At 71.6% G+C, this 54,993-nt stretch carries 58 protein-coding genes and 4 tRNA genes (1 of these 62 only partly in view); 38 read left to right on the forward strand and 24 right to left on the reverse strand.

What is annotated here, in order from left to right; translation table 11 throughout:
- Positions 1-606: 606 nt before the first annotated feature.
- From CLV43_RS21770 to CLV43_RS21785, 4 genes are all read right to left on the reverse strand, one after another.
- Positions 607-678: transfer RNA gene (locus CLV43_RS21770), tRNA-Val, on the reverse strand.
- A gap of 1 nt (position 679) precedes the next feature.
- Positions 680-751 (reverse strand) — tRNA-Cys (locus tag CLV43_RS21775).
- A gap of 56 nt (positions 752-807) precedes the next feature.
- Positions 808-880 (reverse strand) — tRNA-Gly (locus tag CLV43_RS21780).
- 145 nt (positions 881-1,025) lie between these two features.
- Positions 1,026-1,451, reverse strand: a complete 426-nt coding sequence (locus CLV43_RS21785) for an SsgA family sporulation/cell division regulator (RefSeq protein ID WP_106189084.1) — start codon at positions 1,449-1,451, stop codon at positions 1,026-1,028.
- A gap of 242 nt (positions 1,452-1,693) precedes the next feature.
- On the opposite strand from CLV43_RS21785, the gene CLV43_RS21790 reads away from it, so the two are divergent.
- The 4 genes from CLV43_RS21790 (at position 1,694) to CLV43_RS21805 (ending at position 3,794) form a co-directional block, all read left to right on the forward strand.
- The gene (locus tag CLV43_RS21790; RefSeq protein ID WP_245886788.1) at positions 1,694-2,389 is read left to right on the forward strand and encodes an RNA polymerase sigma factor; all 696 of its coding nucleotides are present in this window, start codon (positions 1,694-1,696) and stop codon (positions 2,387-2,389) included.
- The gene (locus tag CLV43_RS21795; RefSeq protein WP_106189086.1) at positions 2,386-3,204 is read left to right on the forward strand and encodes an anti-sigma factor; all 819 of its coding nucleotides are present in this window, start codon (positions 2,386-2,388) and stop codon (positions 3,202-3,204) included. The genes CLV43_RS21790 and CLV43_RS21795 overlap by 4 nt, the downstream gene beginning before the upstream one ends.
- 22 nt (positions 3,205-3,226) lie before the next feature.
- The gene (locus CLV43_RS21800; protein ID WP_106189087.1) at positions 3,227-3,670 is read left to right on the forward strand and encodes a TIGR02611 family protein; all 444 of its coding nucleotides are present in this window, start codon (positions 3,227-3,229) and stop codon (positions 3,668-3,670) included.
- A 52-nt stretch (positions 3,671-3,722) separates the two neighbouring features.
- Positions 3,723-3,794 (forward strand) — tRNA-Val (locus tag CLV43_RS21805).
- Positions 3,795-3,998: 204 nt separating this feature from the next.
- Here the strand turns inward: CLV43_RS21805 and CLV43_RS21810 are convergent.
- Positions 3,999-4,283: a sigma factor gene (locus CLV43_RS21810; protein WP_170155957.1), complete on the reverse strand. Its 285-nt coding sequence runs from the start codon at positions 4,281-4,283 to the stop codon at positions 3,999-4,001.
- A 148-nt stretch (positions 4,284-4,431) separates the two neighbouring features.
- Between CLV43_RS21810 and CLV43_RS21815 the strand changes: the two genes are divergently transcribed.
- Together CLV43_RS21815 and CLV43_RS21820 are read left to right on the forward strand one after the other, a co-directional pair.
- Complete coding sequence (locus CLV43_RS21815; protein WP_106189089.1) at positions 4,432-5,577, forward strand: sensor histidine kinase; 1,146 nt, start codon at positions 4,432-4,434, stop codon at positions 5,575-5,577.
- Positions 5,574-6,218, forward strand: a complete 645-nt coding sequence (locus tag CLV43_RS21820) for a response regulator (protein ID WP_106189090.1) — start codon at positions 5,574-5,576, stop codon at positions 6,216-6,218. The genes CLV43_RS21815 and CLV43_RS21820 overlap by 4 nt, the downstream gene beginning before the upstream one ends.
- Here the strand turns inward: CLV43_RS21820 and CLV43_RS21825 are convergent, their stop codons facing one another.
- Positions 6,219-6,464 (reverse strand): PLD nuclease N-terminal domain-containing protein, encoded by a 246-nt coding sequence (locus CLV43_RS21825; protein WP_245886789.1) that lies wholly within the window; start codon positions 6,462-6,464, stop codon positions 6,219-6,221.
- A 152-nt stretch (positions 6,465-6,616) separates the two neighbouring features.
- Positions 6,617-8,089: an FAD-dependent oxidoreductase gene (locus tag CLV43_RS21830; RefSeq protein WP_106189091.1), complete on the reverse strand. Its 1,473-nt coding sequence runs from the start codon at positions 8,087-8,089 to the stop codon at positions 6,617-6,619.
- Between the two features lie 109 nt (positions 8,090-8,198).
- Between CLV43_RS21830 and CLV43_RS21835 the strand changes: the two genes are divergently transcribed.
- Complete coding sequence (locus CLV43_RS21835; protein WP_106189092.1) at positions 8,199-8,771, forward strand: TetR/AcrR family transcriptional regulator; 573 nt, start codon at positions 8,199-8,201, stop codon at positions 8,769-8,771.
- A 27-nt stretch (positions 8,772-8,798) separates the two neighbouring features.
- On the opposite strand, the gene CLV43_RS21840 is transcribed toward CLV43_RS21835, so the two are convergent.
- Positions 8,799-9,209: a winged helix-turn-helix transcriptional regulator gene (locus tag CLV43_RS21840; protein ID WP_106189093.1), complete on the reverse strand. Its 411-nt coding sequence runs from the start codon at positions 9,207-9,209 to the stop codon at positions 8,799-8,801.
- A 75-nt stretch (positions 9,210-9,284) separates the two neighbouring features.
- Here CLV43_RS21840 and CLV43_RS21845 point away from each other — a divergent pair, with 75 nt between their 5' ends.
- The 3 genes from CLV43_RS21845 to CLV43_RS21855 all read left to right on the forward strand — a co-directional run bounded on the left by CLV43_RS21845 (position 9,285) and on the right by CLV43_RS21855 (position 13,437).
- The gene (locus CLV43_RS21845) at positions 9,285-10,166 is read left to right on the forward strand and encodes an SDR family NAD(P)-dependent oxidoreductase (RefSeq protein WP_106189094.1); all 882 of its coding nucleotides are present in this window, start codon (positions 9,285-9,287) and stop codon (positions 10,164-10,166) included.
- Between the two features lie 170 nt (positions 10,167-10,336).
- Positions 10,337-11,983, forward strand: coding sequence for a thiamine pyrophosphate-binding protein (locus CLV43_RS21850; protein WP_106189095.1), 1,647 nt, complete (start codon positions 10,337-10,339; stop codon positions 11,981-11,983).
- Complete coding sequence (locus tag CLV43_RS21855) at positions 11,980-13,437, forward strand: aldehyde dehydrogenase family protein (protein WP_106189096.1); 1,458 nt, start codon at positions 11,980-11,982, stop codon at positions 13,435-13,437. Before CLV43_RS21850 ends, CLV43_RS21855 begins: the two co-directional genes overlap by 4 nt.
- Before the next feature lie 54 nt (positions 13,438-13,491).
- On the opposite strand, the gene CLV43_RS21860 is transcribed toward CLV43_RS21855, so the two are convergent.
- The 3 genes from CLV43_RS21860 to CLV43_RS21870 all read right to left on the reverse strand — a co-directional run bounded on the left by CLV43_RS21860 (position 13,492) and on the right by CLV43_RS21870 (position 15,985).
- A complete protein-coding gene (locus CLV43_RS21860; RefSeq protein WP_106189342.1) occupies positions 13,492-14,079 on the reverse strand; it encodes an RlpA-like double-psi beta-barrel domain-containing protein in 588 nt (195 codons plus the stop codon).
- Positions 14,080-14,470: 391 nt separating this feature from the next.
- The gene (locus CLV43_RS21865) at positions 14,471-15,625 is read right to left on the reverse strand and encodes an AI-2E family transporter (protein ID WP_245886849.1); all 1,155 of its coding nucleotides are present in this window, start codon (positions 15,623-15,625) and stop codon (positions 14,471-14,473) included.
- Between the two features lie 93 nt (positions 15,626-15,718).
- Positions 15,719-15,985: a GlsB/YeaQ/YmgE family stress response membrane protein gene (locus CLV43_RS21870; RefSeq protein ID WP_106189097.1), complete on the reverse strand. Its 267-nt coding sequence runs from the start codon at positions 15,983-15,985 to the stop codon at positions 15,719-15,721.
- Positions 15,986-16,158: 173 nt separating this feature from the next.
- Between CLV43_RS21870 and CLV43_RS21875 the strand changes: the two genes are divergently transcribed.
- A complete protein-coding gene (locus CLV43_RS21875) occupies positions 16,159-16,551 on the forward strand; it encodes a GNAT family N-acetyltransferase (RefSeq protein ID WP_106189098.1) in 393 nt (130 codons plus the stop codon).
- A gap of 1 nt (position 16,552) precedes the next feature.
- Here the strand turns inward: CLV43_RS21875 and CLV43_RS21880 are convergent, their stop codons facing one another.
- Positions 16,553-16,942, reverse strand: a complete 390-nt coding sequence (locus CLV43_RS21880) for an STAS domain-containing protein (RefSeq protein ID WP_170155959.1) — start codon at positions 16,940-16,942, stop codon at positions 16,553-16,555.
- A gap of 210 nt (positions 16,943-17,152) precedes the next feature.
- Between CLV43_RS21880 and CLV43_RS21885 the strand changes: the two genes are divergently transcribed.
- The gene (locus tag CLV43_RS21885; protein ID WP_245886791.1) at positions 17,153-18,595 is read left to right on the forward strand and encodes an alpha/beta hydrolase; all 1,443 of its coding nucleotides are present in this window, start codon (positions 17,153-17,155) and stop codon (positions 18,593-18,595) included.
- 432 nt (positions 18,596-19,027) lie between these two features.
- Here the strand turns inward: CLV43_RS21885 and CLV43_RS21890 are convergent, their stop codons facing one another.
- A complete protein-coding gene (locus CLV43_RS21890; RefSeq protein ID WP_106189100.1) occupies positions 19,028-19,435 on the reverse strand; it encodes an ATP-binding protein in 408 nt (135 codons plus the stop codon).
- A 90-nt stretch (positions 19,436-19,525) separates the two neighbouring features.
- On the reverse strand, positions 19,526-20,794 hold the full coding sequence (locus tag CLV43_RS21895) for a hemolysin family protein (RefSeq protein ID WP_106189101.1): 1,269 nt from the start codon (positions 20,792-20,794) through the stop codon (positions 19,526-19,528).
- Positions 20,795-21,054: 260 nt separating this feature from the next.
- On the opposite strand from CLV43_RS21895, the gene CLV43_RS21900 reads away from it, so the two are divergent.
- Both CLV43_RS21900 and CLV43_RS21905 read left to right on the forward strand, forming a co-directional pair.
- Positions 21,055-21,429: a hypothetical protein gene (locus CLV43_RS21900; RefSeq protein ID WP_106189102.1), complete on the forward strand. Its 375-nt coding sequence runs from the start codon at positions 21,055-21,057 to the stop codon at positions 21,427-21,429.
- Between the two features lie 157 nt (positions 21,430-21,586).
- Positions 21,587-22,426: a lysozyme gene (locus CLV43_RS21905; protein ID WP_170155960.1), complete on the forward strand. Its 840-nt coding sequence runs from the start codon at positions 21,587-21,589 to the stop codon at positions 22,424-22,426.
- 6 nt (positions 22,427-22,432) lie between these two features.
- Here the strand turns inward: CLV43_RS21905 and CLV43_RS21910 are convergent, their stop codons facing one another.
- Positions 22,433-22,837 carry an ATP-binding protein gene (locus CLV43_RS21910; RefSeq protein WP_106189103.1) on the reverse strand — a complete coding sequence of 135 codons (405 nt, stop codon included), beginning with the start codon at positions 22,835-22,837 and terminating at the stop codon, positions 22,433-22,435.
- Between the two features lie 297 nt (positions 22,838-23,134).
- Here CLV43_RS21910 and CLV43_RS21915 point away from each other — a divergent pair, with 297 nt between their 5' ends.
- The 3 genes from CLV43_RS21915 (at position 23,135) to CLV43_RS21925 (ending at position 24,479) form a co-directional block, all read left to right on the forward strand.
- Positions 23,135-23,479 (forward strand): STAS domain-containing protein, encoded by a 345-nt coding sequence (locus CLV43_RS21915; protein ID WP_170155961.1) that lies wholly within the window; start codon positions 23,135-23,137, stop codon positions 23,477-23,479.
- A gap of 103 nt (positions 23,480-23,582) precedes the next feature.
- On the forward strand, positions 23,583-23,933 hold the full coding sequence (locus tag CLV43_RS21920; protein ID WP_106189105.1) for an STAS domain-containing protein: 351 nt from the start codon (positions 23,583-23,585) through the stop codon (positions 23,931-23,933).
- A 111-nt stretch (positions 23,934-24,044) separates the two neighbouring features.
- Complete coding sequence (locus tag CLV43_RS21925) at positions 24,045-24,479, forward strand: response regulator (RefSeq protein ID WP_245886793.1); 435 nt, start codon at positions 24,045-24,047, stop codon at positions 24,477-24,479.
- 9 nt (positions 24,480-24,488) lie between these two features.
- Here CLV43_RS21925 and CLV43_RS21930 read toward each other — a convergent pair whose 3' ends face one another.
- A complete protein-coding gene (locus CLV43_RS21930) occupies positions 24,489-25,046 on the reverse strand; it encodes a TetR/AcrR family transcriptional regulator (RefSeq protein ID WP_106189107.1) in 558 nt (185 codons plus the stop codon).
- Positions 25,047-25,132: 86 nt separating this feature from the next.
- Between CLV43_RS21930 and CLV43_RS21935 the strand changes: the two genes are divergently transcribed.
- A complete protein-coding gene (locus CLV43_RS21935; protein ID WP_106189108.1) occupies positions 25,133-25,588 on the forward strand; it encodes a nuclear transport factor 2 family protein in 456 nt (151 codons plus the stop codon).
- A 3-nt stretch (positions 25,589-25,591) separates the two neighbouring features.
- On the opposite strand, the gene CLV43_RS21940 is transcribed toward CLV43_RS21935, so the two are convergent.
- Both CLV43_RS21940 and CLV43_RS21945 read right to left on the reverse strand, forming a co-directional pair.
- Positions 25,592-28,129, reverse strand: coding sequence for an ABC transporter substrate-binding protein (locus CLV43_RS21940; protein ID WP_106189109.1), 2,538 nt, complete (start codon positions 28,127-28,129; stop codon positions 25,592-25,594).
- 180 nt (positions 28,130-28,309) lie between these two features.
- The gene (locus tag CLV43_RS21945) at positions 28,310-29,305 is read right to left on the reverse strand and encodes a LacI family DNA-binding transcriptional regulator (protein ID WP_342749802.1); all 996 of its coding nucleotides are present in this window, start codon (positions 29,303-29,305) and stop codon (positions 28,310-28,312) included.
- 376 nt (positions 29,306-29,681) lie between these two features.
- Here CLV43_RS21945 and CLV43_RS48535 point away from each other — a divergent pair, with 376 nt between their 5' ends.
- From CLV43_RS48535 to CLV43_RS21975, 6 genes are all read left to right on the forward strand, one after another.
- Positions 29,682-31,913: a pectinesterase family protein gene (locus tag CLV43_RS48535; protein ID WP_211304469.1), complete on the forward strand. Its 2,232-nt coding sequence runs from the start codon at positions 29,682-29,684 to the stop codon at positions 31,911-31,913.
- Positions 31,910-32,827 (forward strand): carbohydrate ABC transporter permease, encoded by a 918-nt coding sequence (locus CLV43_RS21955; RefSeq protein ID WP_106189111.1) that lies wholly within the window; start codon positions 31,910-31,912, stop codon positions 32,825-32,827. The genes CLV43_RS48535 and CLV43_RS21955 overlap by 4 nt, the downstream gene beginning before the upstream one ends.
- Positions 32,824-33,708 (forward strand): carbohydrate ABC transporter permease, encoded by an 885-nt coding sequence (locus CLV43_RS21960; RefSeq protein ID WP_106189112.1) that lies wholly within the window; start codon positions 32,824-32,826, stop codon positions 33,706-33,708. Before CLV43_RS21955 ends, CLV43_RS21960 begins: the two co-directional genes overlap by 4 nt.
- 17 nt (positions 33,709-33,725) lie before the next feature.
- The gene (locus CLV43_RS21965) at positions 33,726-35,015 is read left to right on the forward strand and encodes an ABC transporter substrate-binding protein (protein ID WP_245886795.1); all 1,290 of its coding nucleotides are present in this window, start codon (positions 33,726-33,728) and stop codon (positions 35,013-35,015) included.
- Positions 35,012-36,163: an enolase C-terminal domain-like protein gene (locus CLV43_RS21970; RefSeq protein ID WP_106189114.1), complete on the forward strand. Its 1,152-nt coding sequence runs from the start codon at positions 35,012-35,014 to the stop codon at positions 36,161-36,163. Before CLV43_RS21965 ends, CLV43_RS21970 begins: the two co-directional genes overlap by 4 nt.
- Positions 36,164-36,485: 322 nt before the next feature.
- On the forward strand, positions 36,486-37,451 hold the full coding sequence (locus CLV43_RS21975; RefSeq protein ID WP_106189115.1) for a pectate lyase family protein: 966 nt from the start codon (positions 36,486-36,488) through the stop codon (positions 37,449-37,451).
- Here the strand turns inward: CLV43_RS21975 and CLV43_RS21980 are convergent.
- On the reverse strand, positions 37,448-38,692 hold the full coding sequence (locus CLV43_RS21980; protein ID WP_106189116.1) for a globin domain-containing protein: 1,245 nt from the start codon (positions 38,690-38,692) through the stop codon (positions 37,448-37,450). The two genes, CLV43_RS21975 and CLV43_RS21980, sit on opposite strands and share 4 nt — an antisense overlap.
- A gap of 142 nt (positions 38,693-38,834) precedes the next feature.
- Between CLV43_RS21980 and CLV43_RS21985 the strand changes: the two genes are divergently transcribed.
- A complete protein-coding gene (locus CLV43_RS21985; RefSeq protein WP_106189117.1) occupies positions 38,835-39,266 on the forward strand; it encodes an RrF2 family transcriptional regulator in 432 nt (143 codons plus the stop codon).
- Here CLV43_RS21985 and CLV43_RS21990 read toward each other — a convergent pair.
- Positions 39,263-40,582 (reverse strand): MFS transporter, encoded by a 1,320-nt coding sequence (locus CLV43_RS21990; RefSeq protein WP_106189346.1) that lies wholly within the window; start codon positions 40,580-40,582, stop codon positions 39,263-39,265. The genes CLV43_RS21985 and CLV43_RS21990 overlap by 4 nt on opposite strands.
- 41 nt (positions 40,583-40,623) lie before the next feature.
- Here CLV43_RS21990 and CLV43_RS21995 point away from each other — a divergent pair, with 41 nt between their 5' ends.
- The 3 genes from CLV43_RS21995 (at position 40,624) to CLV43_RS22005 (ending at position 42,554) form a co-directional block, all read left to right on the forward strand.
- Complete coding sequence (locus CLV43_RS21995; RefSeq protein WP_106189118.1) at positions 40,624-40,980, forward strand: ArsR/SmtB family transcription factor; 357 nt, start codon at positions 40,624-40,626, stop codon at positions 40,978-40,980.
- Between the two features lie 46 nt (positions 40,981-41,026).
- Positions 41,027-42,205 (forward strand): PucR family transcriptional regulator, encoded by a 1,179-nt coding sequence (locus CLV43_RS22000; RefSeq protein WP_211304470.1) that lies wholly within the window; start codon positions 41,027-41,029, stop codon positions 42,203-42,205.
- A 112-nt stretch (positions 42,206-42,317) separates the two neighbouring features.
- Complete coding sequence (locus tag CLV43_RS22005) at positions 42,318-42,554, forward strand: hypothetical protein (protein WP_146174864.1); 237 nt, start codon at positions 42,318-42,320, stop codon at positions 42,552-42,554.
- On the opposite strand, the gene CLV43_RS22010 is transcribed toward CLV43_RS22005, so the two are convergent.
- From CLV43_RS22010 to CLV43_RS22020, 3 genes are read right to left on the reverse strand one after another with little or no spacing between them, the layout of a single operon-like run.
- Positions 42,485-43,924, reverse strand: a complete 1,440-nt coding sequence (locus tag CLV43_RS22010; RefSeq protein WP_146174865.1) for a nitrilase-related carbon-nitrogen hydrolase — start codon at positions 43,922-43,924, stop codon at positions 42,485-42,487. The genes CLV43_RS22005 and CLV43_RS22010 overlap by 70 nt on opposite strands.
- A complete protein-coding gene (locus CLV43_RS22015) occupies positions 43,908-44,480 on the reverse strand; it encodes a TetR/AcrR family transcriptional regulator (RefSeq protein ID WP_106189122.1) in 573 nt (190 codons plus the stop codon). Before CLV43_RS22015 ends, CLV43_RS22010 begins: the two co-directional genes overlap by 17 nt.
- 42 nt (positions 44,481-44,522) lie before the next feature.
- Positions 44,523-45,599, reverse strand: coding sequence for a transcriptional regulator (locus CLV43_RS22020; RefSeq protein WP_106189123.1), 1,077 nt, complete (start codon positions 45,597-45,599; stop codon positions 44,523-44,525).
- 117 nt (positions 45,600-45,716) lie between these two features.
- On the opposite strand from CLV43_RS22020, the gene CLV43_RS22025 reads away from it, so the two are divergent.
- A complete protein-coding gene (locus CLV43_RS22025) occupies positions 45,717-46,097 on the forward strand; it encodes an anti-sigma factor antagonist (protein ID WP_106189124.1) in 381 nt (126 codons plus the stop codon).
- A gap of 15 nt (positions 46,098-46,112) precedes the next feature.
- On the opposite strand, the gene CLV43_RS22030 is transcribed toward CLV43_RS22025, so the two are convergent.
- Entirely contained in the window at positions 46,113-47,282 is a 1,170-nt protein-coding gene (locus tag CLV43_RS22030) for a trans-sulfuration enzyme family protein (protein WP_106189125.1), read from the reverse strand.
- Positions 47,283-47,343: 61 nt separating this feature from the next.
- On the opposite strand from CLV43_RS22030, the gene CLV43_RS22035 reads away from it, so the two are divergent.
- The 9 genes from CLV43_RS22035 to CLV43_RS22075 form a co-directional block, all read left to right on the forward strand.
- On the forward strand, positions 47,344-48,795 hold the full coding sequence (locus tag CLV43_RS22035; protein WP_106189126.1) for an aminotransferase-like domain-containing protein: 1,452 nt from the start codon (positions 47,344-47,346) through the stop codon (positions 48,793-48,795).
- A gap of 176 nt (positions 48,796-48,971) precedes the next feature.
- Positions 48,972-49,742: a putative protein N(5)-glutamine methyltransferase gene (locus CLV43_RS22040; protein WP_106189127.1), complete on the forward strand. Its 771-nt coding sequence runs from the start codon at positions 48,972-48,974 to the stop codon at positions 49,740-49,742.
- 334 nt (positions 49,743-50,076) lie between these two features.
- On the forward strand, positions 50,077-50,373 hold the full coding sequence (locus CLV43_RS22045; RefSeq protein ID WP_106189128.1) for a hypothetical protein: 297 nt from the start codon (positions 50,077-50,079) through the stop codon (positions 50,371-50,373).
- 25 nt (positions 50,374-50,398) lie between these two features.
- Positions 50,399-51,340, forward strand: coding sequence for a sigma-70 family RNA polymerase sigma factor (locus tag CLV43_RS22050; protein WP_106189129.1), 942 nt, complete (start codon positions 50,399-50,401; stop codon positions 51,338-51,340).
- Between the two features lie 49 nt (positions 51,341-51,389).
- The gene (locus tag CLV43_RS22055) at positions 51,390-52,133 is read left to right on the forward strand and encodes an SDR family NAD(P)-dependent oxidoreductase (RefSeq protein ID WP_106189130.1); all 744 of its coding nucleotides are present in this window, start codon (positions 51,390-51,392) and stop codon (positions 52,131-52,133) included.
- 71 nt (positions 52,134-52,204) lie between these two features.
- Positions 52,205-52,480, forward strand: a complete 276-nt coding sequence (locus CLV43_RS22060; protein WP_146174866.1) for a hypothetical protein — start codon at positions 52,205-52,207, stop codon at positions 52,478-52,480.
- The gene (locus CLV43_RS22065; protein ID WP_245886797.1) at positions 52,477-53,388 is read left to right on the forward strand and encodes an FAD:protein FMN transferase; all 912 of its coding nucleotides are present in this window, start codon (positions 52,477-52,479) and stop codon (positions 53,386-53,388) included. Before CLV43_RS22060 ends, CLV43_RS22065 begins: the two co-directional genes overlap by 4 nt.
- Positions 53,388-53,936, forward strand: coding sequence for a ferric reductase-like transmembrane domain-containing protein (locus CLV43_RS22070; RefSeq protein WP_106189132.1), 549 nt, complete (start codon positions 53,388-53,390; stop codon positions 53,934-53,936). Before CLV43_RS22065 ends, CLV43_RS22070 begins: the two co-directional genes overlap by 1 nt.
- On the forward strand, positions 53,933-54,993 hold the 5' portion of the coding sequence (locus CLV43_RS22075; RefSeq protein WP_106189133.1) for an NADH-ubiquinone oxidoreductase-F iron-sulfur binding region domain-containing protein. The gene runs 43 nt beyond the window's last position; 1,061 of the gene's 1,104 nt are visible here — the first part of the coding sequence; its start codon is at positions 53,933-53,935; the stop codon falls past the right edge of the window. Before CLV43_RS22070 ends, CLV43_RS22075 begins: the two co-directional genes overlap by 4 nt.

Raw genomic sequence — 54,993 nt, forward strand, 5'->3', positions numbered from 1 at the left:
GCGACCTCCGACGGGCATGTCACCTCCAGCACGTGGTCCCGGCCGCCGGGAATGGTGGGCGGGGCGTCGTCCCAGAGCCCAAGCCGTACCGCTGGGTAGTAATCGGTGGCGGCGCTGTGCAACAGAAGCCCGCCAAGACCACCGACGGCGACCCACTCGCCCTCGCACCACCGCCGACCAACCGTGCGATTCCGGTTCAACCGGGGCATGGTGACTCAACAAAATCCGACATGGGGACACCGTGGCGGCAGTCAGGAAGTCACGGTCAAATGCCGGTCAAGCGGGGCGCCTGAGCGACGGGCCGTCAATCCAGCCCCACGATCACAACACGGCCACAAGATCAACCTCACCATGACCGGCGCTACTCCTGTCGTAGCAGCTCACGGGCCCACCGACACAGCTTCACGGTCAAACCACGGTCAGATGATCAAGCCCGACACGACCGCCGCTCCCCTGTCACCGCTGCTCACGCCATCACCAGTAGCCAATGGAGATCAACTCCGAGGGGCCGCGAGCACTACCGTCCACGGTCAAACCACGGTCAAAACGACAGAAGCGCCACCGGAGATGACCTCCGATGACGCTTCTGACCTGCGAAAACAATTGTGGACGATACAGGGATTGAACCTGTGACCCCTACCGTGTCAAGGTAGTGCTCTCCCGCTGAGCTAATCGTCCGAGGCGGAGACGGGAATCGAACCCGTGTACAGGGCTTTGCAGGCCCTTGCCTAAGCCACTCGGCCACTCCGCCATCGCCTTGAAGGCTAGCATCAAGACTTTGGCCTGAGCCCAAGGGGCCCTCTGCCGAGCGGACGACGAGATTCGAACTCGCGACCCTCACCTTGGCAAGGTGATGCGCTACCAGCTGCGCCACGTCCGCACCGCTCCGCGAAATTCTGGAACTTTTTCCCTTGTGGGGCTTGTGTTCCGGTCTTCCGTGGTGCTGAGGGAACTTTATTACATGCCTGCCATCCAGATCAAATCGGGGTACCCGCAACGGCTTTACGGGCCCCCGACCTCGGGTTTCACGTCAGGTCGTTGGAGATGAGGTGGGTCAGGGCCTCGTCGACGTTGACCCACAGGTGCTCGTTGCCGGGCACCACGACGTCGTAGGTGCGGTCGAGGAAGTCGGCGAGCTCCTGGGCGGACGCCTCGAACATGGCGTGGCCGGACGGGGAGCTGAGTTCTATGACGACGACCTCCGGGTCGTCGGCCGCGGGGCGGATGCGGACGTCGCCGTCGCCGGCGTCGGCGATGAGGCCGTCGGCGAGGAGGTCGCGGGCGTAGACCCACTCGACCCAGCCGGCCCTACCGGTGCGGAAGGCGGCCACCACGGCGTAGGGGTCCTTGGTGTCGTACCGGAGCTCCACCTGGACCGGAACCGCCGGGGTGCGTGGCGCCAGCAGGTCGAAGACCGCTGTTGAACGGAGCGTGACGTGATCGTTGCGCATCGTCGTTACCTTTTCTCCCTTCCCGGTCCAGGAAACGACCGAGCTGCCTGGTTGTGACGTCTCTGTGGTGGAAAACGTATGAAATGCCAGATCGGATCACCCGTCCGGGGCATCCGTACTCCGTTCCGCTACATCCTCGCTGCGTTCCGTGGCCGCTCGGCGTCGGCGCCACCCATCTTGCTGGGTTTAACCTGAACCCGGTACCGGCTGTTGTGCGAATGTTGGACGTGAGGACCTCTCTGGTGGCTGACTCGCCCGCTCCACCGCCGCAACCGACGTCCGCCGACCCCAGGTCGACGGACAGCGGAGGCCGCGATGGCCGACCAACCGACCCCGAACTCGTCACCCGGCTGGCGCAGGGCGACCGGACCGCGTTCGGCGAGCTCTACGACCGGTACGGAAAGCCCGCGTACTCGCTGGCCAGGCGCATCTGCGTCGACCCCGACCTCGCCGAGGACATCGTCCAGGAGGCGTTCCTGGCGCTGTGGCGCAACCCGAGCCGGTTCGACGCCTCGCGCGGCGGGTTCGGCACGTGGCTGATGACGGTCGTGCACCACCGGGCCGTCGACGCCGTCCGCAAGGAGAACACGCAGCGCCGCCGGAATGTTCCGCTGACCGACGAGCTCTCCGAGCGCAACGTGCCGCCCGCCCCGGGCTCCGACCTGGAGGCGTTGAGCAGTGTCGTCGGGGCCGAGGTGCGAGAGGCGTTGAAGAAGCTCCCGGAGGACCAGCGGCAGGTCATCGCCCTGGCCTACCTGGGCGGATACACGCAGATAGAGGTGGCGAAGCTGACCGGCGTGCCCCTGGGGACGGTGAAGTCGCGCACGTTCGCGGCCATCCGAAGACTCCGCGGAACGCTGTCGTCGGTGTGGACAGCGGAGACAGGTGGAGCGCAGGACCTCGCCACGCCCAACAACACCAAGGGAGCGCACCGGTGAGCGGGGACCCGAAGACCGACTGGTGCGACCAGGAGGAACTGGCCGTCGGCTGGGCCATGCACGCGTTGGAGCCCGACGAGGAGGCGCTGCTGCGCGAACACCTCCCGGAGTGCGCGAGCTGCAGGCGGACGGTGCGGAACACCGAAGAGGTGACGGCCTTGATCGGGGAGTCGGTCGACCAGTTCGACCCGCCGGCCCGGCTGAAGGCGAAGCTGATGGACGCCATCGAGCACACGCCGCAGGAGCGTCCCGCGCCCGTCGTCGTCAAAGTGCCGGACCGCCAGGAAGTGGCGGAACCGATCCCGCTCGACGCCGCGCGCCGCCGCAAGGCCAACCGGACGCGAGTTCTGCTCGCAGCGGCCGCTGTGATCCTCGTCGCAGTCGTGACCGGAGTGGTCGGCCAGCGCATCGGCACCCTCTCCGACCAGGTGGCCGCGCAGAACTCGCGGACCGACCAGCTGGAGAACACGCTGCGGCTCGCCGCGGACCCGGCCACGAACAAGGCCGTGCTGCGGACGGCGGGCGGGGAACCGATGGCGGTACTCCTTTCGGGTGACAGCACCGCGGTGGTCGTCGCGGACAAGATGCCGGCGAACGACGCGAGCAAGGAGACCTACGTCGTCTGGGGAACCAGCGGTGTCGGTCCGGTGGCGCTCACCACGTTCGACGTGTCGCCCGGCAGCGAGGACATCAAGCTCAGCTGGGACAAGAGCGCCTACGCCCACCACGGTTTCGCGATCTCGCTCGAGCCGGGGCGCACCGCGCCCACCACGCCCTCGGTCGTGCTGGCGGCGGGTCAGGTCGCGACGGCGTGACGGCAGACGGGATGATCGGACCATGACGACCGAGCAGCACGACGACACGACGTCCGGGACGGAGCAGAAGGGGCACGGGCCGCGGCAGTGGTTCCGCCGCAACCCCGGCCTCAACCTCGCCTACCGGATCGGCGTCGGCGTCGTCGGCGGCCTCGTGCTGGTCGCGGGCGTCCTGATGATCCCGTACCCCGGCCCCGGCTGGCTCGTCGTCTTCGCGGGCCTCGCCATCCTCGCCACGGAGTTCGAGTGGGCGGGCCGGGTCCTCAAGTTCGCCAAGCACTACTACGACCGGTGGGTCGCCTGGCTCAAGCGCCAGCCCCTCGTCGTCAAGCTCCTCGTCCTCGCGGGCACCGGCCTCATCGTCCTCGCGACCCTGTGGCTGCTCGGCGCGTTGGCACTGGTCGGCGGCTGGTTCGACATCCACCAGCCGTGGTTGGAGAGCCCGATTTTTGGCTCCGGGGGTTGATGTTGTAAGCTATCCACACACCGCGAGAGCGGGGAGCAGGACAACTGAAGATGGGCGTTTAGCTCAGCGGGAGAGCGTTCCGTTCACACCGGAAAGGTCACTGGTTCGATCCCAGTATCGCCCACAACCACCGAGAAGTCCCTGACCAGCATGGTCAGGGACTTCTCGGCTTTTTGGCGTTCCCCGAAGTAGTCCACACCAGGACGTCGGTGTTCGAAGTGATACCGAATGAGTACCGCCGTGCTTTACCGCGCCTTTCACCGCGCGACAGGAATCCCCGATCCGCCCAGGAGGCCGCGGTGTCACGGCCTCCTTCGTTGCGGGCGGGTCAGTGGTGGCGGAGGTGGTGGACGGCGTGGCGGCGGGCGAGGGACATGATCCATGACAAGGTGGTTCCCCCGATCGGGTCGAAGCGGGCCGCGGAGCGCCAGACGTCCAGCCAGACCTGGTGGGCGGCTTCCTCGGCTTCGGCCGGGTCGGGGAGGACTTTGCGCAGGCGCCAGAGGACGTGGGCGGCGGCGTGGTCGTAGAGGCGGTCGAACGCCTGGCGGTCGCCCTGTGCGACGCGGGACAGGAGGCTTTCGACGTCGTCGAGCGCGACCGGCCCGGTCATCGGGCCGTCCGGTGTCTTGAGCGGAGGGCGGGTGTCGGCCAACGGGTCATGACCCGGATCATGCATGCAGGGTTGGCCATTGGACTAATCGGCCCAGTGGGGACCGCAATCAGCGGAGCGGAACGTCACTGGAAGGGGTGAACGCGCGATGCGGGTGGGCGAGCTGGTGCCGCGGTTGGACTGGTGGGGCGGCCGGGTGCGGTCGCTGCTGTTCGACCTGGCGCTGGCGGCCGCGGTGACGACGACCGCGCTCGCCGACGCGCGTCCGGCTCCGCCGCCGGCGCTGCACATCCCGGTGGCGGTGGTCACCGTCGTGGCGCTGGTGGTGCGGCGGAAGTTCCCGCTGGTGGCGTTCGCGGTCGGGGTGGCGGGGCTGTTCGGCGGCCTGCACCTGATGCCGCTCCTCATCGGGATCCACGCCGTGGCCAGCCGGTACGGGCCGACGGTGCGGACGTGGGTGGCGGCGGGCGTCGCGTTCGTGGCGTTCGTGTTCGGCAACGGGACGGACGACCTGGACGAGTGGCAGCTGCTGGTGCTCGTGTCCGGACTGGCCGTCCTGGCGCCCGCGCTGCTGGGGCTGTGGTCGTTCCAGCGCCGCACGCTGCTGGCCGCGCTGAGGGACCGCGCCGAGCACGCCGAGCGGGAACGGGACCTGCTGGCCGAACGGGCCGTGGCCGAGGAGCGCCGCCGCATCGCCAGGGAGATGCACGACGTGGTGGCGCACCGGGTGAGCGTGATCGCGCTGCAGGCGGGGGCGCTGTCGGTCACGCCCGGTGGCGAGCGCACCGCCGAGGTCGCCGAGGTGATCCGGAAGACCAGCGCGACGGCGCTCACCGAGCTGCGCGACATGCTCCGCGTGCTGCGCGACGACACCCTGGACTCGCCGTCGCCCGCACCGGCGCTCGACGGGGTCGGCACGTTGGCGCGGGACTTCCGCGCGACGGGCACGGACGTCGACCTCGACCTGCCCGATCCCCTGCCGGACGCGCCGGGCGCGGTCGGGCGCGCGGCCTACCGGGTGGTGCAGGAGGCGCTGACCAACGCCGGGAAGCACGCTCCCGGTGCCCCGGTCCGGGTCGCGCTCGGTGCCGCGGACGGCGACCTGGTGGTGGAGGTGGTCAACCGGGTGACCGGCGACCACCAGGCCTCGGTGCCCGGCTCGGGGTACGGCCTGATCGGGATGCGCGAACGGGTGGCGCTCGCGGGTGGTTCGGTGCGGTCCGGGCGCACGGCGGGCGGCGAGTACCTTGTGGAGGCCCGGTTCCCCCTGCGAACGGACGACGAGAACCCGTGACGGTCAAGGTCCTCCTCCTCGACGACGAGGAGCTCGTGCGCGGCGGGCTCCGGATGATCCTGGAGTCCGATCCCGGCATCGAGGTCGTCGCCGAGGCGGCCGACGGCACGAACGTGCTGGACCTGGTCGCGGCGCACCGCCCCGACGTGGTGCTGACCGACATCCAGATGCCCCGCGTGGACGGGCTGGAGGTGACCGGTCGGGTCGCCGCGCTGCCCGACGGGCCCGCCGTCGTCGTGCTCACCACGTTCGACCTCGACGAGTACGTGCACGCGGCCCTGCGCCGGGGCGCGGCGGGGTTCCTGGTCAAGGACATCGCGCCGAACGACCTGCTGGCCGCGATCCACGTCGTGGCGGGCGGTGACGCAATGATCTCGCCGCGGATCACCAAGCGGCTGCTGGGCGAGTTCGCCAACGGCGGCGCGAAACCGGGTGCGCTCAAGAGGTTGGCGGCGCTGACCCCGCGTGAGCTGGAGGTCGCCGTGGCCGTCGGACACGGGCTGGCCAACGCCGCCATCGCGGAGTCGTTGCGACTGAGCGAGTCGACCGTCAAGGTCCACATCGGACGGGTGCTGACCAAGCTGGACGCGGCCAACCGCACCCAGGTGGCGATCGTGGTGCACGACGCCGAGCTGGTCTGATCAGGCCCAGCTGCGCTCGGCGTTCTTGCGCCCCACCACGAACCACAGCAGGCTGCCGAGGAACGGCGCGCAGAACGCGAACACCACCCACACGAGCTTCATCCCGCCGGTCAGGCGCGATCGCAGGACGCTGACGAGCGCGGCCACGAACAGCACCAGGAACCCGAGCGCGACGGCGATCATCAGTCCCGCCGCCACCAGGCTGAGTCCGGTGTCCAGCGCGGTCCGCGGTTCGAGGGTATGCACGGTGTCCACTCCTCCGGTCGGGCGGTGCGGCGCCGCGGTCCGGCACCACCTCCGCTGACCCAAGACTGCCCCACCGGCCGTGAACCCGCATCATCCCGCGCGGTGAAACGGGGTAGGACCAAAGTCGTACCCGTGCGGTCCACTGTGGAAGGTCAGCTCCGCCTGGTGGCGGTGAAGGCCAACGACATCATGGCGGCCTTCGCCTTGCCGGACATGGTGTCCCCCTCCACGGTCGCGGCGCAGCTGATCTTCATCGTGAACGGCGACGTGAGCCGCGAGGTGAACGCGACCTCGGCGCCGTCGACCCGACCGTCCTCGATGGACACCCCGTCGAGGGTTCCGTTCAGCGCCCCACCGGTAGTGCTGAGCACGAGGTCGAGGTACCGCTCGCCCCGCGGGGTCGTGAAGCCGATCGTCCACGTGCCGTCGACCGACCGCGCGGCCCTCTCGGAGCGCCGGTACGCGGCGGCGCCCTCGCGGTAGCGCCGGTGCGCCGCCGCCTGGTCCGGGGCGTGGCCGGGCTCCGCGGCGGCGGGCGAGAAGAAGCGGTCGAGGGCGTTGTTCGCCCCGGTGGCGTGCTCACCCGAGCGGGGCAGCATGGTCGCCTCGTACCGGGTGATGGCGGCGTCCACGGTGGGCTCGGCGACCACCGCACGGGCCAGTTCGGCGCCGTCGAGCAGGGCGAGGTTGACGCCGAAGCCGCCGAACGGGGACATCAGGTGCGCGGCGTCGCCCAGCAGCGTCACACCGGGCGTGTGCTCCCAGGTGAGCGGTGCGGGCAGGACGTGGATCGGGCGGTTGACGAACCCCTCGCCCTCGGTGACGAACCGGAGCAGCCCGTCGGCCCAGCCGTCGAACTCGCGGAGCAGGACCGCGCGCACGGCGGCCTGGTCGGTCGGGTCGATCCCAGCCCGCTCGGCCCAGTCCAGGTCGGTGCGCATGGCCACGTAGGCGCGGACGACGCCGTTGCTGTTGCGCTGCCCGACGATCGCCCGGCCGCCGCCGTCGTTGGCGAACATGTGGCCGTCGCCGACCAGCTCCGCGATGCCGGGGTGGCGGTTGTCGACGTCGGGGTAGGACACGTCGAGGAACGAGATGCCGCTGTAGGCGGGCACGGCGTCGGTGAGCAGGGGGCGGACGCGGGACCAGGCACCGTCGGCGCCGACCACCAGGTCGGCCTCCGCGGTGGCGCCGCCAGCGAACTCCAGGCGGTGCACGCCGTCGCCGAGCGGCGTGGCGGCGACCAGCTTGTGGCCCCACCGCACGGTGCCGGGCTCGACGTTCGCGGCAAGCATCGCGCGGAGCTGGCCTCGGTCGATCTCCGGCGCGGCGTCGTCGCCCTGCTCCGGGACGAACGAGCTGAGCACGGTGCCGTGCTGGTCGAGCCTGCTCTTCGCCTGCCCCTCGACCCTGGCGACGGCGTGGAACTCGGCGAGCAGGCCCGCGTCCTCGAGCGCGATCTGGCCGGTGTCGGCGTGCAGGTCGAGGGTGCCGCCGGGGTCGCGGGCGTCGACCGAGGCGTCGGCGTCGTACACGGTGACGGCGATGCCGTGCCGTTGCAGGACGCGGGCGCACAGCAGGCCGCCCGGCCCCGCTCCGACGACGGCGATGCGCGTGGTGGTCATGGTGGGCTCCTCTCCAGATTTACCGAACGGGCGTTCGTTAAGTGACCCGAACGTAGCCGAACGGGCGTTCGGTCGTCAACTAGACTGGACCGCGACGAAGGGACGCCACATGACCACCGACACGGGCAACGAGCGCCGCTCGGGAGCCGAGACGCGCGCGGAGATCCTCCGCGTCGCACTGCGCCTGTTCACCGAGAAGGGCTTCGAGGGCACGACGACCAGGGACATCTCCAGCGCCCTCGGCATCACGAAGTCCTCGCTCTACTACCACTTCCAGAACAAGGAAGCGATCGTGGCGAGCCTCATGGCGGAGCGCATGTCCGAGCTCGACAACCTCGTGGAGTGGATCTCGGCACAGCCCCCCGCCCCGGACCTGCTGCGCCGGGCCGCGGTGCGCTGGATCGACAGCACCACGCCAGAGCGGATCCAGGCGATGCTGCTCGCGCACGCCAACCAGCCGGTGATGAAACGCCTTGCCGGCAGCGGGAACGACGTCCGCACGGGGTTCGACGCGGTCATCGCCCTGTTCGCGGGCGAGGACGCGAGCGAGGCCGACCGGCTCTACGTCCGGATGGCGTTCGACACCGTCGGCGCGGCGCTGCTGACCGCCCGGAACACCAGGGCCACCCCGGAGGAGGTCATCGCGACCGCCCGCCGCGCGACCATCGCGTTGACCACCTGACCCGTCCGTCCTGAGTGGACGAAGCGGCTACTGGCGCGCGTCGTACCTGGCCCGTCCCTCCTCGATGTCACCGCGGTGCGCGATGGCCCAGTCGGTCAGCGCCGACAACGGGACGAGCAGCGTGCGGCCGAGGTCGGTGAGCCCGTACTCGACGGTCGGGGGCAGCGTCGGGTGGACCGTCCGGGTCACCAGGTCGTCGCGCTCCAGCGCGCGCAGGGTGCGGGTGAGCATCCGCTGGCTGATGTCCTCGATGTCCCGGTTCAGCTGGCCGAAGCGGCGCGGTCCGCGGCCGAGCAGCACGACCACCAGCACGCTCCACTTGTCGCCGACCCGCCTGAGCACGTCGGTGACGGGGCATGCCTCGTGCTCGGAGGTCGTGACCGGCAGCGGCAGCTCCGCGGTGAGGACCGCGGGAACATCCGTGTGCCCATCGGACATCTCTGTGCCTCCTTCCGGAGATCGTCCCGGTTCCCGATGATGCGTTGCGGGGAAACAGTAACCACGGGAGCGGACATGGGGAACGAACGCAAGACCGTCGTGATCTCCGGCGGCACGGACGGCATGGGGCGGGCGCTGGCGCTGGCGCGGCTCGATCGCGGCGACAAGGTGGTCTCGATCGGCAGCAGCCAGGAGAAGGGGGCGGTGCTGCTGGCCGAGGCGGCCCGGCTGGGCGCGGCCGACCGGGTCACCTTCCTGCGCGCCGACCTGAGCAGCATCGCGGAGAACGCCCGCGTCGTCGCCGAGATCGCGCGGGAGCACACCGCGGTCGACGCGCTGGTGCTGTGCGCCAACCGGGTCAACCCGAAGCGCGTGCTGACGGAAGACGGGCTGGAGAGCACGTTCGCCCTGTACTACCTCAGCCGCTACCTCCTCGGCCACGGCCTGCGCGCCCTGTTCGACGCCTCCGCCGCACCGGTCGTCGTCAACATCGCCGCGCCCGGCGTCACCATGGGAGCGGTGGACTTCGACGACCTCCAGACCGAACGGGGGTACGGGGCCGTCCGCGCGCAGGCCCGGTCCGGCCGGGCGAACGACCTGCTCGGCGTGGCGTTCGCCGAGCAGGCGAGCAGCAGGGCCCGGTACGTGCTGTACCACCCCGGTTTCACGGCCTCCCTCGGCGGCATCGCGCACCTCGGACAGCCGGTCAAGGGGATCATCACACTGCTGGCGAAGGTCGCGGCGAGGCCGGTGGCCGAGGCGGTCCGCCCGGTGGTCGGGATGATCGACGCCCCGCCGTCGGCGCCGTTGACCGCGGACGACCGCGGCAAGCTCGTCGACCTGGGCTTGCGGACGTTCGACCCGGAGGCCGCCCGCCGTCTGGCGCGGGTCACCCGGCGGATCGTCGTGGCACGGGTCGGCGAGAGCCCGCTGCTGCCCGTGAACGCCACGGCGTAAGGCGTTCGCACGGGGGGCGTCGCCGATGCCCGAAGGCTCGTCCTTGCGGTCGGGGCCCAGGAACGGTTTCGTGAGTGCATGGCCGAATCAGCTCGCGCTCAAGGCTCGCGGCTCGACGACGGGAAAGCGGTTGCCAGGATCGGCTGCTCCCGGTCCGGCAAGGCGATGGGGTGAGGCCGGCCGACGCGCTGCTGCACGTGCTGCGCGACGAGGGCGTCACCAAGGTCTTCGGCAATCCCGGCACCACCGAGCTCCCGCTGGTGGACGCGCTGGTCGACGCGGACGGGGTCGACTACGTGCTCGGCGTCCACGAGGGGTCGGTCGTCGCGATGGCCGACGGGTACGCCCGCGCGACCGGGCGCCCCGCGTTCGTCAGCCTGCACGTGGCCGCGGGGCTGGCGAACGGCCTGATCGGTCTGCTGAACGCGAGCCGGTCGCGGACCCCGCTCGTGGTGGTCGCGGGCCAGCAGGACCGAAGGCACCTCGTCCAGGACCCGATGCTCTCCGGCGACCTCGTCGGGCTGGCCCGGTCCGCGGTGAAGCAGGTGTTCGACGTGCGGCACGCGCACGACCTGCCGCTGCTGCTGCGCCGCGCGTTCGCCCTAGCCGTGCAGCCGCCCGCGGGGCCGGTGTTCCTGTCGGTCCCGATGGACCTGCTGGCCGAGGACGTCCAGGTCGAGATGCCCGCCCGCTCGGTGATCGCGGCGCAGGGCCCCGCCTCCCGGCTGGACGAGGCCGTCGCGCTGCTGAAGGGCGCGCGCGACCCGGTGATCGTGGCCGGTGACGGGGTCGGCCGCGACGGTGCCGTGGCCGAGCTGGTGCGGCTGGCCGAAGCGCTGGGGGCCGAGGTGTTCCACCAGCCGATGGCCGACGGCGTCGACTTCCCGACCACCCACCCCCTGCACGCGGGTGGGCTGCCGCCGTCGCACGCCGGGATCAGGGAGGCGCTGTCCGGTCACGACCTGGTGTTCGTCGTCGGCTGCCACGCGTTCACCCCGCACCACTACACGCCCGGCTCGCCGATCCCGGACGGCACGCGGGTGCTCCAGCTCGACCCGGACCCCGCGGAGCTGGGCCGGAACTTCGCGGTCGAGCTGGGTCTCACCGGCGCCATCCGGTCCACAGTGGACGAACTGGCGCACCGGCTGCGGGGTGCGCGGACGGACGTGGCCGCGCGCGTCGACGTCGTCAGCCGGCAGGTGCGGGCGCGGTGCGACGCCGTCGACCGGGCCGCGCTGGCGGCGTACGGGCCCGCGCCGATGGCCCCGCTCGCCGCCGCGCACGCGGTCGCCGCCGGGCTCCCACCCGACGCGGTGGTGGTCGAGGAGGCCATCACGACCGGCGTGCACCTGCGGACCGTGCTGCGCCAGTCGCGGCCGCGCTCGTACGTGCACACCGTCGGCGGCGGGCTCGGCTTCGGCATCGGTGCCGCCATCGGGACCAGGATGGGCGACCCGACCCGTCCGGTGGTCGCGGTCCTGGGCGACGGCTGCGCGATGTTCGGGCTGCAAGGGCTGTGGAGCGCCGCGCGGTACGGCGTCCCCGTCACGTTCGTCGTGATGAACAACGGCGAGTACCGCACGCTGAAGGACACCCTGGACTCCTGGGACGGCCGCGCCGCGCGGGCGGGCCAGTACCCCGGACTCGACCTCGGCTCCCTGGACTTCACCAGGGCGGCGGGGTTCTTCGACATCGACGCGGTCCGCGTGGGCGACACCGCCGACCTGGTCGACGTCATCGCGAAGTCGGCCCGGCGCACCGCCCCGCTGCTGGTCGACGTGCCCATCACCGGACATCCCCGAGGAGCAGCCGAATGACCCGCCTGGTCACCCCCGCAGCGTCCGGGCCGAACACCCGCGACGTGGTCGAGCCCGCTACCGGCGACGTGCTCGGCCGTGTGGTCCTCTCCGACGCCGAGGGCGTGCGCGCCTCGATCGCCGAGGCCACCGCCGCCCAGCCCGCCTGGGCCGCCACCCCGCCCGCGGAGCGCGCCGCGGTGCTGCGCCGGGCGGCGCGGGTGCTGGAGGAGCACACCGACGAGGTCGTCGAGTGGCTGGTCCGCGAGTCGGGAACCCTGCGCGCCAAGGCGGCGGGCGAGATCGGGGAGGTGCTCGACGAGCTGTGGGTCGCCTCCGCCCTGCCGACCCAGCCGCACGGCGAGCTGCTGACCGACCCGGAGGGCAGGCAGAGCCTCGGACGGCGGGCGCCGCTCGGGGTCGTCGGCGTGATCAGCCCGTGGAACGTGCCGCTGCTGCTGGGGATGCGCGCGGTGGCGCCCGCGCTCGCCCTCGGCAACGCGGTGGTGCTCAAGCCCGACCCGCACACCCAGGTGTCCGGCGGGCACGTGCTGGCGGCGCTGTTCGACCGGGCAGGCTTACCCGACGGCGTGCTGCGGATCGTGGGCGGTGGCGCCGAGGTCGGCCGGGCGCTGACCGGGCACCCGGACGTGCGGATGATCGCGTTCACCGGGTCGACCGAGGTCGGCAGGCGGATCGGCGAGGAGGCCGGGCGCGACCTCAAGCGGGTGTCGCTGGAGCTGGGCGGCGCCAACGCGATCATCGTGCTCGACGACGCGGACCTGGACCTGGCCAGCTCGGCCGGTGCCGTCGGCTCGTTCCTGCACCGGGGCAGGCCGTGCCTGGCGGCCGCGCGGCACATCGTGCTGCGGGACGTCGCCGACGAGTACGCGGACCGGTTGACCCGGCACGCGGAGAAGATGGTCGTGGGCGACCCGTGGCGCGACGACGTGGCGCTGGGCCCGCTGATCGACGCGACGCGGCTGGAGCGGGTGGACCGGATCGTCCGCGACACCGCGGCGGCCGGGGCGCGGCTGCGGACCGGTGGCACGCACGACGGCCTGTGCTACCGGCCCACCGTGCTCACCGGGGTCACCGCGGACATGCCCGCGTTCACCCAGGAGATCTTCGGCCCGGTCGCCCCGGTCATCGTGGTGGCCGACGAGGACGAGGCCGTCGAGGTCGCCAACCGCGGCGGGTACGGGCTGGTCGCGGCGGTGCAGACCGGGTCGGTGGACCGCGGCCTGGTGCTGGCCGGGAGGTTGGCCACCGGTGTCGTGCACATCAACGACCAGACGTTGCACGACAACGCCTTCACGCCGTTCGGCCGCGGCGGGAGCAGGAACGGCGCCGGGCGGAGCTGGGACGAGTTCACCCAGTGGCGGTGGCTCACCGTGCGCACCACCACCGCCCCGCGGCCACCGCGGGAGGAGGAGTCGGCGTCGAGTCCGCAGTGGACGGTCGGGAGCCCGTGACTCCCCCGGTGCGGGAACCGGAGGAGCCACAGGCACACCGTCCTCGACGGGAGGTCAGCCGACGCGTTCGATCGTGGCGCGGCGGATCAGGAACTTCCCCGGCTCGCGGACCTGTTCGAACGCGGCGTTGTTCAGCAGGGCGCAACTGCCCGACACCGAGGTGACCTTCACGGTGGTGGACTTGTTGTTGTCCAGGTTCGTCACCTTCAGCGTGGTGCCGACCGGGAACTGGTTGCTCGACGCCGCGGGCGCGCCACCCTCACCGGACAGGGTCACGGTCGACCCGGCGCAGACGACCTGACCCACCGCGCCGCCCGGAGGCTGCTCGGCGGGCGCCGTCGGCGCGGCCGTCGCGGTGGGCTCGGCCGCGGGCTGGTCAGCGGCAGGCTGGCCGGCGGCGGGCTGCTCGGCCGCGGGCTGGCCGGTGCACCCGGCGGCGGCACGGCGCTGCTGGATGAGGTCCACCACGGCCTGCCGGTTGGCGATCCGACCCTCCGACTGGGCGTCCGGGTTCGCCCGCTGCCCGGCGATGAAGTTCAGGTTGTTCTGCAGGGCCTTGTCCAGGCCACCGCAGTCCTCGCCCGACACCGCGGCCCCGGCCTGGGGTTCCTGGGCGACGACCTCGCCACCGCACCCGGCCACCGCCCGGCGCTGCTGGATCTGGTCGACGACGGCCTGCCGGTTCGCGATCCGCGCGTCCGACTGGGCGTCGGGGCTGGCCTGCTGCCCGGCGATGAACGTGAGGTTGTTCTGCAGAGCGGAGTCGAGGCCCGCGCAGCTCTCGGTCGCGGCCTGGCTGCCGGTCGTGCTGAACGCGAACACCGCCGCCGCGATCCCCGTGACGGCGGCGATGGCGGTGACGCCGATCGCCGCACGCTTGCGATGCCGGGCGTTGCCTGCCATGCGGAGCCTCCTTGCTCGTCCCGTTCCTTGCCGATGACTACGGCCGGGTGACGGGGCGGGTTCAAAGAGGTTTGGACCACCTGATGCCGTCCGGGCAAGTTCGGCGGGAGGAGCCGCCGGATCGACCGGTCTAGCCCATCGGGCCCTTCTCGACGTCCAGACCCGGTTCGTCGGGAGCCGACTCCTCCGGTTCGCTCGCGTGCACGTCGGCCGGGTCGACGTGCTCGTCGGCCTCGCTGAGCAGCGAGCGGATGCCGGAGTTCAGGACGGCCAGCAGCGGCACGGAGAGCAGGGCGCCGGCGATGCCGCCGGTGAGCAGGCCGCCCGCGATGGCCAATACGACGGCGAGCGGGTGCAGCTTCACCGCGCGACCGAGCAGGAGTGGTTGCAGCACATGGCTTTCCAGCTGCATCACGGCGATCACGATGCCCGCCACGACCAGCCCGGCGACGACGCCGTTCGCGACGAGCGCGATGAGGATCGCGATGCTGCCCGCCACCACCGCACCGATGATCGGGATGAACGCGCCGAGGAACACCAGTGCGGCCAACGGGATCGCGAGCGGGACGCCCAGCGCCGCTAGCCCGATGCCGATGCCGACCGCGTCGACCACGGCGACGGCCGCGGTGGCGCGGACGTAGCTGACCAGTGCGGCCAGCCCGCGCCTGCCCGCGACGTCGACCCTGGTCCGGACGCGGGTCGGGACGGCGCGGATGAGGAACTGCCAGATGCGGGCGCCGTCGTAGAGGAAGAAGATCAGCGTGAACAGCACCAGCAGCATCTGGGTCAGGATCTCGCCGACCGTCGCGGCGGTGGTCAACGCGCCCGAGGTGATGTCGGACTGGTTCTCCGTCAGCGTCGCGACGAACTTCGCGGACGCGTCGCGGATCTGGGTGTCGCTCAGGTGCAGCGGGCCGTTGGTGAGCCAGTCGGACGCCGTCTCCACGCTGTGCGAGAGCTGCGTCACGAGGCCGGGGACGCCGTTGACGAACGTGACGACGACGAACGTGAGGACGCCGCCGAGGATCACCAGGCCGCCGATGAGGACCAGCGCGGCGGCCAGGCCCCTCGGCACGCCGCGTCCGGCGAGGTCGTCGACGCCGGGGACCAGGAGCGCCGCCAGCAGCAGCGCGATCGCGACCGGGACGACGATGCCCGCGAGGTAGCCGGTGACGGTGCCGACCACGTAGAGCGCGGCCACCAGGACGAGGAACCGCCACGACAAGGCGGCCGCGACCCGCAGCGGGCGCGGCACTAGGTCCTGTGGTTCTCGTCTGCTGTCCATGATCTTCCGCCGCTCTGGTGGGACTCCCCCGGACATGGCGAACCCCGGCGACAGGGGGGAGGTCGCCGGGGTTCGCGTGCGCACGTCCTGAGGCTAGGCGTGCGCGCGCCTGCCCGTCACCAGCCGGTAGATGCCCAGCAGGATGAGCGAGCCGAGAATGGCCAGCAGCCAGGTGCTGAGGCTGAAGAAGGTGCTGATGTCGGTGCCGAACAGAGCCTTGCCGACGAAGCCTCCGATGATGGCGCCCACGATGCCGATCAGCATCGTGATGATGATGCCACCGGGGTCCTTGCCCGGCATGATCGCCTTCGCGATGGCGCCGGCGATGAGGCCGAGAACGATCCAACCCAAGACACCCACAGGAAACTCTCCTTCGTCCGGCGGCAGCGAGGTCTCCGCCGCCGCTCTGTTCTTGCTCGAAGATGGGATGTCCCGCCTGCCCGTTCCCCAAACCTTTGTTTGAAGAAGTTTTCCCGGGGTACCGGTATGCGCCGTCCACTGTGGATCGGGCGGGTGCCTCCGTAGACTGCGGCATGATCGCTTACGAGTGGCGCGGCGCGTTCGGCAACGACGAGGTGAACGCCCTGCACGCCGAGGGGTTCGCGCACCGGGTGCTCGACGACGACTGGTGGACGCAGGTGAACGGGCACAGCCTCGGCTGGGTCTGCGCGCGCGCCGGCACCGATCTCGTCGGGTTCGTCAACGTCGCGTGGGACGGCGCGGCCCACGCTTTTCTCCTGGACACGCTGGTCACGGGCCCGGCCCGACGCCAGGGCGTCGGCACCGGGCTTGTCGGGCTCGCCGTGGAGCACGCCCGCGCCGCCGGGTGCGAGTGGCTCCACGTCGACTTCGACGACGACCTGAGGTCGTTCTACTTCGACAGCTGCGGCTTCCGCCCGACCAACGCGGGGCTGGTCGCCTTGTGAGTCAGGCGGTCCGCGCGGCCGGGATGCGGTGCGCGGGGCGGCTGACGGCGGCCAGTGCGGAGTCGACGTCCGGGTGGACGTCGACCTGCGCGATCACGCCCGTGACCCGCAGCGGACGCAGCACGCAGCGCTGGTCGGCCACGACGGCGAAGCGGACGCCCAGCCGGAGCGCCCGCTGGGCGGCGGCGAGCACGACGGCGATGCCGGTCGACCCGAAGAACAGGACCCCGGTGAGGTCCAGCACCACTGCCGAGGGGTTGTCGTCGAACGCGCCGAACACCTGGCGCCTGACCGGTACGGCCGTGTTGCCGTCGACCTCGCCGACGAGGGCGACGACCGCGGCCGAGCCCTGGAGGTCAGGGGAAGTGCTTGTGGGCGAAGATGCTTGCATGGGCATTGTGGGGTCCCTCTCCACTGCGCAGAGGAAGACCAGCCGAGCTAGCTGTTGAACCCGAACCAATCTCGCGAAGCGCTATCGGTAGTTCGCGATGTTAACAATACGGAAGTGGACGGGAACCCACAACCGGAGTCCTTGCGCAGTTCATGATCGACTCGCCAGAATCGCGCTGGTCGGATCTCGGTACAACGGAGTGGAGAGACCGTGCGGCCGATCTTGCGCGTGCTCGGGGCGGTTCTGACGAGCGCGGCGATGCTCACGGGGACCGCGGTGGCGGACGCCGACGTGTCCTGGAACGCGCCGGGGATCGACTGGTCGCCGTGCCCGGACGCACCCGCGGCGGACTGCGGGACCGTGCGGGTGCCGCTCGACTGGGCCGAACCGCACGGCCCTTCCGTCGACCTGGCGGTTTCGCGACTCAAGGCGTCCGACCCCGCCCGGCGCATCGGCGTCCTGTTCGGCGACCCCGGTGGGCCCGGCGGGTCCGCGGCGGCGTTCGCGCAGTCGGGGTCGTACTTCAGCGCCGAGGTGCGGGCGCGGTTCGACGTCATCGGGTTCGACCAGCGCGGGACGGGCGGCAGCTCGGTGATCCGGTGCTCACCGGAGGTGCTGGCGAAAGCGCCGTCGCCCTATCCCGCGGACCAGGCCGCGTTCGACGCGCTGCTCCGGTACAACGCGGAGCTGCGAACGGACTGCCGGGCCCAAGGCGGGCCGTTGTTCGACCACGCGAACACCGCGGACGCGGCTCGGGACATGGACTTCGTGCGACGGGCACTGCGGGAGCGCCGGATCAGCTTCGCGGGGATCTCGTACGGGACGCTGCTGGGAGAGCAGTACGCGGAGCTGTTCGGCGAACACCTGCGGGCGATGGTGCTGGACAGCGTGATCGACCACAGCGCCGACACGACGCGGTTCGTGGTGGACCGGGCGGCGTCGGTGGAGGCGTCGTTCGGGGAGTTCGTGAAGTGGTGCGACCGCGACGCGGCGTGCGTTCTGCACGGGCGGGACGTGGTGGCGCTGTGGGAGGACGCGCTGCGCGGGGCGGACGCGTCGGGGTTTGGGCGGGAGAACCTGCTGGGGTACGTGCACGGGTTGTTGTACGAGCCCGCTTGGGGGGAGATCGCGTCGGTGATCGAGGCGTTGGCGGCTCCTCCGGGGGTTCGGGAGTGGTTCGAGCCGAACTACGGGTCGATTCGGCAGGCGACCGTGTGCCAGGACTTCTCGTTGCGGATCAAGGGGTTCGGGGAGTACCGGAGGTTGTACGCGGAGGAGACGCGGGTGGCGCCGCTGATGAGGGGGAGCAGGTTGGGGCACGACGAGGCGGTCGCTTGTGCGGGGACGCCGGGGAAGGCGGCCAACCCGCCGCATCGGTGGGACGTGCGGCGGGGGCCGAAGGTGCTGCTGGTGAGCTCGCGGTTCGACCCGGCTACGCCGTACTCGTGGGCGGAGAGCCTGCACCGGCAGGCGCCGGGGAAGACGGCGTTGCTGACGTACGACGGGTGGGGGCATGTGGCTTATCCGCGGAGTGAGTGCACGCGGGGAGGGGTGGATGGGTATTTGATCGGGTTGGAGGTGCCTGGGGAGGGGGTGCGGTGTGCGGGGGTGGAGGGAGCTGCTTTGGTGGGGTTCGGTCCTCTCGCTGGGTGAGCCTGGCTCACTGCCCTCCCCCTGGGAAGGCCGGCCCCCGGCCGTCCCACCCCTGCGCGAAGCCCAGCCCCCGGCGCGCGATTGTCTCAATGCCCGATCTTCGTTGTCAAGACGATAGAGCTGTCTTGACAACGAAGATCGGGCAGGAGGGCGCTGTGGATCGGGGGCAGAGGGGAAGTCTGGCTTCGCCAGCATCCGACGCTCCGCGCCGGACCAAGCATCCTCGCTGCGCGTCGGACAGGGCATCCTCGGCTTCGCCATTGGACAAGGCATCCGCGCTTCGCGGCGGACAAGGCATCGGCTGGCGCCGACAAGGCCCCAGGCGCTCCGCGCCGGATGCGCGCTGGCGGGCTTCGCCCAATGGGGTCTTGGCGTGCTCGCTGCGCTTCGGACCGGGCGGGCGCTTTGAGCCGGTTGCGTGTGTGCCTGTGGTTACGCGAGGGCGTAGGGGACTTCGGCCCAGATGGTTTTGCCCCAGGTGCGTACTGCGGTGCCCCATTGGTGGGCTAGGCGGTCGACCATGAGGAGGCCGCGGCCGCGGAAGGTGCCGAGTCTGGAGGTGCCTACGACGGGGAGGGCGTGGGTGTTGGTGTCGTCTACCTCGATGCGGACGTAGTTGGTGTGGGAGGGGTACCAGAGGCGGGCTGAAAGGGGGCGCAGGCCGTGGTCGTAGGCGTTGCTGACGAGTTCTGTGGTGAGCAGTTCCACGTCTTCGACGAGGTCCGCGCCGAGGGTGCCGAGGGTTCTGCGGATGTGGAGGCGTAGTTCGGCGAGTGGTGGTGCGGGGTGTTTGCCCAGGTCTAGGTCTAGGTCGACCCGGGTTCGGTGGGTAGTTCGCATCGTGCACCACTCCGATCGTGCCGGGGGACCTGCCGTCCGGCATGGGGTCGGTTACCCGGAGGGTGGCTTGGGGACACCTCTTTCCTTCCTTTAGGTCTTCGGGCGTAGTAGGACGCCGGTGATGGCGTGGTGGCCGATGGAGGTGACCTCGATGCGCCACTTGTCCAGGACGACCACGTCGCCGGGGGTTTCGGGGATGCGGCCCAGGGAGACGAGGAGCATGCCGGCGATGGTGGTGTAGTCGCCGGAAGGGGCGTCGGGGAGTTCTACGCCGAGGTCGACGAGGTCGTGGACGGGGAAGGTGCCGGGGAGGCGGAGGGCGCCGTCGGTTTCGGTGCGGACGGCGATGATGTCGCGGTCGGTCTCGTCGTAGATCTCGCCGACGATCTCCTCGAGCAGGTCTTCGAGGGTGACGATGCCGGCGACGGCGCCGTGCTCGTCGATGACGAGGGCGAACTGCTCGCGGGCGGCCTTGAAGCGGCGGAGGGCGTCGGAGACGCGGACGCTGTCGGGGAAGTTGACGATGGGGCGGGCGACGTCGGCGACGGTGCCCTCGTCGCCGAGCAGTTCGTGCAGGTGGGCGATGCCGAGGACGTCGTCGAGGTGGCCGTCGTGCACGACGGGGGCGCGGGAGTGGCCGGAGGCGGCGAGCTCGGTGCGGGCGTCGACCACGGACAGGTCCTTCTGGAGGGTGAAGACGGCTCTGCGGGGGACCAGGACCTCGCGCAGGACGCGCTCGTGGATCTCCAGGGCGCCGGTGATGATGGTGCGCTGCTCGGTGTTGAGACCGCGCTGGCCCGCGATGAGGTCGCGCAGCTCCTCGGGGCTCAGCTCCTCCTCGGCGGCCTCGGTGGTGCCTCCGAACATGCGCACGATGACGTCGGTCGACCGGCTCAGCACCCACACGGCGGGCCGGGAGGCGACGGCCAGCGCGTTGAGCGGGCGGGCGACGAACAGCGACCACGGCAGCGCGTACTGCATGGCCAGCCGCTTGGGCGCCAGCTCGCCGACGACCAGGTTGAAGAAGGCCAGCACGACGGTGACCAGGGCGACCGCGACGGCGTCGGCCGCGCCGCCGAGGAAACCGAACAACGGGGCCACCGGGGCGGCCAACGACACCGCGGCGGTGGCCGAGGCGAGGTAACCGGCGAGGGTGATGCCGATCTGGACGGTGGCCAGGAACCGGTTGGGGTCGCGGGCCAGCTTCAACAGGGTCGTGGCGGTCCGGCCGCCACGGCGCTCCAGCTGCTTGAGCTGCCCCTGCCGCAACGAGATCAGGGCGATCTCACTGCCCGCGAACAGGGCGTTCACCAGTACCAGCACCGCGACCAGGGTGATGTCGAACCAATATCCGTCCACTGTGGACAGTGCTCCCGACTGTGAGGATGAGCGGCCACGCTAACAGGGCGTCCCCGGCTTTCGTCACGGGTGACCGAACCCCGGGGGGCACGAAACCGCACGGCGTCTCGACACGGCGCCCCCGGCGGTCGGATCGCATTCGTCCGATCGCCATAGCCGACGCGAAAGGCAATGGGAGAAAATTCACCGGTACGTGTTGTTTACCGATTTCGGCCTCCGCTCCGCGCACGCACCGTCCCGCGCTCCCCTACGCTCGCGAAATGAGCATCGACAACGCCGATCCGGTGGCGGTGTTGCGCACCGCGGTGCAAGTGGCATCGGCCCCCCTGTTCCGCCTCAACGACCAGCCGAGCCGACGGCCGAGCCCCGTCGTGGGCGAGGCGGTGAACCGCGCGCTCGGCGCCTTCGTGGCCACGGCGAGACCCGTGCAGGCGCAGTTGGCGGCGCTGATCAGCGCCGATCCGCTCGGGCCGGTGGCGACGGCGGTCAACCACGTGCGCCTGGCGTTCGGCCACTTCGGCACCGACGAGGACCGGCTCGACGCCGCGTGCGCGGAACTGGACGCCGCCCGGAAGGCGCTCGACGGGCAGGAGGCCGAGGACCTGCCGAATCTGCATCCACCGATCAGGGGATGACCCGGCATTGCGCCGCCATTCGGTGACGCGGCGCGATCGCATAGCCGACGGAATAGCACGATAGGGCGGCGAAATACCGCTCACGGGAATTCCCGGAATTCCGCGACGTCACCGGAAGAGGCGGAGTCCGGAAACCACGACCAGAGCAGGGAGACACGTGTCGACCCGAACCCGCGCGACAAGGTGGGCGTTCCGCGTCACCGCGGTCACCGTGACGGTGGCGCTGCTGGCCACGACGAGGGCGCCCGCCGACGCGGACATCCCGCTGCCGAAGGGCTCGGCCGACCACTTCGCCGGGTCGCAGATCGCCCGGTACGAGGGCGTCGACGCGACCCCGCGGTCCCCCAGGGCGATGACGGCGGACGCGGTCGAGGGCATCGACGTGAGCAGCCACCAGGGCGAGGTCGACTGGACCGCGCACTGGAACGACGGCAAGCGGTTCGCCTACGTCAAGGCCTCCGAGGGCACCGGCTACCTCAACCCCGGCTTCGGGGCCCAGTACCGGGGCGCGGCGGCGGTCGGCATGCTGCGCGGCGCCTACCACTTCGCGCTGCCCGACCGGTCCGACGGCGCCACCCAGGCGGCGTACTTCGTGGACAACGGCGGCGGCTGGTCGTCCGACGGCCGCACGCTGCCCGGTGTGCTCGACATCGAGTACAACCCGTACGGCGACGTCTGCTACGGCATGGCGGGCGAGGCGATGGTGGCCTGGATCCGCGGCTTCAGCGACGCCTACACCGCCCGTACCGGTCGTCCACCGGTGATCTACACCTCGACGCACTGGTGGGCCCAGTGCACCGGGAACCTCGGCGACTTCAGCGCCACCAACCCGCTGTGGGTGGCGCGGTACTCCGAGAGCGTCGGCGAGCTGCCCCACCCGTGGCCGGTGCACACGATCTGGCAGCACACGTCCACGCCGCTCGACCAGAACACGTTCAACGGGACCTACGAGCGCCTGCTCGCGCTCAGCGGCGGCGACGTGCGGGCCCGGCGCTGACGCCGGTCAGCCCGCGGACTCGGGGATCTCGGCCCACACGGTCTTGCGGTCGGGGTACCGGTCCACGCCCCAGGCGGCACCCAGCGACTTGATCAGCACGAGGCCGCGGCCCCGGAACTCCCCCAGCGTCGACGTGCCCGGCTTGGGCAGCAGGTCCGGGTTGCCGTCGTCGACCTCCAGCCGCACGACGGCGGGCGCGCTCCGGCGCTCCAGCCGCAGCAGGCGGGGCGCTCGGGCGTGCTCGTAGGCGTTGGCGGCCAGCTCCGTGGCGATCAGCTCGGTGTCGGCGACGAGGTCGGGGTCGAGGTCCTCCAGCAGCGTCCGGATCCAGGCGCGGACCTCCGAGAGCGGCGGTGTGTCGTGGTCGTCGAGGTCGAACTGGTGGTACGGGTGCGTCGTCGGCGCGCTCACCTGACTCCTCAGCTGGTGCGACCGCGGTCGGTTCGAGGACGGCGGGTGGTGGGTGACGGCTACCCGGCCGGGTCGCCCGTCACACGTCAGACTGTAGAGACCGGCACCGGGGTGGGCCATCGACGCCCGCGAAGTCGTCCTCAGCCTGTCCGGTGCGCGACGCGCGGACGAGGTTCCCCGGTGGTCGGCCGGCGGCACTAGGCTGTCGTGCACCACGAGACGAGGAATGCGATGCCCCGTAGTTCTGTGCACGACGCAGGGTCCGGCTCTGGCCCCGATCACAGCACCCCCTTGCGGGTGCTGACCGAGAACGTCGACGGTGCGCTCGTCGTGCGGGTGGCCGGGGAGATCGACATGAACACCGCGCCCAAGCTGGGCGAGCACCTCACCGCCGCCTTCGCCGCCGCTGCCGCCGACGAGGCGAAGCCCGCGGTGGTGGTCGACTTCGGCGACGTGGAGTTCCTCGCCTCGATCGGCCTGTCGCTGCTCGTGGCGAACCACCAGCTCGGCGCGGCCAACGGCACCCCCATGCACCTGGTCGTCTCGTCGCGGGCCGTGCTGCGGTCGATCACGTCGGCCGCGCTCGACCGGCTGTTCACCCTGCACCGCAGCGTCGACGAAGCGGTGGCGGCCACCCGCTAGCGCCGAACAGGCCGGGGTTCCCGCTGGTCAGACGGCTCAAACCTCGAACCGCCATGATTTTTCCAGTGTGGCCGAACGGCTCGCGGACCGCCATCATGGGCTGATGACCTCGCCCGATGGCTCGACGAAATCCACCTCCAGAGATGTCCCGACCGTGCTGCGCATGACCGGTGAGATCGACATGTCCAACAGCGACGCGCTGCGCGAGCAGGTCGTCGAAGCGCTCGACGAGGGCACTCCGGCGCTCGTGCTCGACATGTCCGAGGTGACGTTCTTCGCCTCCTCCGGCATCGCCGCCCTCGCCCACGCCAGGGAGTACGGCAAGCAGCTCGGCGGCAGGCCCGTGCACGTGGTGGCGAGCCGGAGCGTGCGGCGCTCCCTGGAGGCGACGGCCATGGACCAGCTCCTGCCGCTGCACCCGACGCTCGAGGACGCGCTGAACGCGGTGCGCTGACCCAGGACGTTCGTAGGTGGACGGGGTCGGTTCCGAGCCGCGCACGTGGCACCATGGTCCGGCACTGTCCCACCACGAACGGACCGCGCCGTGCCCATGCTCCCCGGAACGATGATCGACGTGCTCCTGGTCGAGGACGATCCGGGTGACGCGCTGATGACGGTGGAGGCGTTCGAGTACTACAAGGTCGCCAACCGGCTGCACGTGGTGCGCGACGGGATCCAGGCGATGGACTACCTGCACCGGCGGGGCGAGTACGCCGATGCCGAACGGCCGGGTTTGGTGCTGCTCGACCTCGACCTGCCCAGGATGGACGGCCACGAGGTGCTGGACCTGATCAAGTCCGATGAGGACCTGCGGACCATCCCGGTGGTCATGCTGACGACGTCCACAGCGGACGAGGACATCCTGCGCGCCTACCACCGGCACGCCAACGCCTACGTGGTGAAGCCGGTGGACTTCGACGCGTTCGTCGGGGCCGTCCGGCAGATCGAGGACTTCTTCATCTCCGTGGTCGCGAAGCCGAGTCCCACCCAGCTCGTCTGACCCTCCCGCTCAGCTCGCGGCGACCAGTGCCGCGGCGGCCGCGCGGGCGTGGTCGGCCTGCCCTGGGTCGTCGAGGACGGCCGCGCTGACCATCGCGCCCTCGGCGAGCAGGAACAGCTGCGGCGCCAAGGCGTCGGGCAGTCCCGCCGCCGAGACCAGCTCCGCGAGCTGCCCGGCGAACGCCCGCTTGTGCTCGCGCGCCAGTCGCGCCACGACGGCGGAGGTCGCCCCCAGCTCGCCGTAGCCGTTGACCCACGCGCACCCGCGGAAGCCGGGCTCGCGGAACCAGTCACCAAGCCAGTCGAACACCGCCAGGACCCGGTCGCGCGGGTTGTCCACCGCCGCGACGAACGCCGCGAGCGAGCCGCGCCAGCGCAGGTCGCGCCGCCCGAGGTAGGCCTCGACCAGCTGCTCCTTGGCCGGGTACAGCGCGTAGAGCCGCTTGAGGGACACGCCGGAGCCGCCGCGGATCTCGTCCATGCCGACGGACTGGACGCCGCGGGCGTAGAAGAGGTCCTCCGCGGTGTCCAGCAGCCTGGTGCGCGCGGTGTCGTCGTCGAGGGGCATGCGGGATCCGACCGGTCGGGGTTGCCTGGGGAACGTGCGTTCTCTACGGTACCGGAGAACGCACGTTCTCACTCGGAGGCGCACCCGTGGACCGACCACCACTCCCCCCGTTCACCCTCGAGACCGCCTTGCGGAAGGTCCAGGCCGCGGAGGACGCCTGGAACACCCGCGACCCGGAACGGGTCTCGCTCGCCTACAGCGAGGACTCGGTGTGGCGCAACCGCGACACCTTCGTCCGCGGCCGGGCGGAGATCGTGGAGCTGCTGACCCGGAAGTGGCGGCGGGAGCTCGACTACGCGTTGCGGAAGTCGTTGTGGGCCTTCACCGACGACCGCATCGCCGTGCGCTTCCAGTACGAGTGCCGCGACGCCGGGGGCACCTGGTACCGCAGCTACGGCAACGAGAACTGGGAGTTCGACGCCCACGGGCTGATGACGAGGCGGGAGGCGAGCATCAACGACGTGGTGATCGCCGAGTCGCAGCGGCGCATCTTCGGGCCGCGGCCCGAGTCCGAACGCGACTCGACGATCCCGCTGCGCTGACCGTCAGGTCCCGAAGGCCACCACGTAGGTGACCACCACGCCCAGCAGGTAGACCGGGTAGCCGACGCGGGCCGCCTTGCTCAGCCTGCGTTCGGCGACCTCGTGCCCGGTGCCCGCCAAGCGCTTGCGCAGCATGGCGACCAGCACGCACGTGGCCGCGAGCAGGATGAACGCGTAGTACCCCCACTCCAGCGCGACCGTGTAGCTGACCGACGGCAGCTGCGAGGTCACGTTGTTGAGCAGCACCGCCGTGCTCAGGATCGCGGTCACGCCCATCGACACCGGCGCGCCGCCGTCGGAGGCGGAGAAGAACAGCGACAGGTAGGTCACGCAGATCAGCAGCACCAGCGGCAGCAGGTTCTTGACCAGGAACGGCAGCGTGTCGCGGGCGATCTCCACCTCGCCCGCGTACTGGCTGTAGTAGATGCCCGAGGCGCCGTCGCTGTCGCCGAGCGCGTCGCTGCTGCCGACCGTGCGCTGGAAGAACCGGGCGGAGGTGGCCACCCAGTTGGGGATCTGGTTGATGCCCGCGTCCGCGTCGGCCCCGCTGCGCAGGTAGTGCGACGGCTCCTCGTTGAGGATCTCCTTGTCCGTCACGTAGACCACCTGGTCCGCGGTGCGGGACCGGTTCTGCAGCATGACGACGAGCTTCTGGTGGTCGAACGGGAAGCCGCGGAACTCGAAGCCGCTCTTGAACCGCTCCCCCACCCGGTAGAGCCGGTAGGTGGCACCGTCCTCGGTGACGTCGCGCAGCGGCTGGCCCAGCTTCAGGTCGGGTTTGACGGCGTTGACGAACTGCACGTCGGCGGCCACCGGGTCGCCGGTGTAGCGCAGCCACAGGAAGAAGTCGACGAAGTAGGTGCCGTCCCTGGTGTCCAGGTCGCGGACCTCGTTGAGGTTGATGCCGGTCGACACGACCTGGCGGCGGCTCAGGTACCGGTCGCCGATGGCGATGGCGCTGCCGTCGGCCAGCGCGGCGCGCAGCGCGTCGGGCGACGGCGGCTCGTAGATCGTGAGCTGCACGGGCGCCGACACGAACCGCGTCCCGTCGCTCGTCACCACCGACACCGGCATCTGCGCGGAGCCGGTGGGGGTGAAGTACAGCGGGCCGAGCAGCGCGGGGAACGAGTTCTTCTTGTCCTTCAACGCCGCCAGCCCGTCGCGCACCCGCCGCCGGTCCTGGGCGCGACCGTCCTCGGTGAACACCAGACCGCGCGTGCCCATCGCGTGCAGGCCGACGTTGAGGGCCTGGCGGGCCGTCGCGGCCTGCCACAGCGGCTGTTCCCCGTACCGGCGCTGGTAGTCCTCCGCCCACGCCAGCGCGGGGCCGGAGAGCGAGTCGTTGGCCAGCGGCGTGCCCACGTAAAGGTTCCGGGTGAGCTGCCCGGCCCGCCCGGTCTCGCGCTCGGCCTTCAGCAGCGCGTCGTGGAACGTCCGGGTGCCGAGCGTGGCGGTGCCGAGGATCGGCGCCTGCACACCCGCGGCGCGCAGGCCCTTCACGACCGCCAGGCCGCGTTCCTCGGTGGTGGCCAGCACGATCGGCGCCGTCGGGTCGACCGCGCGCACCACCTCGTCCACCGACGTGCCGTCGCCCAGCGGCAGCGTGGCCGAGGCGGAGCCGAGCTTGCCGAAGGAGTCCACGAAGGCCTCCCGGACCGACCGGCCCGACTCGTCGGTGTCGTGGACGAGGGTCGCCGACCTCGCGCCGAGCACGTCGGCGACGTAGACCGCGAGGAAGTCCGACTGGGTGCGGTTGCCGAACATGCTGCGGAAGTACCAGTCGCTGCTGTCGGTGATCCGCGACGACGTGGCCGAAGGGGTGATCGCGGGGATCCCGGCGCGCTGGTAGATCGGTGCGGCGGCCAGCGCGGTGTCGCTGCTGCCGTGCCCGACGACGTAGACCACCCGGTCCTCGCGGACGATCGTCTCCGCGATCCCGGTCGCCTTGCCCACGTCGTCGGCGTCGTCGTAGACCAGCAGCTCCACCGGGTGGCCGTTCACCCCACCGGCCTTGTTGACCGTCTCCAGGTGCATCCGCAGGGCGTTCTCCATGTGCCGCGACGCCGTCGCGGCCGGTCCGGTCATGCCCGCGACCATCGCCACGTACACCGGATCCCCTTGCTGGCTGCCGGAAGCGGTCCACACGCCCAGCACGCCGAGCAGGACGACCACCACCGCGCCGACCGCGACCCACGACCGCACGGCCCGGCGGCCGGACCGGCCGACGGCCGCGGGCTCCTCGGGCCGCGGCGGGTCGACCAGGTCCACCACCTCGGCGGGCGGCACCGGCGCGACGCCGTCCAACGCCCCGCGCGCCCGACCGGTGGCAGGGTCGGCCTCCAGCGCGAACGCCCGGTCGAGGCAGAACCTCCGCTCGCCGTCGTCGTCCACCAGTTCGGCCAACCACCGCCACGCGGGCTCGTACGCCTTGTCCGCCGCCAGCGCGGCGCCGAGCAGCTCGCGGGCGCGCGACGGGTCCGACTCCCGCGACTCGACCGCCCGCCGGGTGAGCGCGATGGAACTGTCGATTTCTTCCGGCACGGCAGACCTCCGAGGTCGATCACCAACCCGGCGGAGGGTAGAGATGTCGCGCGACCACGATCGATGATCCTTCGACCGGGTGACGGAAAGGCGGAAGCCGAACACCGTGGAACGACCTGTGCGCCTATTCGGGACCACTTCGGGAAATCGACGGAAAACGTGGACCGGCGCGACGCGGGATCACCGCGCGGGCGTGCGCCGATCCGCCGAGGCGCGGTCGGTCAACCGCGGCGGCAACAACGTCAGCGGCGGCGTGGGAAGGCCGTCCAGCTTGCGCCGCAGCAGCGCCACGGCGTGGTTGCCCAGCTCCTCGGCCGGGATGTGCACCGACGTCAGCGGCGGGTTCATCAGCTCCGCGTAGTCGTCGGCGCACAGCGCCACCACGGCGATGTCCTCCGGGACCTTGCGCCCCAACGCGCGCAGGCTCTCCACCACCAGCGGCAGCCCGACCTCGTTGTGCACCACCAGCCCCGTGAGCGCCGGGTGGTCGTGCAGCAGGTCGGCCACCAGCCTCTGCACGGCGCCGCGGTCGTGCTCCAGCGGCGAGGTCGTCATCGCCACGCCGCGCCGCATGGCCGCCGCGCTGAACCCGGCCATCGCCCGGTGCGCGAACCCCGTGTCGCGGCGGTAGACCGCCCTCGGTGCGCCCAGAAGGCCCACGTACCGGTGCCCCAGATCCGCCAAGTGGTCTACTCCGCGCGCACCCGCCGCGGCGAAGTCCAGGTCCACGCACGTCAGTCCGGACGCGTCGGCGGGCACGCCGATCAGCACGGACGGCCGGTCGAGCTCGCGCAGCACGGGGACCCGCTCGTCGCGCATCTCCACGTCCATCACGATCAGGCCGTCCACGCGGGCGTTCTCCACCGCCCGCCGCAGGCTGTCCGGTCCGTCGTCGGCGGTCAGCAGCAGCACGTCCTGCCCGCCCCGCCTGGCCGCGCTGGCGACGGCGAGCAGGAACCTCGTCACCACCGGCATGTTCATGCCCTCGCGCAACGGCAGGACCAGCGCCAGCACGTCGTTGCGAGCCGTGTAGGCCGACCGCGCGGACACCGTGGCGTGGTAACCGAGCAGCCGCAGGCTCTCGCGCACCCGGACCTTCGTCGCCTCCGAGATCGAGCGCCTGCCCGTGAGGACGTACGACACGGTGCTCGGCGCGACGCCGGCGTGCCGAGCCACTTCCGCGATGGTGACCACGTCGTCCCCTCGCAACCGTCAGCTACCCAGTGATTGGTCTACCGCAGGCTACGGCCACAGCAGTCGGGTCCGTAAGCCCCAACCGGTAACCCGAAGCGGCCCGCCGAGACGGTTTCACCCTGACGGACGCCGGGCGACGGGCCCCGCGGATGTCGAGAAGAGCCCGCTGAACCCGTTCGAAAGCATTCGACTCGAATGACGTCGAATTGTTGGTCGAAATGTCGAATATCGTCTGGGCGCGACCATTCCATTGACGCAAAGCACACACATTCGTAATATTCGTTTCACCAGTCTGCACACCGTTCATATTTGTGAATACGGACAGCCTGAACACCCCATCACCGAAGGGCACACAGCCATGCGGTTGACCAGGTACGCGCTCGCGCTGTCGACCGCGCTCGTCGTGGTCGGCGCACCGACCGCGGGCGCTTCGGCACCCGATCCCGGCAGGCAGGTCCTGCCCTCGGACGACGGTTGGGCGTCCAGTGGCACAGGCACCACGGGCGGTTCGGCCGCCACCGCCGAGCACGTGCACGTCGTGCGGAACCGGGCGGAGCTGGTCACCGCGCTCGCGGACACCGCGCTCGCGGACACCGCGCCGAAGATCGTGTACGTCGAGGGCGTCGTCGACGCGAACACCGACGCGACCGGGAAGTCGTTGTCCTGCACGGACTACGCGACCGACGGCTACACGCTCGACGGCTACCTGGCGGCCTACGACCCGGCGGTGTGGGGCCGCGACCTGGAGCCGTCCGGGCCGCTGGAGGACGCGCGCGCGGCGTCGGCGAAGAGGCAGACCGCCACGATCGGCCTGCCGGTCACCGCGAACACCACGATCGTCGGGCGCGGCCGCGGCGCCGGGATCACCGGTGGCAGCCTGCGGATCCACGGCGTGGACAACGTGATCGTGCGGAACCTGACGTTCAGCGACACCCGCGACTGCTTCCCGCAGTGGGATCCCAACGACAACTCGCCCGGCGAGGCGCCCGGCAACTGGAACTCCCTCTACGACTCCGTGTCGCTGCAAGGCGCGACGCACGTCTGGGTCGAGGGGAACACGTTCACCGACCAGCCGAACCCGGACAGCGCGGCGCCGGTGTACTTCGACCGGCCCTACCAGAGGCACGACGGGCAGCTCGACATCACCAACGGCTCCGACCTCGTCACGGTGTCGCGCAACCTGTTCACCGACCACGACAAGACGATGCTGATCGGCTCGTCGAACAGCTCGACCGTCGACCCCGGCAAGCTGCGCGTCTCGGTGCACCACAACGTCTTCCGCGGCACGCAGGAGCGCTCGCCGCGGGTCCGCTTCGGCCAGGTGCACGTCTACGACAACCTCTACGAGCCGCGCGCGGACCTCGTCTACAACTGGGGTGTCGGCGTGAGCTCGAAGATCTACGCGGAGAACAACTACTTCCGGCTGCGCGAGGGGGTGAAGCCCGAGCTGGCCCTCTACAACTGGGGCGGCACCGCGATCACCGAACGCGGCACGCTCGTCGACGGCAGGCCCACCAGCCTGCTCGCGGCGTTCAACGCGGCCAACCCGACCAAGGTGCTCGGCGACGACGTGGGCTGGACGCCGACGTTGAACCGGGGCCTGGAGCCCGCGTGGCGGATCGCCCGGCTGAAGGCGGGTGCCCAGGCGGCGCCGAAGCGGATCAGGGTGGAGGGCGTCGGCGAGTACGCCACCGTGCAGTCCGCGATCGACGCGGCGCCCGCGGGTGGCACGGTCACGTTGCAGAGGGGCGTCTACCACGAGGTCGTCACCGTTCCCGCGAGCAAGACCGGGCTGGTCCTGCGCGGTGCCACCGGGAAGGCGTCGGACGTGGTCATCGACTTCGACAACGCCTCCGGCACGAAGAAGCCCGACGGCACCACCTACGGCACGACCGGCAGCGCGACGGCGACCATCGCGGCCGACGACTTCACCGCCCGCGACCTGACGTTCCGCAACTCCTTCGACCGGGCGGCGCACCCGGAGATCACCGCCACGCAGGCGGTGGCGATGAAGGCCACCGGCGACCGGATGCTGTTCGACCGGGTCACCTTCCTGAGCCACCAGGACACGCTCTACGCGGACAGCCCCTCGGCCGCCACGCGCGCCCGCCAGTACTACCGGAACTGCTCGATCAGCGGGGACGTGGACTTCATGTTCGGCCGCGCCACGGCGGTGTTCGACCACGCGACCATCACGGCGCTGGACCGCGGCGGCAACCCCAACGGCTACCTCACCGCCGCGAGCACCAAGCGCGACAACCCCTTCGGGTTCCTGGTCGTCAACAGCACGGTCGTCAGCTCCGCCAAGGCCGCCACCTACTACCTCGGCAGGCCCTGGCACCCTGGCAACGACCCCGACTCGATCGCGCAGGTCGTCTTCCGGGAGACCGTGCTGCCCGCCGCGGTCAAGTCGACGCCGTGGACGGACATGTCCGGCTTCTCCTGGAAGGACGCCAGGTTCGCCGAGTACCACAACACCGGCGCGGGCTCGGGCACCGGGACGGACCGACCGCAGCTCTCGGCCGCCGACGCGGCGAAGTACACCGTGCGGGCCTACCTCGCGGGCGGCGACGGCTGGAACCCCGCATGACCGCACTCGACAGCAGACCCGCGGTCGCGGCACCGCGGCGGCGCAGGCGGCAGTGGGCGCCGTACGCGCTGATCGCGCCGACGGTCGCGGTGCTGGCGGCGTTCCTGCTCTACCCCATCGGCAGCGTCCTGTACTACAGCCTCCAGCGGTACAACGTGACGCAGCCGTGGAAGAACGGCTTCGCCGGGCTGGACAACTTCCGCAGGATGCTGTCCGACGACCCGCTGTTCTGGCAGAGCCTGCTGTTCAGCACGAAGTGGGTCGTGGCCCAGGTCGGGCTGCAACTGCTGCTCGGCCTCGCGCTCGCGCTGATCATCAACGAGACGTTCGTCGGCCGCGGTCTCGCCAGGTCGCTGGTGTTCTCGCCGTGGGCGGTGTCCGGGGTGCTCACCACCGGCATCTGGATCCTGCTCTACAACCCGTCCACGGGGATCTTCCAGGAGCTGGCGAACCTCGGCGTCGGCGACCACGGCACGTCGGTGCTCGGCGACCCGGCCACGGTGTTCCCGGCCACCGTCGTCGCCGAGCTGTGGCGCGGGGTCCCGTTCTTCGCCATCCTGCTGCTCGCCGACCTCCAGACGATCCCGAAGGACCTCTACGAGGCGGCGTCGGTGGACGGCGCGGGCCGGTGGCGGCGGTTCCTCAGCGTCACGCTCCCCCACCTGCGCGACGCGATCGTGCTCTCCACGCTGCTGCGCGCGGTGTGGGAGTTCAACAACGTCGACCTGATCTACACGCTGACCGGCGGCGGACCCGCCAACCAGACCACGACGCTGCCGCTCTACGTGGCGCGCAAGGCCGTCGACTCGCACGACTTCGGCTACGGGTCGGCGCTGACCGTCGCGGGCTTCGTGATCCTGCTGTTCTCCTCGATCCTCTACCTGCGGCTGTCCAAGTTCGGGAGTCGAGCATGACCGAGACGCTGGTCCGCGAGACCGTCGCCGAGCCCCCGGACCGCGCCGCTCCCCCGCGCCGCAAGCGCCGGGAGGACCCCGGCCGCGGCTGGCGGCTGTACCTGCCGCTGGGGCTGTACCTGCTGTTCACGCTGGTGCCGTTCTACTGGATGCTCGTCTTCGCCTTCCGCCCCACCGGGTCCACGGCGCTGGTGCCGTGGCCGATCACGTTCGAGCACTTCGACACGGTGTGGAACGACCTGGGCTTCGGGCTGTTCTTCCGCAACAGCCTGCTGATCGGCGTCGGCACGCTCGGCGTGGTCAGCGTCCTGGCGCTCGCGGGCGGGTACGCGTTGGCGCGCTTCCGGTTCCGCGGCCAGCGGGTCTTCCTGCTCGCCCTGCTGTGCACGCAGTTCATCCCCGGCGCCATGATGCTGATCCCGCTGTTCGTGATCTTCAAGGGCGCCGGGCTGCTCAACAGCCTCACCGGCCTGGTCGTCGCGGACACGGCGTTCCAGCTGCCGCTGGCGCTGATCCTGATGAGCGGGTTCGTGCGCAACGTCCCGGTGGAGCTGGAAGAGGCCGCGATGGTCGACGGCTGCACGCGGCTGCGGGCGTTCTTCGCGATCACGCTGCCGCAGCTGCGGCCCGCGCTGGTTGCCGTCGGCTCGTTCGCGTTCATCGGGGCGTGGAACAACTTCCTGTTCGCGCTGATGTTCGCGAGCAGGCAGGACAAGTTCACCCTGCCGGTCGGGCTCAGCTACGCCCTCGGCGAGTTCAACACCGACTTCGGCGCGCTGGCCGCCGGTGGCGTGGTCGCCGCCGTGCCGGTCGTGCTCGTGTTCGCCGTCGTCCAGAGGTTCCTGGTGCAGGGCTTGAGCGCTGGTGCGGTCAAGGGATGAGTACACGGAGGAGAACCATGAGGATCCGCGGCGCGTTGGCGGTCGCCCTGTCCCTGGGTCTGGTGCTGACCGGCTGTTCGGACGCGGGCGGCGGCGGCGGCAACGCCACGATCACGTTCTGGGACAACAACGGCGGCCCCGGCCGCACGCCGATCTACGAGGAGCTGATCAAGCGGTTCGAGGCGGCGAACCCGACCATCAAGGTCGAGTACGTCGGTGTGCCGAGCGCGTCGGTGCAGCAGAAGTACGACACCGCGATCGCGGGCGGGTCGACCCCGGACGTCGGCGGCGTGACCACGTCCTACCTGGCCAACATGATCGGCCAGGACGCGCTCGAACCGCTCGACGAGCGGGTGGACTCCGGCCCGCTCAAGGGGAAGCTGCTGCCGAACCTGGTCGAGACCGTCCGCCAGACCGCGCCGGACAACAAGCTGTACTCGCTGCCGTCGTCGGGGAACCTGGACGTGATCTGGTACCGCAAGGACTGGTTCGAGCAGGCCGGGCTGACCCCGCCGACGACGTGGGACGAGCTGGTCGACCGGGCCACCAAGCTGACCGACGTCGGCCGGAACCGCTACGGCTACACGATCCGCGGCGGTGCGGGCTCGGTGTTCCAGCTGCTCACCGAGGCCTACGCGTACTCGGGTGTGGAGAAGTTCTTCGACGGCACCACGAGCACCGTCAAGGACCCGGCCAACGCCGAGCTGATCGGCAAGGTCGCCGCGCTGTACAAGAAGGCGACACCCGAGGCCGACGTGAACAACAACTACACGCAGATGGTGGCCCAGTTCACCGGCGGCTCGGTCGCGATGATGCACCACAACCTCGGCTCCTATTCCGACGTCACCAAGGCACTGGGCACCGACGAGGTCGGCGCGATCACGCTGCCGGTCGGGCCGTCGGGCAGGAAGACCGTCGTGCCCAACCCGACCGACGGGTTCGCCGTCTTCAAGAACAGCAAGAACCCCGACGCGGCCTGGAAGTTCGCCGAGTTCCTGGTGTCGCGGGAGAGCAACAGCTACTGGAACGAGAAGGTCGGCCAGATCCCGGCCAACACCGACGTGCGCTCGGAGGCGTGGATCGAGAAGAACCAACCCGTGAAGATGGCGCTTGGTGTGCTGGAGGACAAGGCGACCAGGATCGTGCCCGCCCCGGTGTACCTGCCGGAGTACTCGTCGATCACCAAGACCGACAGCGAGCCCGCCTACCAGAAGGTGCTGCTGGGCCAGCTGTCCCCGCAGGAGTTCCTGACCGGGCTCGCCGACAAGCTCACCACCGCCCAGCAGGAGTGGGAGGAGCGGAAGTGATCACCTCGGTCGGGGTCCGGGTCTTCACCACCACCGCGCACACCTCGGTGGACGTGGCGGGGCACCGCCACCCCAGCGAACCGCACGAGGTGCGCGAGGCGCTGCTGGAGATCACCGACGACGAGGGCCTGACCGGGCGCTGCCAGATCGCGCCGGACCAGCTGCGCCCGAGCGTGCTGGACAAGCACGTGCGGCCGGTCCTGCTCGGCCAGGACCCGTGGGACCGCGAACGGCTGTGGCGCGAGATGGCGCACGGGCAGCGCGGCTCGCACGGCGGGTTCACCGACCGGGCGCTCGGGTACGTGGACCAGGTGCTCTGGGACCTGGTGGGGCGCAAGGCGGGGCAGCCGCTGTGGAAGGTGCTCGGCGGCTCGCGCGACCGGGTCCCCGCCTACGCCAGCACGATGTGCGGCGACCAGACGCCCGGCGGCCTGGCGACGCCGGAGGACTACGCGGCGTTCGCCCGGCAGCTGGTCGGGCTCGGCTACCGGGCGATCAAGCTGCACACCTGGATGCCGCCGGTGCCGGGTGCGCCGAGCGTGCGGATGGACGTGCGGGCGTGCACGGCGGTGCGCGAGGCCGTCGGCCCCGACGTGGAGCTGATGCTCGACGCGAACCACTGGTACCGCCGCACCGAGGCGCTCGCGCTCGGCAAGGCCGTGGAGGAGCTGGGTTTCTCCTGGTACGAGGAGCCGATGGAGGAGGCCTCGACGAGCTCCTACCGCTGGCTGGCCGACCAGCTCGCCATCCCGGTGATCGGCCCGGAGGTGGCGTGGGGCAAGCACATGACCCGCGCCGAGTGGGTCGGCAGCGGGGCCTGCGACATCCTGCGCGCGGGGGTCAACGGCTGCGGCGGCATCACACCGGTGCTCAAGGTGCTGCACCTGGCCGAGTCGTTCGGCGTGGACTGCGAGGTGCACGGCAACGGCTCGGCCAGCCTCGCCGTGCTCGGCGCCTCCGAGGCGAGCCGTTGGTACGAAAGGGGTCTCCTGCACCCGCTCGTCGACTTCGACCGGGTGCCACCGCACCTGAACTCGATCGTCGACGCGCTGGACCCCGACGGCACCGTCCCCCTGCCCACCCTGCACGGGCTGGGTGACGACTGGAACCTCGACCACGTCGCGGAGCACACCGTCGAGAAGTGGTGACCGCTCCCCCGCGAAGTGCCCCCGTCCCACCGGACGGGGGCACTTCGCATTCACCGCACCATTCGGCGGAACGGGCTCGCTATTACGCCAATCGAATTCGACGAATGCGAATCGAATGGTGTCGAACGAGTTCGCATATGAGTTTTACCCCATTCCGCGTTGACCATCCGAACATATCGTTGTTACACTGGTATTTCGCCGATAATTTGAGACCCGCCGCCACATCGGCGCTCAGAGTCAGAATCGGTTTTTGGACCTGCCGACAACTGCCGCCGGCCCTGTCCGAAAGCGGCTACAGCCGCATTCCAGAAGAGGTACCCGAATGTTCAACGCCATCGACAGGAATCCACGACTCCGACGCCCCTGGCGCGCCGCCCTGCTGGCCGCGATGGTCGTCGCGGGCACCGCCGTCGCCGCCCAACCCGCGGTCGCCGCCCCGTTCGACCTCGCGGGCTGGGCCACCCAGGGCGGGGGCACGACCGGCGGCGGCAGCGCCTCACCGGTCACCGTCTCCGACGCCACGGCGTTCACCAACGCGGCGAAGTCGACGAGCGCCTCCGTGATCCGGGTGTCCGGCACGATCAACCTGTCGTCGATGACCAAGGTGGCCTCCAACAAGACGATCATCGGCGTCGGCTCCAACGCTCAGATCACCGGCAGCGGCCTCAACGTCGCCAACGCCTCGAACGTGATCATTCGCAACATCAGCTTCCACGACTGGGACGACGACGCCATCAACGTCCAGTACTCCACCCGCGTGTGGATCGACCACAACTCGTTCGCCAACGGCTACGACGGCGCGGTCGACGTCAAGCGGGCCTCGGACTACGTGACGGTGTCGTGGAACAAGTTCTCCAGCCACGACAAGACGATGCTGCTCGGGCACGACGACGGCAACGGCTCCGAGGACACCGGCAAGCTGCGCGTGACCTACCACCACAACTGGTTCAACGGCACCAACCAGCGCCACCCGCGGGTCCGGTTCGGCAACCCCGTGCACGTGTACAACAACTACTACGGCGGCGTCACGTCCTACGGCGTCGCCTCCACGAAGGACGCGGGCGTCCTCGTCGAGGGCAACTACTTCGAGAACACCAAGGACCCGTTCCACCGCGGCGAGGGCAGCTCGCCCGCCGCGAACCTGGTGGCCCGCAGCAACTACTTCGTGAACTCCGGCGCGGGTGACGCGGGTGGTTCCGTGAAGACCATCCCGTACTCCTACACCCTGGACGCCGCCAGTGGCGTCAAGTCGAGCGTCACCAGCGGCGCGGGCGTCGGCAAGATCTAGGCCCGGCCGGCTCCCGATGCCTGGCTCGGCTCCTCGGAGCCGAGCCAGGCATCCGGCCCGAAGACCTCGTACTGGATCCGCTCGGCGGGCACGCCCCGGTCGAGCAGCGCGCGCCGCACCGTCCGCATGAACGGCAGCGGGCCGCACAGCAGCGCGTGCGCCTCGGGGTCGACCTGGATCAGGTCGGGATCGACCAGTCCTTTGTGGACCTTGGTGCCGAGCGGCAGCCCCTTCCTCCGCGACGACTTCGTCTCGTACCAGAGCGCGAGCGAGGCACCCGGTAGCCGGTCGACGGCGTCGACCAGGTCCGCGCGCAGCGGGTGCGCCTCGGGCGACCGGTCGGCGTGCAGGACGGCGACCGGCCGGGTGGACCCGACGGCCACCAGGTGGCGGAGCGCGGCGACGATCGGCGTGGTCCCCACCCCGGCACTGGCCAGGAGAAGCGGCGAGTCGCCCCGCGGCAGAACCAGGTCGCCGAACGCGGGTCCGACCTGGAGGCGGTCGCCGACGCGCACCCGCTCGTGCAGGTGCGTCGAGACCATCCCCTCCGGGCGGTCGCCGTCCGCGCGGTGGCGCTTGACGGTGATCCTCAGCGGACTCTCGCCGGGCGCGGAGCTGACCGTGTACTGCCGGATCTGCCGTCCGAGGTCCGGCAGGTCGACGGCGACGCCGACGTACTGGCCCGGCAGGGGCGGGCGAGCGGGGTCCTCGTCGGGTTCGAGCAGGAACGACGTCACGTCCTCGGTGTCGCGGTGCACGTCGACCACCGTGTGCGGCGTGAACGGGCGGCTGAACGTGCTGCCCGCGCGCTCGTACTGGCGCGACTCCTCGGCGACCAGCAGGCAGGCGAACAGCCAGAAGACCTCGTCCCACGCCGCGATCACCTCGGCGGTGGCGGCGTCGCCGAGCACCTCGCCGATGGCGGCCATGAGGTGGCGGCCCACCACCACGTACTGGCTCGGCGTGACGCCGAGCGAGGCGTGCTTGTGCGCGATCCGGCCGACGATAGCGGTGAGCGGCACGGGTTTCATCCCCGCGAAGTGCCCCGCGACCGCGGCGACGGACATGGCCAGCGCCTGCCGCTGCTCGCCGTTGGCCTGGTTGCCCCGGTTGAACAGGTCGAGGAGCTCGGGGTGGGCGTCGAACATCCGGTCGTAGAACCGGCCGGTGATCAGGGATCCGTGCGCGACGACGGTGTCGGCGGTGGCGCGGACGACGCGGACCGAGTCGGGGGCGAGCATCAGGGGGACCTCCAGGGGTGACCGGGTCTGGCGTCAAAAACGTATCAGCGATACCTCTTTAAAGCCGGCGCTCCGACTGGAGATCATCGCGATCTCGGTCACAAAGGGGATTGTGCCGTACCGGTTTGCTACGCTGCCCGCCATGCGGCTGACCAGGGGAACGGACATCGCCCTGCGCGTGCTGATGCTGACCGCGGTGCAGGACGAGCAGAGCACCGTCGACGAGCTGTCGGCCGCGCTGGACGTGCCGCGCAACCACCTGGCCAAGATCGTGCAGCGGCTGGCGCACAGCGGTCTGCTGCTGACCGTCCGCGGCCGGGCGGGCGGTCTGCGGATCGCCCCCGAGGCGCTGGAGTGGTCGGTCGGCCAGCTCGTCCGCGACTTCGAGGGCGACCACGAGGTGATCGACTGCGAGGACCCGCCGTGCCCGTTGCGCGGCGCGTGCAGGCTGCGCGGGGCACTGCGCCGCGCGCACGAGGCGTTCCTCGCCGAGCTGGACGCGGTGTCGTTGCGCAGCCTCGTGGAGAAGCCGACCGGACCGCTCCTGCACCAGCTCACGGCGCCTGCGCCCTAGCCGGGCCAGCGGGCGTGGAAGTCGTCGATCCGGTACGGGTGGGCGTGCCGCCAGCGGCCCGCGACCGGTGCCGCGTCGCACAGGTGCTCGTGGTCGGGGGCGAGGCCGTCGTGCTCGTGCTCCACGACCTCGGGGTCGTGCGCAGGCCACAGCCGGACGGCCACGACGGTCGCCCCCGCGGTGACCGCGGCCAGCACGACCAGTGCCGACGCGCCGCCGACCCAGCCCGCCAGCGGGTAGCAGAGCAGCCAGCAGGCGTGCGACAGGGCGAAGTCCGCGGCGAACACCGCGGGCCGGTCCGCCGCGTCGGCCGACCGCCTCAGCAGCCGCGCGCCCGGCGTGAGCACCAGCGCCCCGCCCGCGCCGACCGCCGCCCACAGCCCCAGCAGCACGGGCCACCGCCAGGTCCCGGACGTCGCCGCGACCACCGGGACGGCGAGGACGAGCGTGGCCGCGAGCAGTGCCGCGGCGCGGACCACGACCACGCGGTCGGCGTGCCGGTCGAGCAGCGCGGGCAGCGCGAGCGCGGCCAGCAGCGAGCCGCATCCGTTGGCCCCCAGGGCGACCGCCACGTCGACCGCGGTCAGCCCGAGCCCGTCGCGGACGTAGCCGACGGTGTTCACGAACACCACCGACCCCGCCGCCGCTGCGGCCAGGTGCACCGCGAGCAGACCGCGCAGGCGGGGTGTCGCCAGGTAGATCCGGATCCCCCTGGTCACGGCGCCACGCCCTCGGCGGGTCGTGCGCGGGGACGGCAGCAGCACCGACACGACCAGCACCGCGGAGGCGAGGAAACCCAGTGACGTGCCGAGGAACAGCCGGTCGAAGCCGACGACGGCCAGCACCACGGCGGCGAGCAGCGGGCTGAGCAGGCTCTCCAGGTCGTAGGCGAGCCTGCTGAGCGTCAGGGCCGCGGTGTAGTCGCGCTCGTCGGTCAGGACGTCCGGGATCGTGGCCTGGAACGTCGGCGTGAACGCGGCGGACGCGGCTTGCAGCACGAAGACCAGGACGTACACCTGCCACACCTCGCCGACCCACGGCAGCACGACCGCCACCGCGGCCCGCACCAGGTCCAGCCCGACCAGCATCGCCTTGCGCGGCACCAGACCCGCGAGCGCGCCCGCCAGCGGCGCGACCACCACGTAGGCCACCATCTTCACCGCCAGCGCGGTCCCGAGCACCACCCCCGCCTCCGGCCCGGCCAGCCGGTAGGCCAGCAGCCCGAGCGCCACCGTCGCCAGCCCGGTCCCGGTCAGCGCGACCACCTGCGCGAGGAACAGCCGTCGGTAGGTGCGGTTCCGCAACGCCACCAGCACCGCGCGCCCCTTCCGTCCGAAGGGTGGCACTATATGTGCTCATGTACGCACGCGACGACGTCGCAACAACCACCGACTGGCAGCAGCTACCTCCTGGCGAGCACGTCGAGTCGGCCGTGGACGTGTTCCGCATGCTCGCCGACGGCACCCGGCTTCGCGTGCTCTGGCTGCTCTGCGGCGCCGAGTACGACGTCACCGCGCTCGCCGCCGCGGTCGGCACCGCCCGCCCCGCCGTCTCCCAACACCTCGCGAAACTCCGCCTCGCCGGCCTCGTCACCACCCGCCGCGACGGCCGCCGCGCCCTCTACCGCGCCAGGGGCGGCCACGTCCGCACGATGCTCGCCGAGACCATCCAGACCGTCGACCACCACCTCACCGGCACTCCGGACCACGACTGATCCGATTCGAGGCCCGTGGGGTCGCGGGAGGCGGAAGACTCCGGGCATGGCAGGGATGAGGCGGCGGGGGTCGGGGCGGGAGCCGGGGGCGGACCTGGCGGAGTTGGCCGTGCGGGCGAGCAAGGACGCGCGTGGGGTGGATCCGGCGCTGTTGGACGGGTACCTGGAGGTGTTGGCGGCGATCAGCGTGACCCGGCACCGGATCGGGGACGACCAGAAGCGGTTGCGGCACGAGGTCGGGGGGCGGGCGGCGGCGCAGGGCGTGGCGTTGCGAGACCTGATCGACCTGTACCTGAGCGCGACGTGGATCGCGTGGCCGACGTTGCCGGGGGTGGAGGGGGCGGCGGGGACCGAGGCGTTCCGGGAGATCGGCGAGGCGGTGTTCCGGGCGGTGGACGCGACCGTCGTGGAGCTGGCCGAGGGGTACGAGCAGGCGCAGCGGTGGTGGGTGCGGCAGGAGGAGTCGCTGCGCCGGGAGTTCGTCGACGACCTGCTGGACGGCCGCAACCTCGGGCAGCTGGCCGAACGGGCGGAGCGGTTCGGGCTGCGGTTGGCCGCGAGCCACGTCGTCGCGGTGGTCACCGCGTCGGAACCGTTCCTGGACGGAGGTGCCGTCGCCCGGCAAGTGGAGGCGTCGCTGCACCTGCGGCTCGGGTCGCGCGACGTGCTGGTGACGACCAAGGACAGCCTGCTCGTGTGCGTGGTGCCGGGGACCCTCGTCGACGCCGCGGACGAGTACGTGCGGCAGGTGTCGCTCGCGGTCGGCGCGGACGTCCGGTGGCGGGCGGGCGTCGGGCGGGCGCAGCCGGGACCTGGTGGCGCGGTGCGGTCGTTCGAACAGGCCAAGCACGCGGTGGGGATCGCGGCGAAGCTCGACCTGCCCGGACACCTGCACAAGGCCGAGGACCTGCTGGTGTACCAGGTACTCCTGCGCGACAGCGCCGCGCTGGCCGAGCTCGTCGGCGTGGTGCTGGAACCGCTGCGGACGGCCAGGTCGGGGGCGCGGCCGCTGGTGGACACGCTGGCGGCGTACTTCGCCACCGGGCGGGTCGCGACCGTCACCGCGCGCAGGCTCCAGGTCGGCGTGCGCACGGTGACCTACCGGCTGAGCCGGATCAAGGCGCTCACCGGCTACTCCGCCGACGACCCCGAACAGGCCTTCACGCTGCAGGTCGCGGTGCTCGGGGCACGGCTGCTCGACTGGCCGGAGCACGACGTGCCGTGATCACGACCTTGCCGGTGCCCGGCAACCAACGGGCACCGCAAGCGGCCTGCCCACGCACTGCCCCCGCCCGGCGCGCTGCCCCAGGATTGGGGAACACGCTGGGGAGGGGCCCGTGAGACACCTGCACTGGTACTGGCCGCCGGGAGTACCGCACCCGTCGGCCGTGCCGATCCTGATCGTCATCGTCCTGCTCGTCGCCACCTGCGCGATCCGCCACCTCGCGCTGCTGCGGCTGTCCGACCCGCCGCGCCGGGCACCGTCCACTTCGGACCGCGACCGCTACGAGCGGCTGCCGGACGTGGAGATCGCCGAACGCCGTCCGGACCGCGACCTCCACCACGTCGGGTAGCCCACGACGAGCAGCAGGCACAGCCAGGCGAACCAGTCGCCCCACCGGGCGTAGACCGTGCCGCCCTCCGGCATCGGCAGGGTGCCGGAGACCGCGACGAACGGCGTGGCCGACCCGGTCGCCGCCTGCGCGACCACCCTGCCGGTCGGGTCGCTGAGCGTCAGGTAGCCCAGGTGCGCCGCGCGGGCGACCGAGAAGCCGCTTTCCACGCCGCGCAGCACCTGCACGCGGCTCTGCGACCAGGCGTCGACGGTGAAGTCCAGCGCCGGGACCACCAGCAGCCCCGCGTTCGCCCGGCCGTAGGCGCGGCCGAACTCCGGGTGGCCGAGGTCGGCGCAGACCGCGATCCCGATCCGGCCCGGTGCGAACGCGAGGTCGGTGCCCGCGGTGAACGCGTCCTCCAAGCCGGGCACCAGGTGGTTCTTGGTGTAGACGACCGGTTCGTCCCCCTGTCCCGACAGGTACAAGGCGACGTTGCGGAGAGCGCCCGCCGACCGGAGCTTCACGCCGACGACCAGGTCGACGCCCCTGGCGCGGGCCGCCGCGGACAAGGGGTCGAGCAGGGTCGGCAGGGTCGTGTCGTCGGCCTGGAAACCCTTCTCCGGCAACACGACCACCCTCGTCCCGTCGTCCGGCGCCGTGGTGAGCCAGCCGACGTACGCGGCCACGAGGTCCCGACCGGCCGGGGTGTCCATCCGCACCTCGTCCTGGTCGGTGCGGGCGGACAGCAGGGTGATCCGGGGCGAGGTCACACCGTCCACTGTGGCCAGTCGGACGAAGCCGTACCCGAGCGCGAGGCCCAGCACCAGGACTCCGCCCAGCGCCGCCCCGCTCCGGCCGGTGGTCACCACGACCGCGACGACCGCGGGCACCAGCGCGACGAGGAAGCTGACGCCCCACCCGCCGGTGAGGGACGCGACCTGGAGCACCGGGAGCAGGTCGGACTGGGTCGGCGCCAGGCTCCAGTTCGCACCGGCGGGCGTGGCCAAGCCGACCACGTACTCGGCGCCCGCGACGGCGGCCGGGAACAGCGCCGCGGCCACCGGTCCGTGCCCGCGCAGCAGTGCCGCGCGGAACAGCAGCACGGCCCCGGTGAGCAGCGACGGGAACAGCACCAGGGTCAGCAGCACCAGCGGCGGCGGCAGTCCGAGGTCGAACGCGTAGTAGTGCCACACGTTCGCCCCGCCGAGCAGGTGGGCGACGAACGCCGCCGCGGCGGCCGTCCGCACCGACACCGCCGGTGCCAGCAGCAGGATCGGCAGCGGTGCCAACCAGGTCAGCCACGGGATCGGGCGCAGGCCGGTGCCGAAGTACTGGAGGACCGCCGTCCCGACGACGGCCAGCACCACCCGGCTACGCGCGGACACCATCGAGGACCCTCCCCAGCGCGGTCCGGCACAGCGCCCGGAAGTCGTCGTCCGGCACCGCGAGCCGCCCGCCCGCCCGGAGCTGCACGAGGCCGTGCAGGGTCGCCGAGACGACCAGGGCCAGCTCCCACACGTCGTCCTGCCGCAGCACACCGGTCCGCATGCCCTCCGTCAACGCGTCCGCCAGGACGCCCAACGTCGGTGACGCGCTCGCCTCCTCCGGGAACCGCCGGGCCCCGGCGCGCGGTTCGGTGAACAGGAACGCGTAGAGGTGCGGCTGCTCGAGGGCGAAGTCCAGGTAGGCGTCGAGCGCCTCGTCCAGCCGGGCCTGGTAGTCGGTCGACCAGTCGCGTTCGCCCCACCGCGCGGCCAGTGCGGCGAAGCTCGTGTCCGCCACCGAGTCCAGCAGGCTCTCGCGGTTCGGGAAGTGCCGGTAGATGGCCATCGCGGTCAGCCCCGCGGCCGTCGCGACCCGCCGCATCGTGACCGCGGCCGACCCCTCGGACACCAGCAGGTCGTGCGCGATGGCAGCGATGCGATCGCCCGTCGAAGAAGACATGTATACACCGTACACGTCAATGCTTACGGCGTATACATCCGGCTACGGAGCCAGTAGCGACTCCCGGTGTTCCCAGGCCAGCGCCAGCAGCGCCGCGCCCGCCGCCTGGGTCGGTTCGTCGTGCGCGAACCGGTGCACCCGCGCCGCGGTGAACGGGAGCGCCTCCAGCACGCGACCCTCGTCGTTGTGCGCGACCAACCCGGTGAACAGCTCGTCGAACAGCGGCGCGTCGAACACGGCGACGGTGAGCATGTCGGTGGCGAACGTGAGCGGATCGACGCCCATGCCCAGGTACGACACCCGCACGCCGTCCCCGAGCGCGGCGGTCAGCCGGGCCGCGAACGGCCAGGCCCCGTAGTCGATCGGCGCGCGGTCGGCGCCGTGGTCCTCGGACTCGCCCAGCAGCTCCTCGGCGAGCTCGCGGACGGTGTTGCGCCACAGGGAGAAGTCGTTCGCGGTGTTCCACGGCTCGTCGCCCGCCGCCTGGAACACGCCCACGGGCAGCACCTGGTAGAGGCCGCCCGCGTGACCGACCTTGGCCGGGTCGCGCCAGTGCAGGAAGAAGGTCGCGGCACCGGTCGAGCGGTCGAGGCGCAGCGTGAGCGTGCTGATGGCGAGGTTGACCGGACGGCGGGTGGGGTCGCACGGGTCGCCCACCGCGGCGCGGAGCGGGTGGCCGTCGGCCAGGCCCAGGTCGTGGGCGGCGTACTCGTGGGCACAGGCCTCGCCGACGTCGATGCCGTCGAAGTAGTGGCCCGGTCCGAAGTCGAGCCGGGACTCGGCGAGGTCGACGGCCAGCAGGCGGTAGGTGGAGCGGTTGGCGAACACGGAGGGTGACGCGTGGGCGGCCATGGCGGCCGAGTAGGTGGAAGCGCCCGGTGGCAGGACCGGGCCTGCGGTGCCGTCGACGCCGTCGAACGGGGCGTCGGGGCACCACCGGAGGTGGAGGTCGGTCAGCGGCACGGGCCGCGCCGGGAGCCAGGCCGGGTCCGCCAGCAGCGGCGTCGCGGCCACCTTGGTGATCTCCGGGTAGGCCTCGGCGGCCCGCACGGCGAGGGCGTGGCGGTGCGCGGTGAGGTGGGCGCGCGCCTGGAGCCACTGTTCCGTTCGTGTGGTCATGGTGAAGCGGAAGGTACCCCCTGAAATCGTTTTGCGGTGTTGCATTTCCGACCGATCGCCGCACGTCAAGCCCCTGCACCGCACGCGGAGGGTGACATCGCGCCACCCGGTCAGGGCATGCGTCGAAAGGGGCGTGTGACTACCCTGGGGTTCGTGCAGAGTGCGACAGAAGGGAATTTTTCCGTCCGAGTGCGGCGGGTTGCCGGAGCCACGGTCGTGACGGTCGTGGGCGAGGTGGACCTCGACACCGCACCTGAGTTGGAGTTCCGCCTCATGGACGCGGCGGGTGGTTCGGAGCCGCTCGTGGTCGATCTGACCGGGGTGACTTTCTTCGCGTCGGCGGGGCTCGCCTGCCTGCTCACCGCCAGGGGGCGGGGTGGTAGACCGCACCTGGTCCCGTCACCCGCTGTGGCCAAGGTGCTGACGCTGTCGGACCTCGAGGACTTCATGCCCCGCAGCGAGTCGCTGGAAGACGCGTTGGACCGCGTCGCGAGCTAGCGGGCACCGGCGAGGTCACACCGCGGGTAGCGCCGCGACCAGATCCTCCCACAGGTCCTCGACGTCCTCGATGCCGACGGACAGCCTCACCGTGCCCTCTCCGATCCCCGCCGCCAGCAGGCCCTCCGCGTCGAGCTGGCGGTGGGTCGAGCTGGCCGGGTGCACCACCGTGGTCTCGACTCCGCCCAACGAGGCGGCCAGCTTCACCAGCCGCACGCCCTTGGTGAACGCGTGCCCGGCCGACCGACCGCCGAGGAGGTCGAACGCGAGCACCCCGCCGAAGTCCGACAGGTGTCCGCGCGCGATCTCGCGGTCGGGGTGGTCGGCGTGCCCCGGCCAGCGCACCGACCCGACGGCCGGGTGCGCGGCGAGCCGTCCGGCGAGCTCGGCCGCGTTGGCGCAGTGCCGGCGCATCCGCAGCGCCAGGGTCTGGATGCCGCGGATCGTGAGCCAGGCGGCGAACGGGTCGGGCGCGGCGCCGAGCTCCATGGCGTGGTGCCACACCTGGCGGTAGCGGGCGTCGTCGGCGAACACGAGCACACCACCGGTCACGTCGGAGTGCCCGCCGAGGTACTTGGTGGCCGAGTGCAGCACGACGTCCGCGCCGTACTCGATCGGCCTGCACAGCATCGGGGTGGCGAAGGTGTTGTCCACCACCGTGAGCAGCCCGGCCTCGCGGCCGGCGGCGAGGAACGCGGGCAGGTCCACGACCCTGGTCACCGGGTTCGCGATGGTCTCCAGGTAGAGCATCCGGGTCGTCGGCCGGACCGCCGCGGCGACCTCGGCCGGGTCGTCGCCCGCGACGTAGGTGACGTCGACGCCGAACCTGGCCGCGAGGTCGTTCAGCATCGCGAACGTGCCGCCGTACAGGCAGTTCTGCGCGATCACGTGGTCGCCCGAGCGCAGCGTCGACAGCAGCACCGCGCTGATCGCGCCCATGCCGGACGCGGTGCACACCGCCGCGACCCCGCCTTCGAGCCGGGACATCTGCTCCTCCAGCGCCCGGATCGTCGGGTTGCCGTAGCGGGTGTAGACGAACCCGCTGTCCGGCGACTCCAACGCCTCCGCGAGCGCGTCGGGGTCGTCGAAGGCGAAGTTCGAGGTCTGGAAGATCGGGACGCTGACCGGGCGGGAGTTCGGCGGCGTGGACGCGGTGACGTGGACGGCACGGGTGGAGGGGCGCATGTCCCCAGCCTCCGGGGCGGACCGCGGGCCGGACAGCGCCAATTCCGGCTAAATTGGTTTGATGACGGAGCCAATCCCGTGGCCGGTCGACCGGCTGGTCGCGCAGCTCGGCCGCTGGTCGGTCAGCCGGGGACCGCTGTACCTGCTGCTCGCCGAACGCCTGCGCCAGCTCATCGACTCCGGCCAGCTCCCGCCGAGGGCCGCGCTGCCGCCGGACCGGGTGCTCGCGGAGCGCCTGGCGGTCGGCCGCACGACCGTCGTCGCCGCCTACGACCGGCTCCGCCAGGAGCACAAGCTCGAGCGGCACCAGGGCCGCGGCACGTGGGTGGCGCCCGCGGTGCTGTCCGGGACGCGGCCGGGCGCGGTGCCGTTGGCGAACCCGATGTTCGTCAACTACCTCGAACCGGTCGAGGGCGTGATCGCGTTGGCGTGCACGGCGCCGCACGGTCCGCCGCCGGAGCTGGCGCGGGCCTACCGGAGGGCGGTCGACCGGCTGCCGGGACCGGACAGCGGCGACATCGGCTACCACCCGACCGGGCACCCGGAACTGCGCTCCGCGCTGGCCGGGCACTACACCCGGCGCGGTGTCCCGACCACGCCGGAGCAGATCCTGGTGACCACCGGCGGCCAGCAGGCGCTGGCGCTGCTCACCCGGCTGTTCGTCGGGCCGGGTGACACCGTCCTGGTGCAGGGTCCGACCTACCCCGGCGCGCTGGAGCTGTTCCGCGACGCCGCCGCCGTACTGGAACCGGTGCCCGGAGACGACGTGGCCGCGTGGACGGCCGCGTTCGCCACCCGGCCCCGGCTGGCCTACCTGAACCCGACCAACCACAACCCGACCGGCCGGACGACGTCCGCGCTCACCCGGCGGCGGCTGGTGGAAGTCGCCGCCGCGCAAGGGGTTCCGCTGATCGACGACGAGGTGCTGGCGGGGCTGTCGTTCGACGGCGGGCAGCCGCCGGGGCTGGCCGCGTACGGTCCGGCGATCACCGTCGGCTCGTTCACCAAGGTGGTGTGGGGAGGTCTGCGCACCGGCTGGGTGCGCGCGACCGAGGGCGACATCGCGCAGCTGGCGCGGCTCAAGGCGATCCACGACCTCGGCAGCGCCGCTCTGGAACAGCTCGCCGCCGTGGAGCTGCTGCCGGAGCTCGACGAGGTGTCGCGGCGGCGGGGCGCGGAGCTGCGGCGGCGCCACGACCACCTGTGCGCGGAGCTGGCGGAGTCGTTGCCCCAGTGGGACTTCCGACCCGCCGACGGCGGCCAGTGCCTGTGGGTGCGGCTGCCGCGGGGTGACGCGTCGGGGTTCGCCCAGGTGGCGTTGCGCTATGGCGTGGCGGTGCTGCCCGGCACGGCGCTGGACGCGGCGGGCGGGAGCACCGACCGGCTGCGGATCCCGTTTACCGCGCCACCGGAGGAGATCGGCGAGGCGGTCCGGCGGATGGCCCGCGCGTGGGAGGCCTACCAGCGCGTCGGCGGCCCCGCGCCCGCCTCGGTGCACGCGATCGTCGTGTAGCCGGTTAACCGGTCGGCCCGCGTGCTGCGGCCTGGTAGCGTTTCCCTTGCCCAGCAGCAGACCGAGGAGGTGGGACCCGATGACCGCTGGTTCAGGTCGGGTGCTCCCGCCGCACGGCCGCACGGGTCGGTAACAGCGGGAGAGCGCCCATCGGCATCCCCGGAAGGCGAACCCCCATGGCACTCCCCCATTCCCGGATCGTCGCGGTGCTGCGCGCCGCGGGCTGCGTCTTCGCCGAGGACGAGGCCCGGCTGCTCGTCGAGGCGGCCACGACACCCGCCGAGCTCGCCGCGATGGTCGACCGCCGCGTCGGCGGACTCCCGCTGGAGCACGTGCTCGGCTGGGCCGAGTTCTGCGGCCTGCGCGTGGCCGTCGACCCCGGCGTCTTCGTCCCCCGTCAGCGCACCGAACTCCTGGTCCGCCAAGCCGCCTCGCTGGCGCCGTCGGGTGCCGTCGTGGTCGACCTGTGCTGCGGCTCCGGTGCCGTCGGCGCGGTGCTGGCGCGGCTGGTCGACGACATCGACCTGCACGCCGCCGACGTCGACCCGGCCGCGGTGGCGTGCGCGCGCCGCAACATCGCCGCCGACCGCGTGCACGAGGGTGACCTGTACGCCGCGCTGCCCGCGGGTCTGCGCGGCCGGGTCGACCTCCTGGTGTGCAACGCGCCGTACGTGCCCACCGCCGCGATCGGCACGATGCCGCCGGAGGCCCGCGAGCACGAGCCGCTGGTGGCGCTCGACGGAGGGCCCGACGGCACGGACGTCCACCGGCGCGTGGCCGCCGACGCCGCGCTCTGGCTCGCCCCCGGTGGTCATCTGCTGGTCGAGGCGGGCAAGCGCCAGGCCCCGGTCACCGCCGCCGCCTTCGCCCGTTCCGGACTTGTCCCGTGCGTCGTCACATCCGACGAATTGGACGCAACGGTCGTGATCGGCAGCAAGTCGGTGTGATCGATTCCACGCAGTGGGAGAAATGATGATCCGCCATTCGACTCCCACTTCTGCACAACAGCATGCACGGTGAAGATGCACGTGCATCCGCACGACTTCAGAATGCCCCAGGAAACCATTCTGACCTGCGCTTATACCCACTATTCCTATCAGCGCAGGTCGACGGCACCAACCGCCATTCAGCCCGTTCGTCCCCGACCGGCAACCGTTCGGCGATAGCAGGAGCTCCCCCGATGGCTTTCCCGCGCGCAGGTGCGGCACCATTGACGTCATGATCGAGCGGGCGACGACTCCGAGCGAACAATCCACTGCCGGATTACCGGACCAGCGGCCGGTGCGGAGATCCATCAACCTGCACGAACACGCCCCGACCACGACCAGGTCGGTCGCCGTGCTGCCCCCTCGGTCCACCCCGGAGTCCGTCGCGGCCACCCCGGAACCCCAGTTCACCCACGTCTCGCCGAAGGCGGTCCTCGCGAGCATCGGCATCGGCGACCGGGCCGCCCTGCTGCTCCTCCTCGCCTTCGCCGCGCTGTCCTCGATCATCGTCACGGCCTTCGGCGCGGCTGGCGTGGTCATGCTCGTCGGCATGTGCGTCGCCCTGCGCCTGATGTTCGTCGACCGGAGCTGACCACCGAGTCCTAGGGTGGTCGTCCATGGCCGACGACCCCCGACCGCCGGACGCCGCGCGGGCCGGTGACCAGGCCGCCTTCGGGCCGCTGGTGGAACCGTTCCGCGGTGAGCTGCTGGCGCACTGCTACCGGATGCTCGGCTCCGTGCACGACGCCGAGGACGCGGTGCAGGAGACGCTGGTGCGGGCGTGGAAGGCGCTGGACCGGTTCGACGGGCGGTCGGTGCGCGCGTGGCTGTACAAGATCGCGACCAACCGGTGCCTGACGGCGCTCGAACGCCGTGCGCGGCGCGAGCTGCCCGCGGACCTCGGACCCGGTGCGGAGCCGGTGTGGTTGGAGCCGTTCCCGGACCGGGTGCTGGGGCCGGAGGCCGGGTACCTGGCCCGCGAGGGTGTCGAGCTGGCGTTCGTGGCGGCGTTGCAGCACCTGTCCGCGCACCAGCGGGCGGTGCTGGTGCTGCGCGAAGTGCTGGAGTTCCCGGCACGGGAGGTCGCCGAGCTGCTGGACACGACGGTCGCGGCGGTCAACAGCGGGCTGCAACGGGCGCGCAAGGCCGTCGCCAGCAGGTTGCCGGACCGGACCCAGCAGGCGACGCTGGCGGCCCTGCCGGACGTGCGGCGGATCGCGGACCGGTACGCGGCGGCGTGGGAGAGCGGTGACGTCGACGCGATCGTGGCCATGCTCGCCGACGACGCCAGGTACTCCATGCCCCCGCTGCCGGAGTGGTACCTCGGGCGCGAGGCCATCCGGGCGTTCCTGGTGGCGAGGCCGATGGACCTGAGGTGGCGGTTCCTGCCCGCGCACGCGAACGGGCAGCTGGCGTTCGGCACGTACCTGTGGTCGGACGGTCGGTACGTCCCCGGCGGTCTCGACGTGCTCGCGCTGCGCGGCGACCGGGTCGTCGAGGTGGTCTCGTTCCTGACCCAGGACCTCACCCGGTTCGGGTTGCCCGCCGAACTGCGATGAGTTCCGCTTCCCCCGCGGGTTGTAGCAGTACGACCACGAGGAGGCGACGATGTTGCTCGAAGGCAGGAACGCGATCGTGTACGGCGCGGCGGGGTCGGTCGGGAGCGCGATCTCCCGCGCGTTCGGCCGGGAGGGAGCGCGGGTGTTCCTCGCCGGGCGCACCCCGGCGACGCTGGACGCGGTGGCGGCGCGGATCCGCGAGGCGGGTGGGCGGGCCGAGACCGCGGTGGTGGACGCGCTGGACGAACGGTCCGTCGACGAGCACGCGGCCGCGGTCGGGCGCATCGACGTGTCGGTCAACGTCATCGCCGACAGCGACGTGCAGGGAACGCCGATGGTCGAGATGTCGCTGCGGGACTACCTCAGCCCCGTGGTCACGTCCGTGACCTCGAAGTTCCTCACCTCGCGCGCGGCGGCGCGGCACATGATCCCGCGGCGTTCCGGGGTGATCCTGGCGTTCGGCGGCACCGGCGACGGCGGCGCCCACCGCGTCCACCACCTGGGCGGGCTGGTGACCGGGTTCGACGCCGTCGAGTCGATGCGGCGCCAGCTCGCCGCCGAGCTGGGACCGCACGGCATCCGCGTGCTGACGCTGCAGACCGGCGGCGTCCCCGAGTCCATCCCGGCCGACTACCGCGCGGACGTCGAGCGCGTGCTGACCGGGCAGACCCTCGCCGGTCGCACGGCCACGCTGGAGGACGTCGGCAACGTGGCCGTGTTCGCCGCCTCCGACCTCGCGCGCACGATGACCGGTGCGGCGATCAACATGACCTGCGGCGCGGTCCTGGACTGACGGGGTTCACAAGCTGCGCACAGCCGGCTCCCAGGAACCGCGCCGAACATCGGTGGGGACGAGGAGAGGACATGCCAGCGATGACCGACACCCAAGCCAGGATCGGCCGCCGGGCCGAGGGAACCCGCCGGGTCGGCAGGGCGACCGCGTGGATCGCCGCCGCCGCCACGGTGCTCGCCACCGCGTTCAGGATCGTGCTCGCCACCGGCACGTCGGACGCGCGGACCGACAGCGGGGCGAGCACGTCCACGGAGTCCGGCAGCACCGCCGACGACTCCTTGCAGGCACCGGACTCCGCTCCCCGGCAGGGGTCGGGCAGCGCGCACACCGGGTCCGGTGGGTCGTGACGCACGTCGTGGAGTTCCCCGTGTGGGGCACGACGGCCGTGCTCGCCGTGACCGACCGCCCCGTCGAGGCCGAACGGCTGCTGCGCGCGGTGCTGGACGACGTCGACCTGGCGTGCAGCCGGTTCCGGGCGGACTCCGAGCTGTCCCGGCTGCACACGACCACCGGCCGGGCGGTTCCGGTCGGCCCGGTGCTGGCCGAGGCGCTGGCGGTCGCGCTGCGCGCCGCCCGGCTCACCGACGGCCTGGTCGACCCGACGGTCGGCGCCGCCGTGCGCGCGATCGGGTACGACCGCGACTTCGCGTCCATAGTGGACGGTCCGCTGGTGCCGCGGGCGGTTCCGGGCTGGCACCGGGTGCTGCTCGACGCCGAACGCGGCGAGGTGGTGCTGCCACGAGGTGTCGAGCTGGACCTGGGCGCCACCGCCAAGGCGTTGGCCGCCGACCGGGCGGCCCGCGCGATCTCGTCGATGCTCGACTGCGGCGCGCTGGTCTCGCTCGGCGGCGACGTCGCCGTGGAGGGCGAGGTGCCGCCCGGCGGGTGGAGGGTCGCGCTCGCGGACGACCACCGGACCGCCGTGGCCGCACCGCAGGCCGTCGTGGCGGTCCGGCGCGGCGGGCTCGCCACGTCCAGCACGACCCAGCGGACCTGGCAGCGCGCGGGCCGCGCCCAGCACCACATCGTCGACCCGCGCACGGGGCTGGCCGCCGAGGTCGTGTGGCGCACCGCCACCGTCGCCGCGGCCACTTGCGTGGACGCGAACACCGCCGCCACGGCCGCCATCGTGCTCGGCCACGACGCCCCGGAGTGGCTGGCCGAGCACGGCCTGCCCGCGCGGCTGGTGTCCGCCTCCGGGGAGGTGCTCGCGGTCGCGGGCTGGCCCGCCGAGCGCGAACGGCAGGTCGCGTGATGGGCGAGTGGCTCTGGTACGCCAGCCGCGCGGGCGGGCTGCTGGCGTTGCTGCTGCTCACCGGCACGTTCGTGCTCGGGCTGCTCACCAGCGGCAGGCTCGCCACCGCGCGCTGGCCGCGGTTCGCGGTCGGGGCGCTGCACCGCAACCTCTCGTTGCTGACGCTGGTCTTCCTGGCCGTGCACATCACCACGGCGATCGTCGACGGGTACGTCGCACTGGACTGGGTCGACGTGGTCGTCCCGTTCGCGTCGGACTACCAACCCTTCTGGGTCGGGCTCGGCGCGGTCGCGGTGGACGTGCTGCTCGCGGTCGTGGTGACCAGCCTGCTGCGCACCAGGGTTCCGCCGAAGGTGTGGCGCGGGCTGCACTGGGCGACCTACGCGTGCTGGCCGGTCGCGCTCGTGCACGGCGTCGGCATGGCCGACACCGGTCTGTGGTGGGTGTGGGTGCTCGTCGGCCTGTCCACCACCGCCGTGCTGGCGGCGCTCGTGTGGCGCTCACTGAGGACACACCAGGACACGATGGCGAGGGTGGGTGCGCGATGAGGATGTTGACCGACGGGCCGCGGACGTTCGCCCAGCACAACGCCGAGCGCGGGTTCGTGCCGTGGCAGCGGTTCGCCGGCCGGGCCGCGTTGATCGACGAGGTGGTCGCCTCCGGGTTGCGCGGGCGTGGCGGCGGCGGTTTCCCGACCGGGCTCAAGCTGCGGGCGGTCACCGGGCGCAGGCCGGTCGTGGTCGCGAACGGTTGCGAGGGCGAGCCGGACAGCCGCAAGGACCACGTGCTGCTCAGCCGGTCACCGCACCTGGTGCTGGACGGGATGCTGGTGGCCTGCCACGCGATCGGCGCGGCCGAGGCCGTGCTGTGCGTGCACGCGGGCAGCCCGCTGCTCGCCGGGCTGATCCGCGCGCTGGCCGACCGCGGCCCCGACGCGAACCGGATCCGGATCGTCGAGGTGCCGCGCCGGTACGTCGCGAGCGAGGAGTCGGCGCTGGTCAACTTCCTCGGCACCGGCGACGCCCGGCCGACCACGACCCCGCCGCGCCCCACCGAACGCGGGGTCGACGGCAGGCCCACGCTGGTGGACAACGTGGAGACGTTGGCGCACCTGGCGATCGTGGCCCGCGTCAGCGCTGAGGCGTTCCGCGCCGACGAGACCACGCTCGTGACGACGGCGACCGGGGTGCACGAGGTGCCGGTGACGACGAGGCTGGCCGATCTCGTGACGGGCCCCGTGCTCGCAGGCGGCTACGGCGGGGTGTGGCTGTCGGCCGCGCGAACGGGTGAACTGACGGTCGCGGAGGCACCGGGGGTGGCGGTGTTCCGGACTCCGCAGGGATGCGGCCTGCGCGAGACGGCGGGGATCCTGGCCTACCTCGCCGCCGAGTCCGCACGGCAGTGCGGGCCGTGCATGTTCGGTCTGCCCGCCATCGCGGGGGACTTCGCCGAGCTGGCCGCCGGGGTTCCGGGACGGGCGTTGGAGCGGCTGCGCCGGAGGCTGCCGGTGGTCACCGGGCGCGGGGCCTGCGCCCACCCGGACGGGGCGGTCCGGATGGCGTCGAGCGCGCTCGACGTGTTCACGGCCGACGTCACGGCCCACGC

The sequence above is a fragment of the Umezawaea tangerina genome (assembly GCF_003002815.1).
Classification (GTDB): Bacteria; Actinomycetota; Actinomycetes; order Mycobacteriales; family Pseudonocardiaceae; genus Umezawaea; species Umezawaea tangerina.

Coding starts and splice junctions, on each gene's coding strand:
- CLV43_RS21900 (WP_106189102.1), top strand. CDS start 21,055: ATGAGCATCGACAACGCCGATCCGGTGGCGGTGTTGCGCACCGCGGTG.
- CLV43_RS48535 (WP_211304469.1), top strand. CDS start 29,682: ATGCGGTTGACCAGGTACGCGCTCGCGCTGTCGACCGCGCTCGTCGTG.
- CLV43_RS21865 (WP_245886849.1), bottom strand. CDS start 15,625: ATGGACAGCAGACGAGAACCACAGGACCTAGTGCCGCGCCCGCTGCGG.
- CLV43_RS21925 (WP_245886793.1), top strand. CDS start 24,045: ATGATCGACGTGCTCCTGGTCGAGGACGATCCGGGTGACGCGCTGATG.
- CLV43_RS22000 (WP_211304470.1), top strand. CDS start 41,027: ATGGCAGGGATGAGGCGGCGGGGGTCGGGGCGGGAGCCGGGGGCGGAC.
- CLV43_RS22055 (WP_106189130.1), top strand. CDS start 51,390: ATGTTGCTCGAAGGCAGGAACGCGATCGTGTACGGCGCGGCGGGGTCG.
- CLV43_RS21840 (WP_106189093.1), bottom strand. CDS start 9,209: ATGTCCGATGGGCACACGGATGTTCCCGCGGTCCTCACCGCGGAGCTG.
- CLV43_RS21890 (WP_106189100.1), bottom strand. CDS start 19,435: ATGCGAACTACCCACCGAACCCGGGTCGACCTAGACCTAGACCTGGGC.
- CLV43_RS22015 (WP_106189122.1), bottom strand. CDS start 44,480: ATGTCTTCTTCGACGGGCGATCGCATCGCTGCCATCGCGCACGACCTG.
- CLV43_RS21965 (WP_245886795.1), top strand. CDS start 33,726: ATGAGGATCCGCGGCGCGTTGGCGGTCGCCCTGTCCCTGGGTCTGGTG.
- CLV43_RS21785 (WP_106189084.1), bottom strand. CDS start 1,451: ATGCGCAACGATCACGTCACGCTCCGTTCAACAGCGGTCTTCGACCTG.
- CLV43_RS21955 (WP_106189111.1), top strand. CDS start 31,910: ATGACCGCACTCGACAGCAGACCCGCGGTCGCGGCACCGCGGCGGCGC.
- CLV43_RS22025 (WP_106189124.1), top strand. CDS start 45,717: ATGCGTCGAAAGGGGCGTGTGACTACCCTGGGGTTCGTGCAGAGTGCG.
- CLV43_RS22030 (WP_106189125.1), bottom strand. CDS start 47,282: ATGCGCCCCTCCACCCGTGCCGTCCACGTCACCGCGTCCACGCCGCCG.
- CLV43_RS21845 (WP_106189094.1), top strand. CDS start 9,285: ATGGGGAACGAACGCAAGACCGTCGTGATCTCCGGCGGCACGGACGGC.
- CLV43_RS21920 (WP_106189105.1), top strand. CDS start 23,583: ATGACCTCGCCCGATGGCTCGACGAAATCCACCTCCAGAGATGTCCCG.
- CLV43_RS21815 (WP_106189089.1), top strand. CDS start 4,432: ATGCGGGTGGGCGAGCTGGTGCCGCGGTTGGACTGGTGGGGCGGCCGG.
- CLV43_RS21880 (WP_170155959.1), bottom strand. CDS start 16,942: ATGCAAGCATCTTCGCCCACAAGCACTTCCCCTGACCTCCAGGGCTCG.
- CLV43_RS21835 (WP_106189092.1), top strand. CDS start 8,199: ATGACCACCGACACGGGCAACGAGCGCCGCTCGGGAGCCGAGACGCGC.
- CLV43_RS21855 (WP_106189096.1), top strand. CDS start 11,980: ATGACCCGCCTGGTCACCCCCGCAGCGTCCGGGCCGAACACCCGCGAC.
- CLV43_RS22060 (WP_146174866.1), top strand. CDS start 52,205: ATGCCAGCGATGACCGACACCCAAGCCAGGATCGGCCGCCGGGCCGAG.
- CLV43_RS21875 (WP_106189098.1), top strand. CDS start 16,159: ATGATCGCTTACGAGTGGCGCGGCGCGTTCGGCAACGACGAGGTGAAC.
- CLV43_RS22040 (WP_106189127.1), top strand. CDS start 48,972: ATGGCACTCCCCCATTCCCGGATCGTCGCGGTGCTGCGCGCCGCGGGC.
- CLV43_RS22020 (WP_106189123.1), bottom strand. CDS start 45,599: ATGACCACACGAACGGAACAGTGGCTCCAGGCGCGCGCCCACCTCACC.
- CLV43_RS22010 (WP_146174865.1), bottom strand. CDS start 43,924: ATGGTGTCCGCGCGTAGCCGGGTGGTGCTGGCCGTCGTCGGGACGGCG.
- CLV43_RS21980 (WP_106189116.1), bottom strand. CDS start 38,692: ATGCTCGCCCCCGACTCGGTCCGCGTCGTCCGCGCCACCGCCGACACC.
- CLV43_RS21960 (WP_106189112.1), top strand. CDS start 32,824: ATGACCGAGACGCTGGTCCGCGAGACCGTCGCCGAGCCCCCGGACCGC.
- CLV43_RS22035 (WP_106189126.1), top strand. CDS start 47,344: ATGACGGAGCCAATCCCGTGGCCGGTCGACCGGCTGGTCGCGCAGCTC.
- CLV43_RS21975 (WP_106189115.1), top strand. CDS start 36,486: ATGTTCAACGCCATCGACAGGAATCCACGACTCCGACGCCCCTGGCGC.
- CLV43_RS22050 (WP_106189129.1), top strand. CDS start 50,399: ATGGCCGACGACCCCCGACCGCCGGACGCCGCGCGGGCCGGTGACCAG.
- CLV43_RS22070 (WP_106189132.1), top strand. CDS start 53,388: ATGGGCGAGTGGCTCTGGTACGCCAGCCGCGCGGGCGGGCTGCTGGCG.
- CLV43_RS21985 (WP_106189117.1), top strand. CDS start 38,835: ATGCGGCTGACCAGGGGAACGGACATCGCCCTGCGCGTGCTGATGCTG.
- CLV43_RS21810 (WP_170155957.1), bottom strand. CDS start 4,283: ATGACCGGGCCGGTCGCGCTCGACGACGTCGAAAGCCTCCTGTCCCGC.
- CLV43_RS21830 (WP_106189091.1), bottom strand. CDS start 8,089: ATGACCACCACGCGCATCGCCGTCGTCGGAGCGGGGCCGGGCGGCCTG.
- CLV43_RS21800 (WP_106189087.1), top strand. CDS start 3,227: ATGACGACCGAGCAGCACGACGACACGACGTCCGGGACGGAGCAGAAG.
- CLV43_RS21930 (WP_106189107.1), bottom strand. CDS start 25,046: ATGCCCCTCGACGACGACACCGCGCGCACCAGGCTGCTGGACACCGCG.
- CLV43_RS21995 (WP_106189118.1), top strand. CDS start 40,624: ATGTACGCACGCGACGACGTCGCAACAACCACCGACTGGCAGCAGCTA.